This window comes from Sporosarcina highlanderae, assembly GCF_030433715.1.
Classification (GTDB): Bacteria; Bacillota; Bacilli; order Bacillales_A; family Planococcaceae; genus Sporosarcina; species Sporosarcina highlanderae.
Genome location: NZ_JAROCC010000019.1, coordinates 1 through 47,919 on the forward strand (window position 1 = coordinate 1; position 47,919 = coordinate 47,919).

The 47,919-nt window shown below is 41.5% G+C and carries 50 protein-coding genes and 1 riboswitch; of the genes, 32 read left to right on the forward strand and 18 right to left on the reverse strand.

Annotated elements, in window-relative coordinates:
• The first annotated feature begins 207 nt into the window (after positions 1-207).
• From P5G49_RS16460 to P5G49_RS16505, 10 genes are all read left to right on the forward strand, one after another.
• Positions 208-1,068 (forward strand): DUF72 domain-containing protein, encoded by an 861-nt coding sequence (locus P5G49_RS16460; protein WP_301245669.1) that lies wholly within the window; start codon positions 208-210, stop codon positions 1,066-1,068.
• Positions 1,069-1,070: 2 nt separating this feature from the next.
• Complete coding sequence (locus P5G49_RS16465) at positions 1,071-1,895, forward strand: sulfite exporter TauE/SafE family protein (protein WP_301245592.1); 825 nt, start codon at positions 1,071-1,073, stop codon at positions 1,893-1,895.
• Positions 1,896-1,898: 3 nt separating this feature from the next.
• On the forward strand, positions 1,899-3,293 hold the full coding sequence (locus P5G49_RS16470; RefSeq protein WP_301245594.1) for a bifunctional metallophosphatase/5'-nucleotidase: 1,395 nt from the start codon (positions 1,899-1,901) through the stop codon (positions 3,291-3,293).
• Positions 3,294-3,356: 63 nt separating this feature from the next.
• Entirely contained in the window at positions 3,357-4,172 is an 816-nt protein-coding gene (yunB, locus tag P5G49_RS16475; RefSeq protein ID WP_301245595.1) for a sporulation protein YunB, read from the forward strand.
• 54 nt (positions 4,173-4,226) lie between these two features.
• Positions 4,227-4,402: riboswitch (Lysine riboswitch) on the forward strand.
• A 215-nt stretch (positions 4,403-4,617) separates the two neighbouring features.
• Entirely contained in the window at positions 4,618-6,192 is a 1,575-nt protein-coding gene (locus P5G49_RS16480) for a Na+/H+ antiporter NhaC family protein (RefSeq protein WP_301245596.1), read from the forward strand.
• A 271-nt stretch (positions 6,193-6,463) separates the two neighbouring features.
• On the forward strand, positions 6,464-8,005 hold the full coding sequence (locus P5G49_RS16485) for a sodium-dependent transporter (RefSeq protein WP_301245598.1): 1,542 nt from the start codon (positions 6,464-6,466) through the stop codon (positions 8,003-8,005).
• A gap of 12 nt (positions 8,006-8,017) precedes the next feature.
• On the forward strand, positions 8,018-8,125 hold the full coding sequence (locus P5G49_RS16490; RefSeq protein WP_301245600.1) for a MetS family NSS transporter small subunit: 108 nt from the start codon (positions 8,018-8,020) through the stop codon (positions 8,123-8,125).
• Between the two features lie 83 nt (positions 8,126-8,208).
• Positions 8,209-8,349 (forward strand): hypothetical protein, encoded by a 141-nt coding sequence (locus tag P5G49_RS16495; protein ID WP_301245602.1) that lies wholly within the window; start codon positions 8,209-8,211, stop codon positions 8,347-8,349.
• Complete coding sequence (locus P5G49_RS16500; protein ID WP_301245604.1) at positions 8,333-8,635, forward strand: YutD family protein; 303 nt, start codon at positions 8,333-8,335, stop codon at positions 8,633-8,635. Before P5G49_RS16495 ends, P5G49_RS16500 begins: the two co-directional genes overlap by 17 nt.
• Before the next feature lie 104 nt (positions 8,636-8,739).
• Positions 8,740-9,186: a DUF86 domain-containing protein gene (locus tag P5G49_RS16505; protein ID WP_301245605.1), complete on the forward strand. Its 447-nt coding sequence runs from the start codon at positions 8,740-8,742 to the stop codon at positions 9,184-9,186.
• A 51-nt stretch (positions 9,187-9,237) separates the two neighbouring features.
• Here the strand turns inward: P5G49_RS16505 and P5G49_RS16510 are convergent, their stop codons facing one another.
• On the reverse strand, positions 9,238-9,474 hold the full coding sequence (locus P5G49_RS16510; protein ID WP_301245607.1) for a YuzB family protein: 237 nt from the start codon (positions 9,472-9,474) through the stop codon (positions 9,238-9,240).
• Between the two features lie 141 nt (positions 9,475-9,615).
• On the opposite strand from P5G49_RS16510, the gene P5G49_RS16515 reads away from it, so the two are divergent.
• Positions 9,616-10,680, forward strand: a complete 1,065-nt coding sequence (locus P5G49_RS16515; RefSeq protein WP_301245608.1) for an NAD(P)/FAD-dependent oxidoreductase — start codon at positions 9,616-9,618, stop codon at positions 10,678-10,680.
• Between the two features lie 80 nt (positions 10,681-10,760).
• On the opposite strand, the gene P5G49_RS16520 is transcribed toward P5G49_RS16515, so the two are convergent.
• Positions 10,761-11,090, reverse strand: coding sequence for a YuzD family protein (locus P5G49_RS16520; protein ID WP_301245609.1), 330 nt, complete (start codon positions 11,088-11,090; stop codon positions 10,761-10,763).
• Positions 11,091-11,253: 163 nt separating this feature from the next.
• Here P5G49_RS16520 and P5G49_RS16525 point away from each other — a divergent pair, with 163 nt between their 5' ends.
• Positions 11,254-11,922 (forward strand): polysaccharide deacetylase family protein, encoded by a 669-nt coding sequence (locus P5G49_RS16525; protein ID WP_363322193.1) that lies wholly within the window; start codon positions 11,254-11,256, stop codon positions 11,920-11,922.
• 180 nt (positions 11,923-12,102) lie between these two features.
• Positions 12,103-12,339 carry a NifU family protein gene (locus P5G49_RS16530; protein ID WP_060210554.1) on the forward strand — a complete coding sequence of 79 codons (237 nt, stop codon included), beginning with the start codon at positions 12,103-12,105 and terminating at the stop codon, positions 12,337-12,339.
• 32 nt (positions 12,340-12,371) lie between these two features.
• On the opposite strand, the gene P5G49_RS16535 is transcribed toward P5G49_RS16530, so the two are convergent.
• Positions 12,372-13,082 carry a DUF2225 domain-containing protein gene (locus tag P5G49_RS16535; RefSeq protein ID WP_301245610.1) on the reverse strand — a complete coding sequence of 237 codons (711 nt, stop codon included), beginning with the start codon at positions 13,080-13,082 and terminating at the stop codon, positions 12,372-12,374.
• 124 nt (positions 13,083-13,206) lie between these two features.
• On the opposite strand from P5G49_RS16535, the gene P5G49_RS16540 reads away from it, so the two are divergent.
• From P5G49_RS16540 to P5G49_RS16550, 3 genes are all read left to right on the forward strand, one after another.
• The gene (locus P5G49_RS16540) at positions 13,207-13,572 is read left to right on the forward strand and encodes a HesB/IscA family protein (RefSeq protein ID WP_301245611.1); all 366 of its coding nucleotides are present in this window, start codon (positions 13,207-13,209) and stop codon (positions 13,570-13,572) included.
• Positions 13,573-13,816: 244 nt separating this feature from the next.
• Complete coding sequence (locus P5G49_RS16545; protein WP_301245613.1) at positions 13,817-15,034, forward strand: NAD(P)/FAD-dependent oxidoreductase; 1,218 nt, start codon at positions 13,817-13,819, stop codon at positions 15,032-15,034.
• 150 nt (positions 15,035-15,184) lie between these two features.
• Positions 15,185-15,514: a YuiB family protein gene (locus P5G49_RS16550; RefSeq protein WP_301245670.1), complete on the forward strand. Its 330-nt coding sequence runs from the start codon at positions 15,185-15,187 to the stop codon at positions 15,512-15,514.
• A 50-nt stretch (positions 15,515-15,564) separates the two neighbouring features.
• On the opposite strand, the gene P5G49_RS16555 is transcribed toward P5G49_RS16550, so the two are convergent.
• Positions 15,565-16,041, reverse strand: a complete 477-nt coding sequence (locus P5G49_RS16555; protein WP_301245615.1) for a divergent PAP2 family protein — start codon at positions 16,039-16,041, stop codon at positions 15,565-15,567.
• 155 nt (positions 16,042-16,196) lie between these two features.
• On the opposite strand from P5G49_RS16555, the gene P5G49_RS16560 reads away from it, so the two are divergent.
• Both P5G49_RS16560 and P5G49_RS16565 read left to right on the forward strand, forming a co-directional pair.
• A complete protein-coding gene (locus P5G49_RS16560) occupies positions 16,197-17,711 on the forward strand; it encodes a leucyl aminopeptidase (RefSeq protein WP_301245617.1) in 1,515 nt (504 codons plus the stop codon).
• A gap of 63 nt (positions 17,712-17,774) precedes the next feature.
• Positions 17,775-18,029, forward strand: a complete 255-nt coding sequence (locus P5G49_RS16565) for a hypothetical protein (protein ID WP_301245618.1) — start codon at positions 17,775-17,777, stop codon at positions 18,027-18,029.
• A gap of 45 nt (positions 18,030-18,074) precedes the next feature.
• Here the strand turns inward: P5G49_RS16565 and mnhG are convergent, their stop codons facing one another.
• The 7 genes from mnhG to P5G49_RS16600 are packed head-to-tail and all read right to left on the reverse strand — an operon-like array spanning position 18,075 to position 23,831.
• Positions 18,075-18,452, reverse strand: coding sequence for a monovalent cation/H(+) antiporter subunit G (gene mnhG / locus P5G49_RS16570; RefSeq protein WP_301245620.1), 378 nt, complete (start codon positions 18,450-18,452; stop codon positions 18,075-18,077).
• Positions 18,436-18,717, reverse strand: coding sequence for a Na(+)/H(+) antiporter subunit F1 (locus P5G49_RS16575; RefSeq protein ID WP_301245622.1), 282 nt, complete (start codon positions 18,715-18,717; stop codon positions 18,436-18,438). Before P5G49_RS16575 ends, mnhG begins: the two co-directional genes overlap by 17 nt.
• Complete coding sequence (locus P5G49_RS16580) at positions 18,714-19,193, reverse strand: Na+/H+ antiporter subunit E (protein ID WP_301245624.1); 480 nt, start codon at positions 19,191-19,193, stop codon at positions 18,714-18,716. Before P5G49_RS16580 ends, P5G49_RS16575 begins: the two co-directional genes overlap by 4 nt.
• A 5-nt stretch (positions 19,194-19,198) precedes the next feature.
• The gene (locus P5G49_RS16585; protein WP_301245626.1) at positions 19,199-20,680 is read right to left on the reverse strand and encodes a Na+/H+ antiporter subunit D; all 1,482 of its coding nucleotides are present in this window, start codon (positions 20,678-20,680) and stop codon (positions 19,199-19,201) included.
• Positions 20,673-21,014 carry a Na(+)/H(+) antiporter subunit C gene (locus P5G49_RS16590; protein WP_301245628.1) on the reverse strand — a complete coding sequence of 114 codons (342 nt, stop codon included), beginning with the start codon at positions 21,012-21,014 and terminating at the stop codon, positions 20,673-20,675. Before P5G49_RS16590 ends, P5G49_RS16585 begins: the two co-directional genes overlap by 8 nt.
• Positions 21,014-21,436 (reverse strand): Na(+)/H(+) antiporter subunit B, encoded by a 423-nt coding sequence (locus P5G49_RS16595; protein ID WP_283734456.1) that lies wholly within the window; start codon positions 21,434-21,436, stop codon positions 21,014-21,016. The genes P5G49_RS16590 and P5G49_RS16595 overlap by 1 nt, the downstream gene beginning before the upstream one ends.
• Complete coding sequence (locus tag P5G49_RS16600; RefSeq protein WP_301245630.1) at positions 21,423-23,831, reverse strand: Na+/H+ antiporter subunit A; 2,409 nt, start codon at positions 23,829-23,831, stop codon at positions 21,423-21,425. Before P5G49_RS16600 ends, P5G49_RS16595 begins: the two co-directional genes overlap by 14 nt.
• A 162-nt stretch (positions 23,832-23,993) precedes the next feature.
• Between P5G49_RS16600 and P5G49_RS16605 the strand changes: the two genes are divergently transcribed.
• Complete coding sequence (locus P5G49_RS16605) at positions 23,994-24,554, forward strand: DUF5366 family protein (protein WP_301245631.1); 561 nt, start codon at positions 23,994-23,996, stop codon at positions 24,552-24,554.
• Between the two features lie 23 nt (positions 24,555-24,577).
• Here P5G49_RS16605 and P5G49_RS16610 read toward each other — a convergent pair whose 3' ends face one another.
• Together P5G49_RS16610 and P5G49_RS16615 are read right to left on the reverse strand one after the other, a co-directional pair.
• A complete protein-coding gene (locus P5G49_RS16610) occupies positions 24,578-26,359 on the reverse strand; it encodes a transglycosylase domain-containing protein (RefSeq protein ID WP_301245632.1) in 1,782 nt (593 codons plus the stop codon).
• A gap of 58 nt (positions 26,360-26,417) precedes the next feature.
• Complete coding sequence (locus P5G49_RS16615) at positions 26,418-27,650, reverse strand: MFS transporter (protein ID WP_301245634.1); 1,233 nt, start codon at positions 27,648-27,650, stop codon at positions 26,418-26,420.
• A gap of 434 nt (positions 27,651-28,084) precedes the next feature.
• Here P5G49_RS16615 and P5G49_RS16620 point away from each other — a divergent pair, with 434 nt between their 5' ends.
• Positions 28,085-28,672, forward strand: coding sequence for a peptidylprolyl isomerase (locus P5G49_RS16620; protein ID WP_301245671.1), 588 nt, complete (start codon positions 28,085-28,087; stop codon positions 28,670-28,672).
• Between the two features lie 56 nt (positions 28,673-28,728).
• The gene (locus P5G49_RS16625) at positions 28,729-28,947 is read left to right on the forward strand and encodes a hypothetical protein (RefSeq protein WP_301245636.1); all 219 of its coding nucleotides are present in this window, start codon (positions 28,729-28,731) and stop codon (positions 28,945-28,947) included.
• 245 nt (positions 28,948-29,192) lie between these two features.
• Here the strand turns inward: P5G49_RS16625 and P5G49_RS16630 are convergent, their stop codons facing one another.
• The gene (locus tag P5G49_RS16630; RefSeq protein WP_301245637.1) at positions 29,193-30,365 is read right to left on the reverse strand and encodes a MalY/PatB family protein; all 1,173 of its coding nucleotides are present in this window, start codon (positions 30,363-30,365) and stop codon (positions 29,193-29,195) included.
• Positions 30,366-30,454: 89 nt separating this feature from the next.
• Here P5G49_RS16630 and P5G49_RS16635 point away from each other — a divergent pair, with 89 nt between their 5' ends.
• The 6 genes from P5G49_RS16635 (at position 30,455) to yugI (ending at position 37,631) form a co-directional block, all read left to right on the forward strand.
• Positions 30,455-30,715 (forward strand): DUF1871 family protein, encoded by a 261-nt coding sequence (locus P5G49_RS16635; RefSeq protein WP_301245639.1) that lies wholly within the window; start codon positions 30,455-30,457, stop codon positions 30,713-30,715.
• A 106-nt stretch (positions 30,716-30,821) separates the two neighbouring features.
• Positions 30,822-31,376 (forward strand): RNA polymerase sigma factor, encoded by a 555-nt coding sequence (locus P5G49_RS16640; protein ID WP_301245641.1) that lies wholly within the window; start codon positions 30,822-30,824, stop codon positions 31,374-31,376.
• The gene (locus P5G49_RS16645; protein WP_301245643.1) at positions 31,366-33,561 is read left to right on the forward strand and encodes a hypothetical protein; all 2,196 of its coding nucleotides are present in this window, start codon (positions 31,366-31,368) and stop codon (positions 33,559-33,561) included. Before P5G49_RS16640 ends, P5G49_RS16645 begins: the two co-directional genes overlap by 11 nt.
• Positions 33,562-33,654: 93 nt before the next feature.
• Positions 33,655-35,373 carry an RNA polymerase sigma factor gene (locus tag P5G49_RS16650; protein WP_301245645.1) on the forward strand — a complete coding sequence of 573 codons (1,719 nt, stop codon included), beginning with the start codon at positions 33,655-33,657 and terminating at the stop codon, positions 35,371-35,373.
• Between the two features lie 25 nt (positions 35,374-35,398).
• Positions 35,399-37,123 (forward strand): sigma-70 family RNA polymerase sigma factor, encoded by a 1,725-nt coding sequence (locus tag P5G49_RS16655; RefSeq protein ID WP_301245647.1) that lies wholly within the window; start codon positions 35,399-35,401, stop codon positions 37,121-37,123.
• A gap of 133 nt (positions 37,124-37,256) precedes the next feature.
• On the forward strand, positions 37,257-37,631 hold the full coding sequence (gene yugI / locus P5G49_RS16660) for a S1 domain-containing post-transcriptional regulator GSP13 (RefSeq protein ID WP_301245649.1): 375 nt from the start codon (positions 37,257-37,259) through the stop codon (positions 37,629-37,631).
• A 20-nt stretch (positions 37,632-37,651) separates the two neighbouring features.
• On the opposite strand, the gene P5G49_RS16665 is transcribed toward yugI, so the two are convergent.
• Positions 37,652-38,965 carry an AAA-type ATPase lid domain-containing protein gene (locus P5G49_RS16665; RefSeq protein ID WP_301245652.1) on the reverse strand — a complete coding sequence of 438 codons (1,314 nt, stop codon included), beginning with the start codon at positions 38,963-38,965 and terminating at the stop codon, positions 37,652-37,654.
• A gap of 140 nt (positions 38,966-39,105) precedes the next feature.
• Between P5G49_RS16665 and pruA the strand changes: the two genes are divergently transcribed.
• The 3 genes from pruA to P5G49_RS16680 all read left to right on the forward strand — a co-directional run bounded on the left by pruA (position 39,106) and on the right by P5G49_RS16680 (position 43,241).
• Complete coding sequence (gene pruA / locus P5G49_RS16670; RefSeq protein WP_301245653.1) at positions 39,106-40,650, forward strand: L-glutamate gamma-semialdehyde dehydrogenase; 1,545 nt, start codon at positions 39,106-39,108, stop codon at positions 40,648-40,650.
• A gap of 69 nt (positions 40,651-40,719) precedes the next feature.
• The gene (locus P5G49_RS16675) at positions 40,720-41,913 is read left to right on the forward strand and encodes an ornithine--oxo-acid transaminase (RefSeq protein WP_301245655.1); all 1,194 of its coding nucleotides are present in this window, start codon (positions 40,720-40,722) and stop codon (positions 41,911-41,913) included.
• Positions 41,914-41,996: 83 nt separating this feature from the next.
• Positions 41,997-43,241: a Glu/Leu/Phe/Val family dehydrogenase gene (locus tag P5G49_RS16680; protein ID WP_301245657.1), complete on the forward strand. Its 1,245-nt coding sequence runs from the start codon at positions 41,997-41,999 to the stop codon at positions 43,239-43,241.
• A 40-nt stretch (positions 43,242-43,281) separates the two neighbouring features.
• Here P5G49_RS16680 and P5G49_RS16685 read toward each other — a convergent pair whose 3' ends face one another.
• On the reverse strand, positions 43,282-43,524 hold the full coding sequence (locus P5G49_RS16685) for a DUF378 domain-containing protein (protein ID WP_301245659.1): 243 nt from the start codon (positions 43,522-43,524) through the stop codon (positions 43,282-43,284).
• 119 nt (positions 43,525-43,643) lie between these two features.
• Here P5G49_RS16685 and P5G49_RS16690 point away from each other — a divergent pair, with 119 nt between their 5' ends.
• Positions 43,644-44,810 carry an iron-containing alcohol dehydrogenase gene (locus P5G49_RS16690; protein ID WP_301245661.1) on the forward strand — a complete coding sequence of 389 codons (1,167 nt, stop codon included), beginning with the start codon at positions 43,644-43,646 and terminating at the stop codon, positions 44,808-44,810.
• Between the two features lie 35 nt (positions 44,811-44,845).
• Here the strand turns inward: P5G49_RS16690 and P5G49_RS16695 are convergent, their stop codons facing one another.
• Entirely contained in the window at positions 44,846-45,856 is a 1,011-nt protein-coding gene (locus tag P5G49_RS16695; protein ID WP_301245663.1) for a cation diffusion facilitator family transporter, read from the reverse strand.
• Positions 45,857-45,871: 15 nt separating this feature from the next.
• Positions 45,872-46,594 carry an MgtC/SapB family protein gene (locus P5G49_RS16700; RefSeq protein ID WP_301245665.1) on the reverse strand — a complete coding sequence of 241 codons (723 nt, stop codon included), beginning with the start codon at positions 46,592-46,594 and terminating at the stop codon, positions 45,872-45,874.
• 117 nt (positions 46,595-46,711) lie between these two features.
• Between P5G49_RS16700 and P5G49_RS16705 the strand changes: the two genes are divergently transcribed.
• Positions 46,712-47,614: a DMT family transporter gene (locus P5G49_RS16705; RefSeq protein WP_301245667.1), complete on the forward strand. Its 903-nt coding sequence runs from the start codon at positions 46,712-46,714 to the stop codon at positions 47,612-47,614.
• Positions 47,615-47,919 lie beyond the last annotated feature (305 nt).

The following is a 47,919-nucleotide window of genomic DNA, read 5'->3' on the forward strand; positions in this document are numbered from 1 at the left end:
CAGCATTTCGAGGAAATGGTGAAGCGCAATGAAAACGGTCATTTATCAAGTTCGAGATGGAAGGTTCTATCGGATAATAAAGAAACAATCAAAACCGCCTCATTGCAGGCGGTTTTTTCATTTCTAACGAATGCAAAATGGCAGATTCGGCCCTTGGACATATGTTATGATGAAAATATTCATCTACGAACGGAAAAGAGGGATACTATGATTCGAATTGGCTTAACAGGATGGGGCGATCATCCGGATGTCTACTCACCAACCTCCAAGAAAAATGAGAAATTGATCGATTATAGCTCCCACTTTCCAATTGTAGAGCTTGACGCATCGTTTTACGCTATTCAACCAGAGCGCAATATCCGAAAATGGATTACCGAAACACCCGATGACTTTCAATTCATCGTAAAAGCCTATCAAGGAATGACAGGACATCAAAGAGGAAAGCTCCCATATGCTACTTCGGAAGAGATGTTCCAGCAGTTTAAGCTTTCCATTGATCCGATGCGGGATGCAGGAAAGCTTGCTATGATTCTCGTGCAATTTCCGCCTTGGTTTGATTGTCTACGAGAGAATGTAGACCAAATTAGATACATTCATAGTCACCTAAAAGGATACGACGTGGCAATCGAGTTCCGCCATCAATCGTGGTACACTATGTCCATGCAGCACAGGACGCTTGAATTTCTTAAAGAGCTTAATTTCATTCACACCGTTTGTGATGAACCGCAAGCTGGTGTTGGCAGCATCCCGCTTATCGCTGAAACAACACGTGACGACAAAGTGTTCATCCGCCTACATGGCAGAAATGTAAATGGCTGGCGAAATACGACGGGGGATAATGAAGCATGGCGCAAAGTCCGGTATCTATATAATTACACGGACAGTGAGTTGGGTGAAATCCAGCAAGTTGTTGATAAATTAAAGAACGAATCGAAGTATGTATTTGTTATATTTAATAATAATTCTGGTGGCCATGCGGCTGAGAATGCCAATCGTTTTCAAAAAATGATGGGAATTGACTTCCAGGCACTCGCACCTAAGCAGCTTGACTTTTTTGAGGAGGAATAACTATGGCGTATCTGTTGTTGGCACTTATCGGTGCAATATCCGGTGTGATGGGATCCATTGTTGGACTGGGGGGTGGAACGATCCTTGTGCCACTGACTTTATTGGTCGGTATCAATCTCGGTTGGATTCCAGGCATCACACCGCAAACCGTGGTAGGGATTTCAGTCATCATGATGGTTTTCAATGGCCTCTCTTCCACCCTTTCCCATATGAAGGCGAAAACCGTTGACTTCCGAACGGGGTGGATCTTTTTTGCAGGTTCCATACCTGGTCTGATGATTGGAGCGTTTGTGAATAAAGGAATGGATTTGCCATCATTTAATTTATACTTCGGCATCTTGCTCATTGTCCTTTCAATTCTATTGCTTGCACGTAACTATTTGAAACCGATCAAATGGTTTGTCCAGCATGGAAAACAGAGGACATTCATCGATACCCATGGAGAAACCCATGTATATGGGTATCCGATCTGGTTTGCACTCATACTGACTTTCATCATCGGATTCGCATCTGGCCTTTTCGGCATTGGCGGAGGAACGATGATTGTACCTGCACTAATTTTATTGTTTTTGTTCCCGCCACATGTGGCTGTCGGTACGTCGATGTTCATCGTGTTCCTCTCTGCCATCGTCAACTCCGCCACTCATATTTCTTTAGGGCATGTGCCATGGCTATATGCGCTTCCAGTCATACCTGGTGCCTATATCGGTGGAATGATTGGTACGATGCTAAATAGGAAGATGAATTCGGATACATTAGTTCTCGTTTTACGGATCATGCTCTTATTATTCGGAATCAGATCGATCATTGATGGGATCTGGGGATAAATTATGAAAAACTATTCGGATACAATTCATCTTTATCATACAAATGATGTCCATAGCCATTTCGACAGTTGGCCTCAAATTAGTAGATTTCTCCGCTCTAAGAGGGAAATGCATGAAGCGAAGAATGAAGCTTGTTATGTATTCGATATTGGTGACCATGTTGACCGTTCTCATCCATATACGGAAGGTACCGCCGGCAAAGGGAATGTTGAATTGTTGAACCATTCAGGGTACGACGCGGTGACTATTGGTAACAATGAAGGTATCACGCTGTCAAAGAAAGCATTGACCAATCTATACGATGGCGCAAATTTTGATGTTATCTTATGCAATTTGAAAGAACCGGATGGCTCCACTCCAAATTGGTTGGAGCCTTATCATATTTATGAAACCGAAAAAGGCATTCGTATCGGAGTCATTGGCGCAACAGCGATGTATACGGAATTCTACCAACGCCTTGGATGGCATATCGAAGAGCCAAGGCAATCTATTATAAAGACTGTTCATCAAATTCAAGGTCAAACGGATGTAATCATCTGCCTGTCCCATTTAGGCATACATGAGGATAGGTTGTTGGCAGAAGAATGCGGTGAAATAGACGTCATATTGGGGGCTCATACCCATCATTTATTTACAGAAGGCGAGCTTGTGAATGAAACATTATTAGCTGCAACTGGAAAATTCGCGGAATATGTAGGCCATATTACAATATCCTTGAACGAATCTAATAGGGTTATCGGAAAAAAGGCAGAAGTCATTCATGTCAATAAGATGGAGCGGCTAAAAGACGATATAAAAGACGTCAATACGTTGATTAATGCAGGAAACGAGGCAATGGAGGAAAAGGTATTTTACAATGCTGAACCTCTTAAACAGCAGTTATTCAAGGAAAGCCCGCTTTCCTCATTTTTCGGCAGAGCGTTGGTTGAGTATACGGATGCTGACTGCGCCATGTTCAATGCCGGTATCTTTATGGGCAACCTTGAAGAGGGCTGGGTGACCAGGCGTCAATTGCATTCGATGCTTCCACATCCGATAAACCCTTGCGTAGTCATACTTGACGGAAGTGAATTACTTGAAGTTTATAATCTTGCCGAAAACAAAGATTGGCCAAAGCTCGAAATTAAAGGTCTTGGTTTCCGAGGAACGCTTATGGGGAAGATGATTTTTGAAAGATTATACAAAAACAAGTTAGGGGAACTTTTTGCCGGTAATCGCCAAGTGATGCCCGGGGATAAATACAAGCTTGCAACCCTTGATATGTTCACATTCGGTTTCTTCTTTCCAATATTGCAAGAGGCTAAAAAGGAATATTATATGCCTGAATTAATCCGGGATATTGCAGGTTGGTATGGCAAGCAAAAAGCACTCGATAAAATGAACCTATCAGAACAGTAAAACGAATATTAAGCAAGAATGAACGACTCCTGTCCTGCATATTATTATGTAGGAGGGGTCGTTTTGAGATTTTATGGGCAAGCGCCTCACAAATATTATAGGAAAAATCGTCACCGAACTCCACAGCATCGCGGCGGTCCGCGTAGGAAACACAGATGGTTTCCGATTATATTCCCGGCAATTTTACTCACAATCGTCCTCTTTGTTTATTATGTCAATTCAAAACTCACTCCAATATATACTTTATATGCCGAGACTCAAACTGAAAGAATTGCTGCACATGTCATAACGCAGGCTATCAAATCACGTTCAACAGTTATCTATGATACGAATGAAATCATACAAAATGTTCCAACTGAATCTTCTGGAATGGTGACGAATACATTGAATACTGAAATCATCAGAAGAACAATGGCCGAAATACAAGGGTTAATCGAGTCTCATTTAGAAATGGCGGAAAACGGAAATTTGGAAATGCTGCCACTTAGTGAAGATATCGAATACGACCCCGATAAGATGGAGAAAGATGGTGGAGTCGTATTCTTTGTTCCGTTAGGTCAAGCATTGGATATGCCTATGCTTGGAAACTTCGGACCAAAAATTCCGATCAAGTTTCATGTCATTGGAGAAGTTCAGACAGATGTCGAAACATTGGTTACAGAATTTGGGATTAATAACGCAATTGTCGAAGTGAATGTATTAGTTACGGTGAATGTACAAATCATCGTCCCGTTAGCAACTCAAAGAACCGTTGTACAGCAAAGGATTCCCGTTGCGATCGGATTGCTTCAAAGCCCTATCCCGCAAATTTATAATGGAGGCAGCGGAAATGCTCCGCAAATCGAGATTCCATACCCAGTTAAAGGTGCAGGTAAATAATAGGGGTTGAAAAGTCGTTCATTTACTGATAAGCTTGTACAACATGAGGAACACCGATTAGGTAGAGGCTGCAAGGCTTATTAGTAACGGACGCGAGATTGGCATCAATGACCGCCCGTGAAAGGAAGTTTTGCCGAAGTAGAACTGGATTGCCGATCCACTTCTGCTGGGGTCATTCCAAATAGGAATGGCACTGTCATGCGAATATCGCATGATGAGCTACAGATCGTACGTTAGATAAAGACATCTTAGATTATCTACCAAACGAAACGTAGAATAAGCCGACACCTGCTACACTTACAAAGTGTGATAGGTGTCGGTTTTTTTACTTTTAGCCCCGGGCGCTAACTATAAAAGCCACTAGTTGGCTATGCTATAAGAAGTGCGCCCTGCGCTGTTGCTCGTTACCTTGTTCTTCGATTCAAAAAAATTGGAGGAAGTCAGAATGATAGGCACTTGGGTTTCAATATTGCCGCCACTCGTGGCAATTATAATGGTATTGATTACAAAAAGGGTTCTTTTATCACTTGGGTCAGGAATTTTAACGGCCGCATTATTAGTGGCAAGTTTTGCACCAGTCGATACATTAAAAAATCTTTGGACTGCAATGATTGTTTCCTTTTGGGCAGATGGTGAATTGAACACCTATAATATTTATATAATGGTATTCATCTTGCTTTTAGGGATCATTACAGCACTTGTCAGTTTGTCTGGAGGAAGCAGAGCGTTCGCTGAATGGGCTATCCGCCGGATAAAGACGCGACGTGGTGCTAAGCTTCTGACAGTGTTGTTAGGCATTCTAATTTTTGTGGATGATTATTTTAATTCATTGGCAGTAGGCCAAATTGCACGTCCGATTACGGATCAGCATCGTATTTCACGGGCGAAGTTAGCGTACTTCATCGATTCAACATCCGCTCCAGTTTGTGTCATTTCACCAATTTCAAGTTGGGGAGCATTTTTGATTGGGCAATTGGCTCTTATTATCGGTACAACTGCTGCGGTTAGCTATTCGCCATTATCAGCCTTTTTAATGATGGCGCCGATGAATTTCTATGCCCTGACAACGTTGGCAATGGTGTTTTTCTTCGCTTGGTCAAATGTAGATTTCTTTGCGATGAAAAAGCATGAAAAGAACGCACAGGAAACCGGTCAATTATTTGATCCGAAAAAAGAGATTCCTGGTCAGTTAAAGGAGGATTTCCCAGTCCATTCATATGGCCGCAAAACGGACCTTATTGCCCCTATTCTTACTTTGGTTGTTGTGACTCTCGGTATGATGGTATGGACTGGCTATCGAATCGGTGGCTCAATGAGCATTTGGACCATTTTCGAAAATACAGATGTTCCATTATCATTGATGACGGGTGGCCTTATAGCAACACTATTGGCGGTCATTCTTTATGTATCCCAAATGGGTAAGAACGAGACGGCTTCAATTGGACTTATCGGCAAGGCTTTCATCAGCGGAGTTAAAGCAATGATGCCAGCAATTCTCATTTTAGTATTTGCATGGGCATTGACTCATTTGATTGGCGTTCTCGAAACAGGACTATTTTTATCAAATGCAGTTGAACAGTCGAATGTACCTGTTCATTTTCTACCAGTTATTATGTTTGTGTTAGCAGGGTTAATGGCTTTTTCGACAGGTACGTCATGGGGCTCATTCGGTATTCTTTTACCGATTGCTGGAACGATTATGATCAATGCCGAGCCTGAGCTGCTACTGCCATCTCTTGCTGCTGTCCTTGCGGGCGCAGTATTCGGAGACCATTGTTCACCGATATCCGATACGACAATTTTATCATCGACAGGGGCAGGTTCAAATCACATGGACCATGTATCCACTCAGCTTCCATATGCATTGATCGCCGCAGGTATTTCCACAATCGGTTACCTTATCCTTGGAGTTACAGGTTCGATTTGGTTAGGCTTAGGAGCCGTGATAATTGCAACAGCCGCCTTATTCATTCTATGGTCTTCAAAACGTTATAAAACAGATATGAAAATCACATCATAAGTAACTAAAAAACAGGCGAAGGAACGTAAAAATATTCCTTCACCTGTTTTTTGTATTCTCTAAAACAAGTATAATGCGGGTAAATCAAACATAATTTATATAACTGATTATTATAACTTCCGAAAGTGTCCCAATTACTTCCACTACTGTATTTTTTATACTATAAAAAACATTTTGACAGTAACCAATTGGGCGGTTATACTATGTTATAAGATTATAATAATCTGAAAGTGGTAAATATTTATAGAATATATGTGAAGGGGGATTTGTTATGGGACAGCGTTCGCAATGGGGTACAAGGGCCGGCTTTATAATGGCTGCTGTCGGCTCGGCTGTAGGGTTAGGAAACATCTGGCGTTTTCCATACGTCGCGTATGAAAATGGCGGCGGGGCATTTTTCATACCGTATTTATTTGCACTTTTAACTGCCGGTATCCCAATTTTAATCTTGGAATTCACGATAGGTCATAAGTATCGTGGATCGGCACCTCTATCATTCTTCCGAATGAAAGGTAAAGGTGCTGAATGGTTAGGCTGGTGGGGGATATTCGTATCTTTCGTAATTTCTACGTACTATGCAGTTATTATTGCCTGGGCGATGAAGTATACGATCTATTCCTTCAATTTAGCGTGGGGGGATGATACGGGAGGATTCCTGTTCGGAAGTGTACTGAATTTGGCTGATAATCCTGGAGAGTTCGGTGGGCTTGTACCTGGCGTACTTATTCCACTTCTTCTCGTATGGGCGATTGCATTTATCATTCTATTAGCTGGGGTCAAACGTGGGATTGAATTGGCGAACAGGATTTTCATCCCATTGCTCGTCGTAGTTTTCTTGCTTGTTGTTATACGGGCGGTTACCCTTGACGGTGCTTTGCTTGGACTGGATGCCTTCTTTAAACCTGATTTAAGTAAATTAGCGGATTCAACCGTGTGGGTTATGGCATATGGTCATATTTTCTTCAGTCTTTCGATAGCATTTGCTATTATGATCACCTATTCAAGTTACCTGCCAAAAAAGTCAGATATTACGAATAACGCATTCATTACTGGATTTGCGAATTCAGGATTTGAGCTATTAGCTGGTATCGGAGTGTTCGCAGCCCTTGGATTCATGGCGACACAAGCTGGCGAGTCTGTCGCGGATGTTGCTTCAGCAGGTGTCGGTCTGGCATTCGTCGTGTTCCCGCAAATTATCAATGAAATGCCGGGGATGAACGGATTATTTGGGGCTCTGTTCTTCCTATCCCTTGTACTTGCAGGGCTCACATCACTCATTTCGATATGTGAGACGTATATTGCGGGAGTTTCAGAAAAGTTCAATATTTCACGGACGAAATCAGTGTTGTTCGGAGTCGGACTTGCTGCTGTCATTTCGTTGCTTTTCGCAACTCGCGGAGGCTTGTACTTCTTAGATGTTGCCGACTACTTCATCAATCAATTCGGTGTTGCTGCAATCGGTTTGGTTGAAGTCGTACTTATTGTATGGGTATTCAAGAAGCTTGACGTATTTGGAGAACATGCCAATGAAATATCAGATATTAAAGTCGGCTTATGGTGGAAAATTTGCTTAAGATTCATCACTCCACTTGTGCTTGGATATATGATGTTCGACCTATTACGCATCAATCTATTTAAATTGCATAAGGATGGTGAAGGGAACGTAATCGGGAACTACGAAGGGTACCCGGATGCCTTCATTATGTCGAGTGGATGGATGGTCGCGCTTTTCGCAATCGTTATGGCCATCATCTTTACAGTTTTGAATTGGAATAAGAAAGCTTTGGAATCGAAAGACTACGACAATCGATAAGGGGGATTCAATATGAGCGGCGGAGCTATATTCATGATGATAGTAGGAATCCTCGTCATTTGGGGAGGATTAGCCGGAAGTATATTTTGGGCCGTATCCAAATCAAAAAGCAGAGCATAAGAACTTTTGAAAAGCGACCAGTATTGGTTGCTTTTCTTTTGGTTTTTTTATGACAGTCGTGAAAGAGATAGGCGAATCAATAGTTGTTGGAAGTCAGAATATATGATACATTGGCAGAAGCGGTTGTCTTTATAGTTAACATGAATGATGCTAATTTCTGGATATATAGAGGAGTTATCGGTAAAAGTTTAAATGGCGGTGATGTAATTGATAACGATAAATGAATACGAATATGAAATCGTTAAGGAATTTCGCGACGGTTTCAATGAAGAGGCCTTGATTGCAAGGTTTAGTGACGTTCTTTCTAAATATGATTATATTTTGGGAGACTGGGGCTATGGTCAACTTCGACTAAAAGGCTTTTTTGAGGATCGAAACCCGAAGTCGACATATGAAACAAAAATCAGCACTTTACAAGACTATATTTACGAATATTGTAATTTCGGATGCGCCTATTTCGTCTTGCAAAAAGTCGGCAAAGCAAAAAAACAAACCACTGAACAGGAATAGGATAACGAACCGCCAAGTATACACAATGCTGTATACTTGGCGGTTCATTTATGTCTGCATTGTGATATGATGGAATGGCAGTTGACTATCGGGAGGGAACGAATTTGTACTTTATCGATCGAAATAAAATCAACGAAACATTATCATACATGGAAAGCCTTTTAGAATTATTTGAAGGGCATCAGAAATGGAATAGCGACAAAGTCCATGCATTGGCATTACAACGAATTGCCCATACAATCGTCGAATCTATCATCGATGTCGGAAATTCAATGATTGACGGATTCATCATGCGTGATCCGGGCAGCTACGATGATATTATCGATATTATGGAAGACGAGAAAGTCATTACAACTGAAATGTCTGACCCCCTTAAAAAGGTTCTTGGACTAAGAACGATGATTGTCCGCGAATTTGTTGAAGTTGACAATGTAGAAATTGAGGCAGTCTTGAATGAAACAAAAGAAGCCATCAAAGTATTTCCAGAAAAAGTCCGTTATTATTTGGAGAATGAACTCGGCCCAGTCTCAGCGTTCAGCCCTACGGAGTAAATAAATGGGGTTAATAAAAGGACCGCAATAATTTGCGGTCCTTTTGGCGTGCTAAAACAACGGATTCTCCTCGATAAATTGATAAATCCGTTCCGTCAATTCCTCAGGCGTATCCGCCTCTACTACTTCGCCGTTGACTAAAGCATACAAACCTTCGGCACATAATGTACAATAACTCAAACATCCATATTCAAGAACATCTATGTTTGGATCCTTTTCTAACGCTTCCAATGTTTTCTGTGAACCGTTTGCAAGATTACTCATGCAGAATTCTACGATCGGATTCACGACGATCACCTCACCCTACTTGGCATGCTACGCTCTTTTTCACCCGCCGTCAAATGGGATGGCTTATTGTGAAAAATCTCACAAACTGTTATAATCTAACTGAGAACATATCGGAAAATCGTTTATTAAAAGGAGAAAATAATGAGAAAACTTGTCTTATTAGGTGCAGGGTACGGTAACATGCGAATTATACTTCGTCTACTCAATAAAGAGCTGCCAAGTGACTTGGAAATTACATTAGTGGACAGGACTCCATTTCACAGCTTAAAGACAGAATTCTATGCATTGGCGGCTGGAACGGTTCCGGATTCGGAAATCCGTGTTGCTTTACCATCTCATGAGCGACTTAAAATTGTAGAAGGTGAAATCTCGGCCATTAAATTGGATGAAAAGGTAATCAGCCTTAGTAATGGCGAGGAAGTTACTTATGATGAACTTGTAATCGGGCTTGGTTGTGAGGATAATTACCATGACGTGCCGGGCGCTGCGGAGTATACAAACAGTATCCAGACAATCGGTCAATCACGAAATACGTACAGTTTACTCCAAGGTCTCGGAGGAGGAGCAACGGTCGGGATTGTCGGCGCAGGTTTAAGCGGAATTGAACTCGCAAGTGAATTGCGTGAAAGCCGTCCCGACTTGAAGATCAAATTATTCGATCGCGGACCACGGATTTTAAAAGATTTCCCAGAAAGACTAAGTAATTATGTGAAGGATTGGTTTGATAAGCATGAAGTTGAAGTCATTTCCAATTCGAACATTACAAAGGTAGAAGAGAATGTCCTTTACAATCACGAAGAAAGTATTCAGGTTGATGCTGTCGTTTGGACTGCAGGAATTCAGGCAGTTTCCATCGTTCGTGAATTGGATGTGGAGAAAGACCGTGGCCGTGTCGTGTTGAATCAATACCATCAAATCCCTAAGCACGAAGATGTATATGTCGTTGGGGATATTGCTGCATTACCACATGCACCAAGTGCACAGCTTGCGGAGGAACAGGCAGAACAAATTGTAAAAGTTCTTCGCCTTATCTGGAATAAAGAACCACTTCCAAATGAAATGCCTGAGATTAAGTTAAAGGGCTTCATGGGGTCATTAGGTAAGAAACAAGGTTTCGCCTATCTCGCGGACCGCACAGTAACAGGCAGGATAGCCCGTTTATTGAAATCTGGAGTACTGTGGATGTACAAATGGCATAACGGTTAATAGAGCTAAAATAATCCCTTCCCTTAAATCCGGGAAGGGATTTTCTTTTCTCATTTACATTAAACTATTATCAATGGAACTCAAGCTTGCGCGACATACCCATATTTTTCAAGTTCGTTAAAAACTGGTTTTAATTGGATATATCCTTCTCCAATCACTTCGCCTTGGATACGAACAAGAGGGTAGAAATATTCATCATTTAATACTTGTTCAGCAATGTTTTTCTGTTCAGGGTCCTCAATTTCGGACTCGATATCAATATATTCAATCTCATAAGGTTGACCGGCATATTTCCTATCGATTGCAGCCTGTAACCATTCATACGTATCTTTTGAAGAAGGTGCATTGACACAACTCGCGCAAATGATATCTGCCCCGTAAATTTCGATTTTTACCTTTTCCATGATCATACTCCTTCCTATTCTCAATGAGGTTATGTACAACCCACTACCTATCAGTTTATCAATATTCGAAAGTTTTGCAATCAGTCATTAAAAAACAGTTGTGCATGCATCTTTATAAGAAAACAACAAACAATAAGATGAATAAAACTGCCAAGGAGTGTATGAATCCATGAAGAAATATATTTCACTACTCTTATTTGTTGCACTGCTGTTTGTCCTATTTGAAAGTGCATCTGCCAATAAGGGCAGAAAGTATTATGAGCAGGCTGGGCAAATTTTGTGGGATATAAACACGGATGAAAAGGTGATTGCTCTAACATTTGATGATGGACCACACCGGAAGTACACTCCTGAAATACTGGATTTGTTAAATAAATACGGTGCGAAAGGCACGTTCTTTATTCTTGGGGCGAATGCCGAGAGGAATCCTGAGATTGTTTTACGTATGTATGAAGAGGGACATGAATTGGCGAATCATACATTCACCCATCAAAGCAGGAAAAACATACCGAGTATACTGAGGGAAATTAAGCAGACCGATGAAACCATTTTTGCCATTACGGGACAGTCTACCACGTTGTTCCGACCAGTAGCGGGTAACTATACCGATGAATTGATAGAGGCAGTAGTGCAAGAAGGCTATAAGGTCGTCCTGTGGTCTTGGCATTTGGATACTTTGGATTGGAAAAATCCTGGTGCAGAAAAAATAACCAACTTCGTATTGGAAGGGGCCAAGGCGGGGAACGTGGTGATTTTTCATGATGGAGGCGGTAACCGTGAGCAAACTGTTAAAGCCCTATCAAACATATTGCCTAAGCTTCAGCAACAGGGGGTATAAATTCGTAACAATTTCTGAAATGATGGAGATACGGGCAAAAAATGATAATGGCGATAAACAAGTTGATATTGATAAATGAAACGGTTCGACTAATTGATGCAATTGCTATTCGGGTATAATTCATTTGTATTTTGAGGAGCACTTACCTTATAATAAGTATAAAGAAAGGGGAGAAATACAATGACAGATACAGCTATGATGGAACCCGTACAAGAAGTATTAAATAAATTGCGCCCATTCCTCCTTCGTGACGGAGGAGACTGTGAACTTGTTGATATTGAAGAGGGAGTAGTAAAGCTTCGCCTTTTAGGTGCTTGCGGTACATGCCCGAGTTCGACAATCACATTGAAAGCTGGTATTGAAAGAGCATTGCTTGAAGAAGTACCAGGAGTAGTGGAAGTAGAGCAAGTATTCTAATTTGCACCTTCAAGTAAAAGCGGGCTGGATAATCAATCCGCTTTTACTTTTTCTTGCTGCTTCTGTTGTTTCTGATCTCTGATTTCCTGCCATCTTTCCTTCGCCATTTCAATTAAATTCGGTTCAATTGACGTCCTTTGTCTTTCGATGACACGTGAAAAGTTTCGAACCGCACCTTCCCTATCGCCGATTTGATGTGATAGCTCTGCCATTAAGTATAATACCCTTGTTTCAGACATTTGCGTTCCAACAAAGTCTCCCTCTAAATATGCCTTCGCATATAAATCGCGTGCGATTTTTTTGAACCTTGTCTCCGACTCATTATCCTTCAAGTCGTTGTAGAGCCAAGCGATCCTCAGTGTAAGACCTGCTATCGTCAATGGTTTCTCTTTCTTGACGTTCGCGCTTATATAAGCAAGCTTATATGTTTCAATCGCCTCTTCAATTGTCCTCTCTTCACCAAATGAACGGCTGTTCCACAATGAGGTAATGGACTTTTTGATTTCACTTTTAACCCCATCTGCAAAATATGGCGAGAAGTCGTCTGTAAATGCAAATCCACAATGTGGACATACCGCAACATTGTATAAAATCGGATAAACTGATGAGTCTTGATAGATTGGTTTGAAGTCGCTTTCGTGTTTCACAACACGTACATAGCGTGATCGGATTTTCGTTGTAGTAAATTTCCCCTTACAATTCAAGCAATCCATTTCCCGTACAAACGAAGCATTTACTTCCAATTCGACGTCACTCCTTCGTGTTATAAATTAAATTATAACCTATTTCGGCTAAGCCGAGTAAATATGATTGCGTTACCGGTAAAATGATTGATATGATAGTTAAAAAGCGGGAAGGTGGATGTAAATGACACAATACGTTGATATTACTGAAGCTGCAGCGTTTCGCGTTAAGGAAATGATGAAGCATAATGGCGAGGAAGGATCATTCCTTCGTGTTGCCGTCAATGGCGGCGGATGCAGCGGATTGACATATGGCTTAGGGTTTGAGGAAGAGAAATCAGAAGATGATTTCCTAATGTCCCAGCATGGAATACAAATTGTCGTAGCGAAAGACGATGCTGGAATCTTAGAGGGAACAAAAGTCGATTATAAGGAATCATTGATGGGCGGTGGTTTTACAATCGATAATCCGAATGCAATTGCTTCCTGCGGTTGCGGGACTTCATTCAGAACTGCCAAAAAAGTTGGTACACCACAATCATGTGATTGATTTTCAGTACTCTCTTTCATCCAGGTCGAACTAAACGGTTCCTCCAGATGAGAGAGGGTCTTTATTATTATTCGCCTTTAAACATTTTATAATTAAAGTATTGAAAAGCCATATTAAAAAGGCTACTATTGTATAGTAGAAGTTTGTCGAAATAGAGACAAATGCCAGGACTGAGCAAATCGACGTTTGACCCGATTTATATCGGACCCGGCACATAATAAATTTAAAGGTGGTTTCGATTTTCGTGAAAAGACCGACAATCTTAGTATTAGGTGCGGGTTATGGTGGCTTATCCACTGTTGTCAACTTGCAGAAATCCATTGGCGCTGACGATGCTGATATCGTACTCATCAACAAGAATGATTACCACTATGAGTCCACTTGGTTACATGAAGCAGCTGCAGGAACACTTACTCCTGAACAAGTTCGTTATGACATTAAAGATGTCATCAATCCAGGGAAAGTAAAATTCATTAAAGCTGAAGTTCAAGCAATCGATATTGAAGGTAAAAACGTCACGACTAATGTTGGTAAGCACACGTATGACTATCTTGTAATTGCTTTAGGTTTCGAAGGTGAAACATTCGGCATTACTGGTTTGGACAAATATGCATTGTCTATCGCTAACGTAGATGCTGCTCGTCATATCCGTGATCACATCGAATATCAATTCGCAAATTGGTCACTTGATGAAGTAAAAGACGATAGCAGATTGACAATTGTTGTTGGTGGCGCAGGTTTCACTGGAATCGAATTCCTTGGTGAACTTGGAAACCGAGTACCGGAATTATGTAAAGAATACGATGTTCCGGCTGAAAAAGTACGCGTTATCTGTGTAGAAGCTGCCCCTATGGTATTGCCAGGCTTCGACCCTGAGCTTGTAGATTATGCTGTTAGACAATTGAAAGCAAAAGGCATCGAATTCTCAATTGGTACACCAGTAGTTGAGGCAACTCCTGAAGGTGTTAAGATTAAAAAAGGCGAAGATGAATTCGAATTCATCAAAGCCGGTACTGTTGTTTGGGCGGCTGGTGTTCGAGGCAACCGTCTAATTGAACAAACTGGAATTGAAAACATGCGTGCGCGTGTTAAAGTGGATAAAGATCTACGTGCTCCTGGACATAAAGATGTGTTCATCGTAGGTGACTGTGCATTGATGATCAATGAAGAAGTCAACCGTCCATATCCACCAACTGCACAAATTGCTATGCAACAAGGTGATATGTGTGCGAATAACATCATCGCATTGATGAAAGGTCAACCGACTGCTGAATTTGTACCTGATATTAAAGGTAGCATCGCTTCTTTAGGTGATGACGATGCAATCGGTGTTGCTTTCGGCAAGAAGCTATTTGGTAAGAAAGCTTCATTCATGAAGAAAGTGGTTGATAACCGTTCACTCTTCTTGATTGGCGGCGTTGGACTAACACTTAAAAAAGGTAAATTCAATTTATTGAAATAATTAATAACAATATTCAACTGTAGACACCTGCCATTCTTGGCGGGTGTTTTTTCTAAGGAAGCGATTTTCGACAATTCGTTGAAGTGGTCTAATTTCATTGAAAGCTTGTAGCCATTCATGTAAAATGATTATTGGAAAACGGAGGTAGACATTTTGGGAACAATTTCACTAACGCATGTCGTTCTATCTGTAATTATATTCATGGTCATGTTTTTCGGAATCGGCTTTTTATTGAACATGCTACTCCGTATGACTTGGTTAATGGCTATTATTTATCCAATCGTGGTAATTCTTATTATCGATGAAGTAGGGTTCTTCGAGTATTTTACGAAACCAGGCGATGCATTCGGACAATTAGGCGATAAAATCGTCTCCTTGCATGCTGCAGATATTATTATCCTCACAAGCGGACTCGTGGGAGCTATCATTTCCGGATTCGTTATGAAACTATTAAGAAAACAAGGCTATCAGATGTTTTAAAGAAGGATTAAAAAGAAGGTACTCCCAAATGGAGCACCTTCTTTTTTTCATTAAATGATGAATGAATAAGTGATGACCGCAATAAGAATCCCTGTCATTGCTCCCGCAAAGACTTCACTTGGCTTATGTCCTAAAAGCGTTTTCAGTTCCAAAATCTTCTGCTGTCCGTCCTTTTGTTGCCATCCTTTTACTTCTGTGACGAACGTCTGGAAGTCCACTCGCATTTGATTGATGATCAAGGCTTGTTGTCCCGCTTGATAACGGATGCCTGTCGCATCGAACATAACGATGACTGCAAAAATGGCGGAGACTGCAAATAATGGAGAACCAAGCCCAACTTCATATGCAATTGCCGTAGTCAGTGCAGAAACAGCAGCTGAATGGGAGCTTGGCATCCCGCCTGTCGACGTCATCAATTTCCAATCCATTTTCTTCGTCAAAAGATAATGAATAGGAATCTTCACGAACTGAGCGAAAAATATCGCAAATAATGCCGCAAGGAGCGGAGTGTTTTGCAATAGGGCCATGAAATCCACTCCTTTTCTAAAAAATGAAAATGTGTTTTTAGTATACCATAACAAGCGATTTGGATAATAGATAATACGGGATTCGAATTATTATTTTTGGTTAACCAGCTCGATAGTATATAATAGAGGATGTATGAAAACAGGGAGGTAGTCAAATGAAAGCATCATTTTTTGAACCTGAATTTACTAATCTGAAAAGTGAAGTGTTAGTCGTAGGGGTTACTGAACATCCTGAAAATGTCGATGGGTGGGATAACTTCGCAAGTTCTTTCAGCCCACGTCTAATCGAATGGATCAAGTCAGGAGATATCCAGTCTGATTTCAAGAAAATCGTGAAAATGCCAGCACTCAATGAGGGTACATATGAACGCGCATATTTCATCGGCCTTGGAAATGCTAAAAAGTTGACTGAAGATCGTCTGCGCCAAGTTTTCGCTGCTTTAGGCAAAGAGCTGAAAGCTTCAAAGGTATCTTCCGTATCCATTTGGACAGCGCCTTTTACAAATGAAGAACTTACATGCGAAGATGTAGTTTTTGCAGCGGGCGAAGGTATCGGAATGGGTTCCTATAAATTCGAAGGATTCCGGACGGATTCAAATGAACGGGATGTTGCGCTCGAGTCGGTAACATTCTTATCTAACTTCGACGAGGAAGAATTGAAAGCGGCGTTCGAGGTGGGAAGCGTCTACTCGCATGCAGTGAATGAAGCTCGTACTCTTGTCAATATGCCTCCTAATATGCTGACGGCAACAAAAATGGCTGAATATGCAAAGGAGCTTGCAGAGAAATACGATTTTGAAATTGAAGTGTTAGGGAAAAAAGAGATGGAAGAGTTAGGAATGGGTGCCATCCTTGCAGTCAATAAAGGTTCCGTTGAAGAGCCACGTCTTATTGTACTGAAATACGCTGGCACGGATCAGTGGGAAGATGTTGTCGGCCTGGTAGGAAAGGGTGTCACGTACGATACAGGCGGCTATTCGCTAAAGCCACGCGAAGGTATGGTTGGCATGAAAGGTGACATGGGTGGCGCAGCTGCAGTGTTAGGTGCAATGAATATCATTGGGGAACTGCGTCCAGCTAAAAATGTCATTGCCGTTATTGGTGCGACTGATAATATGGTTTCAGGTGAGGCATTCAAGCCAGATGATGTTATTACATCTCTAAGCGGGAAAACGATTGAAGTATTGAATACAGATGCCGAAGGAAGACTCGTACTTGCTGATGCAGTGACGTACGCTAAACAATCCGGGGCAAACTACCTGATTGACGTAGCAACGCTTACGGGCGGTGTTATTGTCGCTTTAGGGAATGATAAGACAGGTGCTTTGACGAATAACGAGGAATTCTTTGAAGAGTTCATGCAAGCATCTATGGAAACGGGAGAATTCGTTTGGAGACTTCCATTAACTGAGAATGATAAAAAACGAATTCGCAAGAGCGATGTTGCAGACCTCAATAATTCACCAGGCCGTGATGGTCATATGATCTTCGGTGGAGGATTTGTTGGCGAGTTTGCTGAAGATACACCTTGGATCCACCTTGATATCGCGGGAACTTCCGATGCATCGGCTGCACATGATCTTGGTCCAAAAGGTGCAACAGGTGTAATGGTTCGTACACTTGCGACTGTAGTAGAAAGAATGGCAAATACCGAAGCTTTAGCTGAATAATGGGCGTTCATCCCTCATCACTTTGCCCGTCTTGAATAGGATAAGTGAGAAAGGGGGAAGAACATGTCACGGCATTCGCGAGGGTTTGGAAGACATGGTGGTTTTGGTGGAGGTTTTGGTAATCAGGGATTTGGTTTTGGATTCGGTGGACCATTTTTAGGAGGGTTAGTTGGCAGCTTCCTAGGAAATGCGGTTTTCCCGGGATATGGATATAACCAACCGTATGGCTATCCATATGGCGGATACTATCCTTATGGATACGGATATGGTTATCCACCATATTACGGCTATCCTCCATACGGCTTCCCATATTATTGAGAAACACCCTGCAATCCTTGTTAGGACTGCAGGGTGTTTTGTATTTTAATCCTTAAGTCGTCGCAGATTTTCCTTCTTTGCTTCTTCAACCGCCTCTCTCAAATCGTTATCAACGGTTTCATCAGTAGGTTTGACTCCTGACAGATAAGCAGCACGTCCCATTAAATGACCACCAACCGGTGAAGTGATAAATAAGAAAAGAATCCCTAAAAGAAGCTGGATACTGAAATGGCCTTCTTTCAGCCAAAAGTGCAAGAAAACACCAAGCAATATACTAAGAACTCCAAGCGTGGCACTTTTTGAAGCCGCGTGTGCCCGAGTATACACGTCAGGCAAACGGAGAATGCCGATCATCGTAACGATTGTGAAGATGATACCGACTATAATAGTAGTGACGATGAGAATATTAGCGATTACGATCATGTTCGATGATTTCTCCTTTCTCAATGAACTTGGAGAATGATACCGTACCGATAAATGACATGACTGCAATCAGCAAAATGACATCGATAAAAAAAGTTGTTTCAAATAGAATTGAAAGTAACGCAATTGCCGAAATGAGCATGACACCTATCCCGTCAAGTGCGATAAGTCGATCAGGAATCGAAGGTCCACGGAATACTCGGTACATGATGCCAATCATCGATAAGACAACGAGGATTAGACAGATCCATATGAAAGTCATCATGCTCGGCTCACCTCCATAATTGCTTTTTCAAATGAATTTTTAATCGAATCGATTGCTTCATCGACATCTTCTACGTCAATCGCGTGGATATAAAGTGTGCGCTGATCATCTGAGACGTGAAGCACAATTGTTCCCGGCGTCAATGTGATCAAGCTTGATAATAACGTTATTTCCCACTCCTGCTCCAATTCAGTAGGCATTGCAAAAATCATTGGCCGGAGTTCCAATTTCGGACGAAGCACAAGCATAAGCACCGAAATATTTGATAGCGTAAGTTCCTTGATGAAAAGGAGAGTCAACTTAATAGCTGCCCATACCCGCCATATATAAAGCCTCGAATTGAAAAAACGCCTTGTTATGAAAAGCAAAAGCAACCCAATCAAATACCCAATGATAAACGTACTCGCGGTCAATGAGGAGTTCATGAACATCCAAACGACGGCGATGAAAAAATTCAATAAAATTTGAAATGCCAATGAGCTCACTCTCCTAAAACCGCATCAATATAGATGGATGGGTCTAATAATACGTTTGTAGCGTCTGTCATGTATGGAATCAGCCATTCGGTACCAATTCCGTATAAGATTGATAGAACGACCAGCACGATTGCAGGAAACATTAATTGTGCATAAGACTTCCGCTCGATCTTTGGAAGCGCCACAGGTTCTCCCCAAAACGCATAAATGAAAATCCTCATGACAGATAGCAATACAACAAGGCTGGATGCAAGAATGATGATACTTCCCCAAACATTACCTGCCTGGAATGCCCCTTGAGCAATGAGTAATTTACCGACGAAACCGCTCAATGGTGGAATGCCCGCTAACCCAAACGCCGCAATCAAGTAAAACCAACCTAACGGTGCATGGGTTTTCATCAACCCACCCATTTTTCGCAAATTGGATGTTCCTGTTACGTAAATGATGATTCCGATCAAAAGGAACAAAGCCCCTTTAATAAGCATGTCATGAATCAGATAGAAAATTGCGCCTGAAATTCCTGCTTCATTCATTTGTGCAGCACCGAATAGAATGACTCCTACAGCAATGACAATATTGTAAATAATTATCTGTTTCAAGTCGAAATAGGCGAGAGCCCCGATGCAACCGGCGATAATTGTCAGGATGGATAAAACCATTAGAATTTCATGGGTAAATCCTGTGTCATGAATGAAGAACAATGTGTACGTCCGCATAATTGCATATATGCCGACTTTCGTAAGCAATGCACCGAATAAGGCAAGAACTGGAATAGGGGGTGCCGCGTAAGAACCTGGCAGCCAGAAGTAAAGTGGAAAAATCGATCCCTTTATTCCAAAGACGATAAGCAATAGAACTGCAATGACAGTTATAATGCCCGGTTGCCCAATCTCAGTGATTTTCACCGATATATCGGCCATGTTCAATGTGCCAACAACTGAGTATAGATAAGCGACCGTAATGACAAATAATGCAGAAGATACAATGTTAACAAGTATGTACTTAATGGATTCGCGTAATTGCTTCTTCTCGCCACCAAGGACGATCAATAGGTAAGAAGCGATGAGCAGTACCTCGAAAAAGACAAACATGTTGAAAATATCCCCTGTTGTAAAAGCACCGTTCACACCCGTCACCATGAAAAGGATTGCGGGATAGTAGAAGAAGCGTTCCCGTTCCTTTCCGATTGATGTGAAGCTATAGATGATGACAAATAATGTGATTAATAGTGTCGTTGTCACAAGCAGCGCAGAAAGCATATCTGATACCATCGAAATGCCAAACGGGGCTGGCCAGCTACCAAGTGTAACGACTTGTACACCTTCTGCCTTTATTGTTATCAGTAGATAAAACGAAGCAATAAGACCAAGCGTGACGCCAATCACTGATAGGACCCGCTGCATAACTACGTTCTCTTTAAAAAACAATAAAAGAATCGCGAAAAGGAAAGGAATTATGATCGGGAATAGTAGTAGATTAATCATGTTCGTCATTTCCTTTCATTTGATTCATATCATCAGTTTTATGGACCGCATAAGCACGGTAAGCCATAACAAGCATGAAGGCTGTAACTCCAAAACTGATGACGATTGCCGTCAAGATGAGCGCTTGTGGCAGCGGATCGGCAAAGTCCGTTACACCTTCAGCTAAGACCGGTGGGGAGGCCCCGCCGAGACCACCCATCGTAAGGATGAGAAGGTGAGCGCCGTGGCTTAATAATCCTGTGCCGATTACAATTTTTATAAGGCTCCTTGATAGGATCAAATAGACAGCAGCAGTAAACAGAATTCCGATTAAAATTGCCATTAACAACTCCATTACGAATCTCCTCCAATCGACTGGATGATTGTAATAGCCGATCCGACTACAACAAGGAAGACTCCAGCGTCGAACACCATCGCTGTATGCAGTGATGTTTCACCGAATAAAGGAAGGGTGAAATAATCAAAAGCGTGTGTGAAAAACGGGACATTGAAAAATATAGCGCCCGCTGCGGTTCCAAGTGCTAAAAGCAAGCCGATTCCAGTCATTATCGTGAAATTAAAAGGCAATGCTTTTTGTACCGTCTTCAAATCGAATGCAAGCAATAGAAGGACGATTGCCCCTGTCGTCAGCAAACCACCGACAAAGCCGCCTCCTGGAGTGTAATGACCTGCAAAAAAGATATGAATGGAAAACAGGAAGATGATGAAAAACACCACTTTAGTTGTCGTCTGTAAAATGACATCATTTGTTTTCATCCGGATTCTCCTTTCTTGCAAGTCGTAGTTTAATCATGCCTAAGACGCCAATCCCCGCAATTGCCAAAACAGCAATTTCAAATAATGTATCAAATCCACGATAATCCACTAAGATGACGTTGACGATATTGCCCCCGCCAGCTTCAGTCGCAACAGTATCCTTATAGTATTGTGATATTGATGCAACAAGCTTTTGTGAATGGGAAGACAAGGCGACCAATGTCACAGTGACACCAATTCCAAGTGCAATGATGGCGTTCACTAATTTATTGCTTTTCTTCTCGCCATGGTCGGAAAGCTTCGGCAAATGCTGAAACGCAAGAAGGAACAATGCAACCGATACTGTTTCTATGACCAATTGTGTAAGCGCTAAATCAGGCGCTTTGAAAATGACGAAGAAGAGAGCAACTGAATAGCCTACAGCCCCAAGCGAAATAATCGCGCCGAGTCTTGTCTTGGAAAGTAAAACGAAAGCGACTGCAAGCAAAAGGATAATGGCGTTGATTACCCCATATGCACTGACCTTTGAAAAACTGTCCATGTCAACGACAAATGCATCTTGGATAAAGAGAACGGCTATCGTTGTAACGGAAATGAACGCGAAAATATAGAGCAAATACGTACGGATGAGGCCTGTCATATAGATTCGGGACAGTCGATTCATTCCTTTTTCGCTGAAGTTCATTGTTGAATCATAGAATGAATTCAAGGATAAGTATTCAGGCTGGACATCGTAAACCTTTTGCCATTTCGATAAAGACAAATACAGAAGTCCACCGATAATAATTATTCCAACCGTCATCCATAACTCGGGCGAAGCGAAACCATGCCAAGCGGAAACGTGGACCGCGATTTCAGACGGATGCCCATATTGATAAGGCTGAATTGCCATGACAGCTGGCTTTACAAGCCATTTCCCAACAACGTTCGGAATGAAGAAAATCACTACGACAAGTGTAGCAAGGATAACTGGAGAGATAAGCATCCCAGCCGGTGCTTCATGAGGCTGAAGCGGAAGCGGTGCGTCATTCCTCTTACCAGCGAATGTCTTAAATACAAAGTAGAAACTATAAATAAAAGTGAATACACTTGCAACCCATGCGATAACCGGGAAAATCACTCCCCAAGTCGCAAAATTGAAGAGTTCAAAATGGCGGATCGCAAGCATGGATTGTAGGAACATTTCCTTACTTAGGAACCCGTTGAATGGTGGAAGGCCTGCCATTGACATCGAGCCGATGAAGGCGACAGTAAAGCTGACTGGCATAATGCTCATCAACCCACCAAGTTTCCGGATATCCCTTGTCCCTGTTTCATGATCTACAATACCTGCAATCATGAACAAGCTGCCTTTAAATGTTGCATGGTTGATTAAATGGAAGATTGCAGCAAACATCGCAAAGGAAAATATTGCTTCATTCGCGTGGAATGTTATTGCCCCCGCACCTAAAAGTGACATGATCAACCCTAACTGACTAACGGTTGAGAAAGCTAAGATCGCTTTCAAATCCGTTTGCTTTACCGCGAACAGTGAACCCCAGAACAACGTAAGTAATCCAATGCCTGTCACAAGCCATATCCAAACTTCGGAAGCAGCGAAAATAGGCGTGAAACGCGCTACAAGATAGAGTCCCGCTTTTACCATCGTTGCCGAGTGCAAATAGGCACTGACTGGTGTTGGCGCTTCCATTGCGTCCGGAAGCCAGATGTAGAACGGAAACTGTGCGGATTTCGTGAATGCTCCAAGTAAAATGAGGACAAGGGCTAGAATGAAGAACTCATGACCTACAAATGTGGAGGAGCCTGCAATAAGTTCACGAATGGAGAACGTTCCCCCCATAATGCCAAGGAGGATGAATCCCCCAAGCATCATCAGCCCACCGAAAACAGTTATCATCATCGATTTCAAAGCGCCGAAACGTGAACGATCAAGAGTAAACCAATAACCGATGAGTAGGAATGATGAGATTGATGTTAACTCCCAAAATAGGTAGAGGGAAATAACATTATCCGATTGAACAACACCTAACATCGCGCTCATGAATAGTAGGAGATAAACGTAAAAATTACCTAACTTCTCTTTGTTTTTATCAAGATAAAAGATGGAGTAGAGAACGACTAATGCGCCAATTCCAGTAATGAGCAATGAAAACAGCAAGCTAAGCCCATCGATATAAGAAACAAAAGAAATGCCGAGCGAAGGGATCCATTGCAGCTCTGAAACTGCATGTCCACCATCCATTGTTGTTCTGATAAACGACATATAGTAAGCGAATAAAAGAACAGGTACAAGAAGTACGAACCAACCAGTATGTATGCCTCTTATCCTTTTATAAAGAGTGGGGATAAAAAAGGCCGCCAAGATTGGCAGGAAAATCAATAATACGAATTCCAAGTAAATCCTCCTTCCGATAAAAGAATCATTATTCTACACATTGGTTAAGAGTATAACGTAAAATCGGACGGAATGCATAGGTAACAAACTGGTTTATTTGCGAATTATGTTTCACTTCCTATATTATAGGGAATGATAAAATATTTATATTCGGGGTGCCAAATGAGGAATCCTTACCTATTTGGATATTTGCCATTTTTGACGATTACTCTGTTCAGTTTAACATTCGGTGTTTTTCTCGTAGGTACATCTATTGAGTTCTTTGGTGAAATCGGACTGTATGCTGGAATGCGGGAGTTTTTGACGGACTCACAGCTGAATCTTTTTCTTCTTGTCCTTTACACGCTTGCATTTTTCATGATGTTTTCGGCGTTGAAGCTGATAGCGGAGACAATTCATGAAACAGCGATGCTGTTTTTTTCGAAGGATGCAGGGGGGGAATCGTATAGTGAAGCGAAAAGCGGGAATGTTATTTATTTCTTTGGAGCGCTCACTTCTGTGGCAGGCATTCAATCTATTAAGTTACTCATAGCTATTTTTTTACTGACGACGCTTGTTTATTTTATATATGCGGTTTTTAAACTTAGTAAGTTCATGACACTCGGAAGTACGTTAGGTTTATTATCTTTTGAGATACTTGTTTGGGGCGTTCTGTTGACCGGCATCATTTATATTCTTATAAAATTATATAATGGCGTACTTGCTAGCTTACCGATTGCATAGAAAAAGACTAGTCTCGTTGGAAACTAGTCTTTCATTAATTCATTAAAAGCTTTTAAATGGATTTTTTGATTGCTTAGCCGTTGGATGGAAGCCGGTTTGTCGTGTCCTATCCACACGGCTGTTGTGTAATTGTCGTTCATGCCTGCAACCCATAGATCCTTGTAGTGGTCGGTTGTGCCCGTTTTGGCGCCAGTGTAGCTAGTTGTGTTGGTGATGCCTTGACCCGTTCCGTTTAAAACGACATCCATCATTAACTTACGGATGGTGGAAACGGTGGAAGGTGACCATACTTTCACTGCTTTATCCTCCCATGAATAAAGTATGTTTCCATCACGATCCACTACTCTTCTAATGGCATGTGGTTTTTCGAACGTTCCATCAATGAAACTTGTATAGGCAGATGCAAGTTCAAGTGGAGTCACACCTCTTTGAAAGCCGCCAAGGGCTGCAGGATACGTATGGTCGGTCTTGTTTACATTGTTGAATTCAAATGGCTTTAGAAAGGCGAAGGCATTGTCAATTCCAACGGTACCGAAAACCCTTACTGCGGCCGTGTTATGACTGTAACGGAATGCTTCCTTCACTGTGGTCATTCCATATGTGAAACCGCCGATGTTTTTAGGACAGTAGGAAGCGATGCAAAGATTACTGCTGTCAATCAGTGTGCTTTCATCATATGGACCGCTTTCGAAAAAGGGCGCGTAAACAAGGAGCGGTTTAATAGCAGAGCCTGGTTGCCGTACTGCTTGGTATGCACGGTTGAAATCGGCCTTCTTGTAATCTCTGCCTCCGTAGATACTTACAATTTCCCTTGTCTTGTTTTCGATGACAACAGCCCCAGCTTGTACACCACTCCCAGCAAGAAGGGAAGAGATTGAAGTTTCATCTTGCTTTTGTTTTTGTGGGTACAGGGCCGTTTCAATTCGCACACCTTTCGCAAGAATTTCGGCTGTCCGTTCTGAATGACCGACCAACTCCTCAAGTTCCGAAAGTACCAAGGAGCTATACATTGTAAATTCATTCGCTTTTTCCTTCAAATTTAGCGTAATGGTCTCTTTCTTCCATAATTCCGCTTCTTTCTCAGTGATTGTGCCGCTTTTTGCTATCAGTGTTAAAAGAAGCTCTTGCCTATTTTTTGTTCGATCAAAGTACTTCAGCGGATCGTATCGTGAAGGATTGTTCGGAATCGCTGCGATGAAAGCCATCTCCGCAGGACTCAACTTATCAAGGGGACGATTAAAGTAATAAGTGGCGGCTGCCCCGATTCCATATACCTTATTGCCAAAGTACATTTCGTTTAAATACATTTCGAGAATTTCATCTTTCGTAGACTGATTTTCCAACTCCGCGGCATAAAGTAATTCCTTGAATTTACGTTCATACGTTTTTTCGGTCGTGAGGAATCGGAGTCTGACAAGCTGCTGCGTAATCGTCGAACCACCTTGCTGCAAATCATCCTTGGCCGTATTAACCGCAAATGCCCTTACAATTGCCGCCACATCATAGCCTCGATGTTCGAAGAAGCCTTTATCTTCACTCTCCAAAAACAAATCAATTAAAAAAACGGGAACTTTATTCAATGGAAGTGGATCCCTCCATTCAACATACTCTTCTGCAAAGACCCTGCCGTTTCGATCTACTATTGATATTGGTAGTGTCAATAAAGGTTCGGTAAGTTTAATCGATTCTTCCGCTTGAGCTTTCAAATGTCGTGTTTTGTCCCATTCTTTCGCAATGGCTTGCTGAATCCCTAACAGCAGGGGAACAAGGATAATTATGAATAAAAAGCCAGTGAATTGTTTCAAAAAGGTTCCCCCCTCTAAAAAAATATAGCACATTTCCACTTAGGAAATGTGCCGAAATTTATAGATTGGATTGTCTTGCTTCTTCCGCAAGGAAATCTTCGAAGTCTTGGACGGGCTTTTTCGTCGCGTAGTATAGGAAACCGAACCCTATCAAGAAGAGGGTGCCCGTTAGAAGGAAGACCGACGAAATCCCTATGAATCCACTAATGATTCCGCCAAGCATTGGCCCAATGATATTGCCAAGGAAACGGAAACTTGTATTGTAACCCATCACCTCTCCTTGAATATCTATTGGAGCCTCGCGGCGGACAAGGGCTGTGGTGATTGGAATCATCCCGCCAATCGCAATCCCGAATAACAGCCGGCAAATCATCAGTTGCCAAATGGACGATACGAAGGCTTGCGGAATTATGAAAATGAAAGATAGGAGAAGCAATGCGCCAAGCACTTTTTCATAGCCAATCTCATCTCCCATTTTCCCCCATTTCCTTGCGAACAAGAGATTTCCAACACCCGCGGCACTGAATGTTAGCCCAGCAAGGAATGCCACGTCATTTGAATCTGTTAATCCCGAAACGTAAAGGGAGAGAAGCGGTTGAATACTGAAGTTCCCGACTTGGATTAATGCCGTCACAATCATAACATTTAACATCAATCGGTGATGAAGCAGTCCACTTAAAATCGCTTTACGGGAATAATTATTGACTCTTGTATTCTTAACTTTCTTTTCTTCTTTAATCCCGAATAAGACGATCAGCGCTGCCACGACAACGGAAAATGCCGTGATGATGAACGTGTATTGAAAACCGAATGCATCGGCCATCAGTCCACCTAATACCGGACCGAATAACGTACCCGTCACGCTTCCCATTTGTAAAGTCCCTAATTTCTTGCCAGCTTCTTCCCTCGCAGTCTGTGATGATACGAATGCAAGTGAAGTAGGGATGAAGCCAGTAACTACACCGTTTAGAAGGCGAAGAAGGAAGAACACTTCAACGGAATTAACAAATCCCATCAAGAATACGGATGTGGCGATTCCAAATCCATTTATAAGCAATATCGGTTTAAAGCCATATTTATCTGCAATTCGCCCCCAAATCGGCGACATGATCAATGCCGTTATGAATGTTGCACCAAAAATAAGTCCTGCCCATTTTTGGACATACGCATCGGAGTGATTCCCGAACGTCTCTATGTAGAGGGATAGGAAAGGCATGATCATCGTCATCGTTCCCGCAACTAAAAAATTGGCAAGCCATATGATAATGAAATTTCGTTTTTGAATATTCATCGGGTAAACCTGCTTTCTGTGTTATGCCGAATCCTGAAATCGGCAGTTGCTTTGATGGGATAAGAGCTTATCATGGTTGTATTTCCCTCAGTTAATTTAGTTCAAACGTTGTTATATCTTTCTACGTCTAGCTCCGGGCGCTAACTGCTCGGGTCATAAGTCAAAGCTACTGCGTGGCAAAAACCGCCACTTCGTATCTTCGCCTTATGCCTGTCGCAGTTGAGCAAGCGCCCTCCGCTTTTGTCCATTATAGAACATTTCGATACTCGAAGGAAGTGCTGTGCTTATCAATCGAAAAATAAATATGGATATGGTAAACTGTTTCAGGGTGAATGAATATGAAGAAGATCACATTTGCTTTGCTTACAATCTTTTTAACGTTCATGTTAGTTGCTTGTAACCAAAGCAATACAGGTCAAGAGGAGGACACAATTATGTATCCACAATTATCAAATGAAGTTGCTGCAAACGAAGCACTTGTTGTAATGAATACTACAATGGGGCCAATCAAAATTAAGTTATTCCCGGAAAAAGCACCGAAAACAGTAGAAAACTTCCTGACACATGCCGAAAACGGTTATTATGACGGAATCATTTTCCACCGTGTTATTAAAGATTTCATGATCCAAGGTGGAGACCCAACTGGAACAGGTGCGGGTGGGGAAAGCATCTACGGCAATTCATTCGAAGATGAATTCACGATGGATTTATTTAATCTAAGAGGCGCATTATCAATGGCGAATGCTGGTCCAAACACGAACGGCAGCCAATTCTTCATCGTACAAGCTTCAAATCCACCAGCATCTGCTGCTCAATTGACACAAGGCGGATGGCCAGAAGAAATTGCTGAAGCTTATGAAAAAAATGGTGGTACACCCCATCTTGACCAAAAACATACAGTATTCGGCCAAGTGATCGAAGGAATGGACGTAGTCGACAAGATCGCTAACGCGGAAACAAGTCACGGAGACAAGCCAGTTGAAGAAATTTCAATCGAATCAATCGAAATCATCCAGAAATAAGTAAAGCCGGAATAATTAGTCGGGAAATAATTAGACAAGTAAGGAAGTGTACGTAAATGGACGTTATCCTTATGCCGTTCCTTTACTTTCCAGAAGATAAATCAGAGTATATTCCAGCAGCCATTTCCTTTGTGTTTTTCATGATCCTTCTTGCATTTACATTCATGTGGATCAAGCGGGCTTCGAAAAAGCAGGAAGCTGAGACACGCGAACTGGAAGAACGCATCCTTCGCGAACGCCGCGAAGCAAAAGAAAAGCAACAAAACCAGCATTAATATCAAAAGGCATGATCCGATTGCGGATCATGCCTTTTTTAAGAGCTTGGAAACTTCTGCGCTCAAGAAATCGCCTCCGCGCTCAAGATAGTGGGTTGGCGCTCAAGAAAGTGCCTCCCGCGCTCAAGAAAGCGTTCCCTGCGCTCAAGAAATCGGCTTGGCCCTTAAGAAAACGTCCCCCGCGCTCAAAAATCCGCCATCCTACAAAAAAAGACGGAATCCACACGGGATCCGTCCTTCATCTATTATTCCATAGCCTTGATAAAACGTTCCACGCCTTCTTTAACAATCGCAAGTGGAGTCGCGATATTCATACGTAGGAATCCACGTCCTGCTTCGCCATATTTTGTACCTGGCTCAAGTGCAAGTCTTCCTTTATTCAAAAGCTTGTCCATCATTTCTTCTTCAGAAAGTCCAGTCCCACGGTAATCGATCCATAATAAGTAAGTGGAGTGAGGCTTTTGAATAGATATCCCCGGAACCGCTTCCGGCAATGTATCGATGACATAATCCATATTGGTAGAAATGATTTCAAGGAGATTCTCGAGCCAGGGCTCACACTCAGTGTATGCCGATATAAGAGCTGAAGCTGCAAATGCATTCAATTCCATTTGACCATGGGCCATTGCATTTTGTTGAAGTGCTTCCCTTAACTCTTCATCTTCCGTAATCATAATAGCAGCTTGTACACCCGCCAAGTTGAACGTCTTCGTTGGCGCTACACATGTAATGACGCGACCGCCTACTTTTTCAGCAAGTTTTGCAAGTGGAATATGCTTAAATCCAGGAAGTACAAGATCTGCATGGATTTCGTCGGATAGAACTAACACATCGTATTGTTTACAAAGTCGTAAAATCTCACGCAACTCATTTTCTGTCCAAATGACGCCGGCAGGATTATGCGGGTTACATAAGATGAATACTTTTACGTCCTGCTGCAAGCACTTCTCGAATGATTCAAAGTCGATTGAGTAGTTTCCATTGTCCTCTTTCAACTGACATTCAACGATATTCCGGCGTTGATGACCAGGGACATTGAAAAAAGGTGGATAAACCGGGGTAGTGATTAAAACATTGTCCCCTGCTTTCGTAAACGTTTCAACGACTGTTGCAATAGCAGGCACTACTCCATGATGGAAGAGCATCCAATCATTTTCTGTTTCCCAATCATATCGATAAGAAAGCCAGGATCTAACTGCATCTTTACATTTTTTGCATATGTAAGAGTAACCAAAAACGCCATGATCTAAACGTTCTTGCATCGCAGCAATAATAGGTTCAGGCGCTTTGAAATCCATATCGGCAATCCACATTGGTAAAATATCAGAAGCGTCATCTATACCATAAACAGCCTCCATATTTCCCCATTTTACGGATCGTGTTTGTTTGCGATCAATCACTTGCTCAAACTCTTTCATTACAAAACCCCTCATTTCCTTTTTTCTTTTACATTACTATGCTATCATAAACGAAACAACAGAAAAAAATAAGTATAAGGTGAATTGTCGTGCAAACAATCGAAATGAATAAAAAAGCAATCACACTACTTGAAGAATGGGATCCGTTCAATGCCGGTAGAAAAGCATATTCGCTTGAGATAGCAGATGTCCTTGCCGATCTACAGGTGCTTGACCATCCTACTGATCTTGCGAAACGAATCCGCGAGATCTATGAGCATTCCTACCAACTTTGGATTCCGTTGGAGAAATGCATGCAAATCTCGTATAAGTTATTAGCGATAAAATATGAAGCAAAATGTATAGTTTGAATATGTCCGCATCTACGTTAAATGTAGATGCGGTTTTTATATTTGAAACATTTACAGGGAAACTATCGTATCACCATCAGAAGGGAATAGAGGGCGAGGGTGAGAAATGGATGAGGCGGATTTGATCGTGAGTGCGCAAAATGGAGATCGAGCTGCATTTGCGCAATTGATGGATATACATTACCGGACTGTCGAGAAATTCGCATACCAATGTGGTGTGCGTATCGATGATATTCCGGACGTCACGCAAGAAGTTTTTATTAAGCTTTATAGATTCCTGCCGCAGTTCAATCAACAACGTTTTACGACATGGCTATATAAAATCACGTTAAATACAGCACGGGACTATTACCGTAAAGAGGGAAGGGAGACAGCCAAAGAAGATCGTCTCAAAAGGGAAGGGAAGTCGACTGGCCATCAGTCGGCGGAGCATCAGGTTCTGCTTTTCGAAGAGGATCGTGCGTTGCATGAAGAAATCCTGCGACTGGATGAAAAGTATAGAGTTCCGCTAATCCTATTTTATTTCCAAGACTTGTCTTACCAACAAATTGCGGACGTATTGAATCTAACGTTGGCGACAGTGAAGACCCGGATATTCAGAGCGAAAGACGCCTTGAAAAAAGAAATGAGCTTGAATGGGGGTGTGCCGCATGGACAATGATCAGTTTGAGAAGCGGATGGAATTCCTGAAAAAGTCATATGATCGTGTGCCTTCCTCTTTTGATCCGGATGAAGTTTTCAAGCACATTGATGAAGAGAAGGTGCCGCAATCCAATAAGAAAAAATCCTCCAATCGCGGGTTCAGGCAGAATCTCACAATTTGGGCGATGGGCATCGCAAGCATGTTCATCATAGGGATCATTGGAACTGGGTATGTTTTGGATCAAAAACAGAAATCGGAAGAGGAAATTATCCAATCCCCGGTTACGGATGAACACATCGAAAGCTTGCTCAAACGGTACGAAGAAGAACGGGAAAACCGTCGGGAAATGCTGAAGTTGGATGAAGTTTTCTTTAAGCATTATGCAAGCTATGCGGATAGTACGATTAAATTATTGGAAAACGAAAGTTATCTTGAAATGGTAAGGGCTGGAACGGAAAAAACGCCACTTGAAGAAACTTATAATCGTGCAATCGATGAATTGAAGTTGCCATCTGAAATGCTGAATGATTTAAGGGCAAACAGTCTTCAGAACGATGAACGGGGAAGCATCGCATTTTTGGGTGAATATCGTCGAAAAGTGCAGATGCTCATTGAAATATATGATCAAATCCTAAAAGAGAACAAAGAAGCTATTGATGCATATGAAGTAGGTCCTCATGTCGATAAAGCCGAAATCATGTCGTTGAGCAGCAAGAGTTTCCCCGAACAGCTCCAAAATATTATCGGAACGATGCGGGATCAGTCGATTCGACTGCATACAGAGAAATATTCCGGGGAAATTAGGACCCGGCATAACAATTACTATTTTTTTTATTCTGATTTGGCTTTCAATTTGCATCATCATACAGACGCTTATATTCAAATGATGGTTGAAGAGCCATATATGTATGGCCCGATACTTCAATATCCGCTTAATGAAATGGCATATAAGTTAGGAAGGATGGAACAAACACTCATAAATGTGGAACAGGACCAATCTTTATATCCTGTATTGGAATCGTATTACCTCACCATTTTCAATGACTTGGTGAAAGGCAGCGAATATACGAAAATCTTCGACGAGGATGGCGTTCTTCTTCCGGATTATCAGGATGTTTGGCGCGGATTGGCAGCTACTGGTGATGCGAGACCTCTCGCATATGTCATGCAGCCTATCGTCAAAGAAATGGAGGCATCTGGATGGAGGGAATCGAAGAGTTGGGATTCACTTTCGTATGATGCGTTAAAAGATGCAATAGTCCTTTATCGCGAAGGGCAATTAGAGTATTACATGTATGGGGAGAGACCTGATTTCAAGAGTGAAACGATTCAATTTCCAAATGAGTCGTTTTGGAATGAAGTTCAGGAACTGTATTCCGACTTCAAGAAAGCACATGACAAGTCGGTATTAAAAGGGGCATCGCCGATTCACGTCTTAGGAGTATTCAATTACGCAAACGAAATGGATGATCCGGAAACGATGTTTCATTTGTTGAATGAAAATGCAACGTATAGCGAGTATGGAGAGATAGAACTCAATGACTATGTGAAAAATTGGCGCAAGAGCTTCTCGCACTTCCGAAACGCTACAGAAGCAAGGTTTGATCAAAATACTGTATATCGAAGTCAAGTTAAATTCCATAGCCATGTTTCCTTTACCGGTTCAGATACGGAAATTCAAATGATTTTTAATGAAGATGGCATTTGGGAAGTGAACACAAGGTATATGGAAACCCTTCCGTCCTATCTAATGTTCCCTGAAAGGGGATTCAAGGATATACTGAACTTTGGGGAATATACGTATCAATCAGTAAATCTGCCGGATTTCGAGATGAAGTATTTGCGCGGAGCTCCACCATTGGATATAGTCGGTGTATATTTCTATGGAGCAAATAGAGGTAACTACGAATTGCAATACAAATTATTCTTCCAAGGAGATGGTTCAGAAGTAGTCGATAAGGAAACCTTCCTGGAAAATCCGGAAAAGTATTCTCAATCCCCGTCTTATGAAGATGGAATGTATACAAAAGCTTCATTCCAAGGGCTGGAGCAGGATGAGAATGGTAACTATCAGGGGGTTGCAACGCTTATAGTCGATACTGAGCTATATCCTGAACTTCCTTCGGAAATGAAATTCCATATGATTTGGACGGAAGAAGGCTGGCGTGTGAAGTTTAATCCTTTCGAACAACCCATGAGATGAGACTCAAAGACTGCCGAATTCGGCAGTCTTTTTTTCTGGCAATTTGGTATACTTGATGAAAGCTTTATTTTGCAATAGGAAGTAGGGATTGAATTGGAAGACTTGAAACATAGAATTTTACAAGGGAATCAAGAAGCTATCAAAGAATGGGTGGGTCTATACATACGGTCGATAGAACGTTTTGCAATTTCATATGGAGTTGCTTTAACAGACGCGGGTGCAGTGACAGAAACTGTCTTTAGGAATTTATATCATAGCCTCGAAGATTTAAATGAGGATCAGTTGGATGAAATAGTTTTATTCAAAAACGCATTAATAGAGTTGGAAGGTTTACAGATCGATGATTCCTTAGATGGTTTATTCCCATTTGAGGAAGATAATGAACTCCATCGTCGGCTAATCGGATTATCACCAGAACTTAGAGTTCCTTTAATCCTTTTCAACCTTCATGGTAAATCCATTTCGGAAATTGCTGCGATACTGGACCAATCCGAACAACAAGTAGAACACTCAATAAAAGAGGCATATTACATATTTGATGACCCAAATTTGGAAAAGAAGTTGGGCTTATTAAACAAGTCCAATCATCGTCTTGTGCTTTCTGCGAAAGAAAAGAACATTTATAAAGCGGAAAGCGTAAAGAATCCGTCAGCCTCCGTTAAGGATACGGAAACCAAGGTGAATAAAAGAAAGCCTTTTCTCTTTTGGGGTGTGGGTGTTGCGATGTTAATCGGTCTTTTATTCATCTCGGTCATAAGAGGTGATGCCTATCAGTATTCATCTTCGGAGAAATTCATCGAGGAATTGAAAGCATCCTTTGAACAAAAGATAGACGACCGATTCACCTTAATGGGAATCGAGAAACCAATGGAAGATACCGTGTACCATGTTCTTGATCTTTTTGGAGACGATCCTCAAAGAGCGTTTGCCCAACAAATTCAAAAACTAAAAGAACAGCTTGGAAAAGAAGGGAAAATCGATAGAAAGGCTGCGGAGCAGAATTATCAAACGTTACTGAAGGAATCAAGATTGCCCTCCGAAATGATTGAGGAGTTACGAAACAATCCGTTGACGGAAGATCGTGAGCAAAGCCATGAATTTATGAATGAATTTACAAGGAAAGTGGAACAGTTGACGAACTCCTATATGGGGTTGTTGGCCAATAATTATGAAGAAATTCTGATGTCGGCAGACTTAAATGCAGATGGAGTGGTCGACAAAGACCTGTTTCTTGAGAAAATCGACGACTATCCGCTTGATCTTCAAAACGCGATTAAGGGTATGGAAACTCAATTCTTTTTCTTGGGCGGCATCAAGGATATAGTTCTGATCTACCCGCAATTCGGCACACCAGAAATTATTGAGATTCTTAATCAAAACTTGCATCCAGATATGAATGTTTACACTTATTTGCTTTCTGGGGAAAGTTTGGCCGTTATGTATGGTAGTGGAACAATGGAAGAAAAAATGAATGCCCTTTTATATATTGAAAAGGAATTGCCGAAGACAACAGAAAATGACGCTTTAAAAGATGTTTTATATAATCGGTACAGTTGGTTAGTCTATAACATTTTAGGAATCTATCAATATCCCGGCTTATACGATGATAATTATTCGGTAAGACAGGATGTAAGAGATGATTGGAAATCTTTTGCGGCATCGGACGAAAGTAGTCCGTCTGTGCAAGTTATGCAAGAAGTATTAAAAGAATTGGAAAACAATAATTGGAAATCAACGGGTTATGACATTGAATCATATATTGCTACGCAGTTGGGTAAGAAAGTGGAAGAAATCTGGTCCGTTAAGAATTAAGTAACTCGGGGGAGTAGGTGAAGCGATGGAAAGCTTGGAAGATAAAGTGATACTTGGGGATATTGAGGCGTTTAAGGTATGGATGAATTTGAAAATCCGTCCGATTGAGCTTTTTGCGGTTCAGTACGGTCTTACTCAGAAGGAAGCGGGGAACTTAGCTGAAACTATATTTAAGAATTTATACGGCAAACTGAACCAACTGACAGAAGATCAGTTACAGGAAAAGTACCTGTTCGAAAGTGCAATACAGCTGCTTAATGAACTACAGTCGGAAATACAACCGGAGGAGCCATTCCCATTCAAGGAAGATAATAAGCTTCATCATCGAGTGTTTGGTTTGCCACCTGATATTCGGGTCCCTTTCATACTTTCAATTTTTCACGGGAATTCAACGGGTGAAATCGCCGATATCCTCGACTTGTCAGAGTTACAAGTGCAACTCGCTATTGATAAAGCTTATAAACAGATGACTGAACCGAACCTGGAGAAGAAGCTTGAGTTCCTTGGTTTGTCATATCAAAGACTTACATCACTGCATAATGAAATGAATATATTTATTTCAGATAAAAAAGTAGTAGCTCCTGAAGATAATAAAAGTATTACAGAAAAGCGAAAGAGACCAATGCTGTTATGGGGAATTGGGGTTAGTATATTGGCAATGATGTTGTTGGTAATGACAATAACTAAAAGTGAAGCATACCAACAGTCAGCAGCTGATAAGTTCATTGAAAAATCAAAGGATGCTTTCTTTGAAGAGTTGGATCGTAATAAAAGTATAGCGGGCTTACCATCTACCGAACTGCTCCGGAGCGACGTTTATTTAGAAACGTACGGTGAAGACACAAGAAGGAAATTTGACTGGTTTACCGCTGACTTGAAGGATCAGGTGGAGAGTGGTGGCAAGTTTGATAAGAAAAAGGCGCAAAAAGACTTTGACATACTGATGCAAGAGCTTTTGATGCCTTCCGAAATGGTGAAGAATTTAACTGGAAATCCTTTGGTGAATGATTACGAGAAGAGTATGGAGTTCCTGGATGAATATGTCGTGAAAATTAGTACGTTATTAAGATCCTATGGACATATAATTTCGCAAAATGAAGCGTTCATTCGGGAGATTGGGCGGAATGATGAGGGAAGATTTGATCAGGAACTATTTTTTTCGAAAAAGTCGAGCCAACCTTTAAGTTTACAGAAAGCGCTTGACGGTATGGAATCACAAGGAATGGTTTTGGATATTGATGCAAGCGATGACATTCCTGGGGATTATATCTATATCTATCCGATTATTGATGATCCCGATCTTTCCAAAACCCTTCAAGATAATTTGCACCCGGATATAGGGATTTATATTACTATTTTAATGAGAGATTTGAAGGGAATCCATGAATGGACAGTCGAGAATCAGGCGGATTTAATGTTGCAGATTGAAAAGGGATTGTTTCAATCAAAAGACTACGAAAGAATCCACTCCATGGTTTTTAGTACGTATAACTCGATCATGTATTTGATAATAAGAACAGAAGGAAATCCAGACATTTACGATTCGAATGGAACTGTTAGTGAGGAGTATAGGAAGACTTGGACGCAAATTGCCAATAATGGCGAAGATTCACCTTCCGCTCAAATTATGAAGGAGATTGTCGAGGAAATGGAAAGTTCCGGATGGACATTTTCACTTCGTCTCAATAGACTGCAATATTACTTCACCTTGGAACAAGAGTTAAGGAAAAAGTTAAATGGGGATAATTAATTCCGAATGTAGAAGCGGCAAAAAAACCAATAAGCATCCCGGTGGATTTTGCCGGGAAAGGGCAATCTATGGTATAATTGCGGATGGCCGGATAGGCAGAATTCGATACCAAAATGATTGGGAGCTGTTTCGCATGGGAAGAAATTATGAAGTGGGGGAAGAGTTGACTGGCAAAGTGACGGGCATCCAGCCATATGGCGCATTCGTCGCACTTGATGAAAAGACACAGGGTCTTGTTCATATTTCAGAAATAACGTATGGGTTCGTCAGGGATATAAATGATTTTTTGGCTGTTGGAGACGAAGTGGAAGTCAAGGTCCTCGAAGTCGACCAAGCTGCAGGCAAAATAAGTTTATCAATCCGTGCACTTCAGGAACCGCCAAGTACTTTCCAAAGACCCGATCGCCCAAGAAAATCATTGCAAGACAAAGTGAAAGAACATGATTCAGAGGGTTTCAATTCACTGAAAGACAAACTAAAGGATTGGATTGACCGTTCGGGTTACTAAAATGGGAGAAGGCGCATAGCCTATCTCCCATTTTTATATTTCCTCAAACGATATTGCAAGTTTTGCCTACTCATTCCAAGAGCTTGAGCTGTTTTTGTTATATTCTCATCATGTATTTTCATTGCTCTTAGTAAATAATACTCCTCGGCTTCTTTTAAATATCGATCTAATGACATCAATTCTCTTTCAGGCTGTACGATAAAGTCGGTTGCCTGTGTTGAAGTTTCAGTTAGACCGTTACTTTTCAACCGGAAGTGAAGTGGCAGCATATCATATGTGATGACGGTTTCCGTAGTCGCAAGTGAGGAAACTTCATCAAGTAAAAATTCTAATTCACGCATATTTCCGGGCCAATCGTATTGAAGAAAGACTTGTTCAACCTCAGAGGTGATATCTTCAAGGGATGAGCCGAACCGTTCTTTCCGCTTCGCTAAGTACGAACTTACGAATGGAAGGATATCCTCTTTCCGTTTTCGAAGAGGTGCAATCCGGATAGTAAAAGAAGCAAAGAAATAATAAAGTTCCTTTAATAAAGTCCCTTTAGCGATCAATTCCACAGGATCGTCCCCGATGCTAGCTATAAATTGACGCCCTTGATAGGTAGATCCCTTCAAAAATGAATAGAGTTTCTGCTGAAGTGAAATGGATAATAAATCAATCCGCTCACAGAATAACGTAAATGCCTTAGTCATATTCAGATCTTCATCCAGTCTGTCGATGATGGATGCGTCTGATTGGTGACCGAAAAAGGTATAGTAAGAACTGTTAGAGGTGGATGATTCATTATGAATGCTTTCGGCAATTAAATCTTTTCCCGTCCCTGATTCACCTATAAGAAGTACTGGCAAATTTGCAACCGATGCTTTTCTTGCTGTTGAAATTACGGTTTTCATCTCTTCCGAAGCAGCGATGATTTGACCAAAAGACGCTGGTTCACTATTTTTGCGCAACGGATGAAGTACGAACTTTTCAAGAGCGGTGATATCCCTTGCGATTTCCACTGCGCCAATCAATTCACCCGCATGAAATACTGGGTAGGTGTCATTGATTGTCGTAATTTCTGTCCCTTTTCGGTTCCAATATGTCTGTTTAACGTTCAATTGTTCTTGGCCGCTTTGAAGCACTTTCAATAATGTGCTCTCTTCTTGGTCGAAATTGAATAATTCTAAAATTGAGCGATCGCCGACTTCTTCAAGTTCCAAGCCTTCTATTGCCTTCATTTTATCGTTATAAATGACGGTTCGGCCAGTTTTGTCTATAGCATGGATACCGATGCCAGCCCGATTGACCGCGAATTCGAATAAAGGAAAAAATGTTTTTTCGTTTTTATTCACTCCTATCACCGTCCATTACTATTTTTTCGCGAATTAAGTAAAAATGCTTGAAATATGCAACAATCTCTTGCATTATTATAGGTGCAATCATAGAACAAATGCAAATTTATTTTGCTACTTAATCATTAAGGAGGAGTAAAATGATTCCATACAAACACGAACCATTTACAGACTTTACAAACGAAGAAAACAAGAAGGCATTCCTCTCGGCTTTAAAGACAGTTGAAGGTTATCTTGGTCAAGACTACCCGCTAATCATCGGCGGAGAGCGTATTATGACTGAAGATAAACTTGTTTCAACAAACCCTGCTAACAAAGAGGAAGTCATCGGCCGTGTTTCTAAAGCAAGCAGAGACCTTGCTGAAAAGGCAATGAACGTTGCGGATCGTACATTTGAAACGTGGAGAAAAGTTTCACCGGAATTCCGTGCTGACGTACTATTCAAAGCTGCTGCAATTATCCGTCGTCGTAAGCACGAGTTTTCTGCACTTCTAACTAAAGAAGCAGGTAAGCCTTGGAACGAAGCAGATGCTGATACAGCTGAAGCGATCGACTTCCTTGAGTTCTACGGACGTCAAATGTTGAAATTGAAAAACGGTATCCCTGTAGAAAGCCGCCCTGGCGAATACAACCGTTTCGACTATATCCCATTAGGCGTAGGCGTGGTTATCTCACCTTGGAACTTTGCACTTGCTATCATGGCAGGCACTACAGTTGCGGCTTTAGTAACTGGTAACACGGTTCTATTGAAACCAGCTTCTACGACAACGGTTATTGCTTATAAATTCATGGAAGTTCTTGAAGAAGCGGGCATGCCGGCTGGAGTTGTTAACTATATCCCAGGTTCTGGCGCTGAAGTGGGTGACTACCTTGTTGATCATCCAAGAACAAGATTTGTATCGTTTACAGGTTCAAGGGAAATCGGAACTCGTATCTTTGAACGAGCAGCAAAAGTGAATGAAGGTCAAATCTGGTTGAAACGCGTTATCGCTGAAATGGGCGGTAAGGATACAATTGTAGTAGATAATGATGCGGATCTTGAATTGGCAGCACAATCCATCGTTAAATCTGCATTCGGTTTCAGCGGACAAAAATGTTCTGCATGTTCACGCGCGGTCATTCATGAAGATGTATATGACCAAGTCGTAGCAAGAGTCGAGGAATTGACAAAAGGATTGAAGTACGGAGATCCTGTAGATCAATCCAACTTTGCAGGTCCGGTTATCGACCAAGGTTCATTTGATAAAATCATGAGCTACATCGAAATCGGTAAAAAAGAAGGACGTCTTGTTGCAGGTGGGGAAGGGGATAGCTCGAAAGGGTATTTTGTCGCTCCTACTGTATTCGCTGACGTTGATCCGAAAGCGCGCATTATGCAAGAGGAAATCTTCGGACCTGTTGTTGCAATCACAAAAGCGAAGAGCTTTGACGAGGCAATCGAAATTGCTAACAATACGGATTATGGTTTGACAGGTGCTGTTATCACAAATAACCGTGAACACATCGAGCAAGCGCGTCAAGATTTCCATGTAGGAAATTTGTATTTCAACCGTGGTTGCACAGGCGCTATCGTAGGCTACCAACCATTTGGCGGTTTCAATATGTCAGGTACGGATTCAAAAGCTGGCGGACCTGATTACCTACAACTTCATATGCAAGGAAAAACTACATCAGAAACATTTTAATTGTCCTTAATGAAAGTGGGAAGCAGCACTCGCTGCTTCCAATCTACATAAATAATGGGGGGGAACCATATGTCGATTTCAGAGAAAATCATTTCACAGACAACTAAATTTGGTGCCAATAACTATCATCCGCTGCCGATTGTCATTTCTGAGGCTGAAGGAGTTTGGGTGAGGGATCCTGAGGGAAATAAATACATGGATATGCTTTCTGCGTATTCTGCGGTCAACCAGGGACACCGTCATCCGAAAATCATTCAGGCATTAAAAGATCAAGCTGATAAAGTTACATTGACTTCTCGTGCATTCCATAATGATCAGCTTGGCCCATGGTATGAAATGATCTGTAAACTATCCGGCAAGGATATGACATTGCCGATGAACACGGGTGCAGAAGCAGTCGAAACTGCCATTAAAGCTGCTCGTCGTTGGGCATATGATGTGAAAGGCGTTGAAGAAAACAACGCTGAAATCATCGGGTGTGTCGGAAACTTCCATGGCCGGACGATGACTGCGGTTTCCCTCTCGTCCGAAGCTGAATATAAACGAGGATTCGGTCCGATGTTGCCAGGCATTAAATTGGTTCCTTTTGGTGATTTGAAATCATTGGAAGATGCAATTACACCTAACACTGCAGCATTTATCATTGAACCGATCCAAGGGGAAGCTGGAATTCTAATTCCTCCTGCTGGATATATGAAAGCGGCATTTGATCTATGTAAAAAACATAATGTTCTTTTCATTGCTGATGAAATTCAAGCAGGCCTTTGCAGAACAGGTAAAATGTTTGCATGCGAGTGGGAAGGTATTGAACCGGATATGTACATTCTTGGTAAGGCATTAGGCGGCGGGGTTTTCCCAATCTCTTGCGTAGTGGCGAATAAAGATATTTTAGGAGTTTTCAACCCGGGTTCCCATGGGTCGACTTTCGGTGGAAACCCGATGGCTTGTGCAGTCTCCATCGCTTCTTTGGAAGTGCTTCAGGATGAAAAGCTTGCAGACAAATCACTTGAACTCGGAAATTACTTTATTGAAGAACTGAAGAAAATCAACCACTCTTCCATAAAAGAAGTACGTGGCCGCGGATTGTTTATCGGACTTGAATTAACAGAAGAAGCACGACCTTATTGTGAAAAGTTGAAAGAATTAGGATTGCTTTGCAAAGAGACACATGACACTGTGATCCGCTTTGCTCCTCCTTTAATCATTAAAAAAGAAGAGCTTGACTGGGCATTAGAGCAAATTAATAAAGTTTTTGCAAGTTAAAATAAATAGTACACACAAGTAACTGGGTCTATGGTACAATATGTGCGGTGAATACATTATGAATCAAAGAGGCGAACTTTTACATGACTGAAAACCTGAATCTATTTACGTCTACGCAAGTTGTCATCAAGGAAGCACTTGACAAATTAGGCTATGATGAAGGAATGTACGAACTTCTCAAAGAACCTATCCGAATGGTAGAAGTTAGAATTCCAGTCCGCATGGACGATGGAAAAGTGAAAGTGTTCACGGGATTCCGTGGCCAACACAACGATGCTGTAGGACCAACTAAAGGTGGAGTTCGTTTTCATCCACAAGTAAGCGCAGACGAAGTGCGTGCCCTTTCAATGTGGATGACATTGAAAGCTGGTATTGTCGATCTTCCATACGGTGGCGGTAAAGGTGGAATCATCTGTGACCCGCGTGAAATGTCCATGGGTGAATTGGAACGCTTGAGCCGTGGATATGTACGTGCGTTAAGCCAAGTAATGGGGCCAACTAAGGATATTCCAGCGCCAGACGTTTTCACAAACGCTCAAATTATGGCTTGGATGATGGATGAATATAGCCGAATTGACGAGTTTAACTCACCAGGTTTCATCACTGGTAAACCGATTGTTCTTGGTGGGTCACAAGGACGCGATCGTGCAACTGCTGAAGGTGTTACGATTATTATCAACGAAGCAGCGAAAAAACGTGGAATTGATATGAAAGGTGCACGTGTTGTTATCCAAGGATTCGGGAACGCAGGAAGCTTCCTATCTAAGTTCCTACATGATGCTGGTGCAAAAGTAATCGGTATTTCCGATGCGTACGGCGCACTGCATGATCCTGAAGGACTGGACATCGATTATCTATTGGATCGACGCGACAGCTTTGGAACAGTAACAACTCTTTTTGAAAATACAATTTCGAATAGTGAATTGTTGGAATTGGATTGTGATATCCTTGTTCCTGCAGCTATTGAAAACCAAATTACAGAAAAGAATGCTCATAATATTAAAGCTACAATCGTTGTTGAGGCAGCAAACGGTCCAACAACATCTGAAGCTACAAAAATTCTTACTGACCGTGGAATCCTCCTTGTACCAGACGTCCTTGCAAGCGCAGGCGGCGTAACGGTATCCTACTTCGAGTGGGTACAAAACAATATGGGTTACTATTGGTCAGAAGACGAAGTACGAGAAAAAATGACTGCAAAAATGGTAGCAGCCTTTGAAAATGTCTACAACGTATCATCAACACGTAACATTGACATGCGACTTGCAGCATACATGATCGGAATTCGTAAAACTGCAGAAGCTTCTCGTTTCAGAGGATGGGCATAACAACTTTTGAAAAACATCTCCCGCATTGGGAGATGTTTTTTTATACTTTCTCAGGCTCTATAACAATCGCTTTGTTCTCGTCCCGTTCCTTTAGGTAATCAAAAAGAATAGTTAGAGAAGTGAGTCCAGAAACCCCTACTACGACATAAAAGAAACGGGCAAGCGGTTTACCATACCCATTCGCGAATTGCGCTACGACATCAAAACTGAAAAGACCGACTACTCCCCAGTTAAGTGCTCCTATTATGGTGATCGCCAATGCTAATTTTCGAACGTTAATCAAGCAAAGCACCTCCTACTAGTAGGCTTCCCAATACATGTTGTTCCAATACTTGCATCCCTGTTTTTATTCTTGGATAATGAAAGGGGTAAAGAGCACCCTTTTAATAGGAGGTAAATTAGATGAAAGAATTTATATTCCAAAATCCGACTAAGTTAATTTTCGGTAAAAACTCGATTTCGAAACTTGCGAGTGAGTTATCAGCATATGGTAATAAAATCCTTGTCGTTTACGGGGGAGGTAGCATCAAACGTAACGGTTTATATGATGAAGTGATGCAAATCCTTAAAGATGAAGACAAAGAGGTATTTGAATTAGCAGGTGTCGAGCCGAATCCGCGTCTTTCGACTGCGAAAAGAGGCGCGGCGATTTGTAAGGAACACGATATCGATTTCATCCTTGCTGTTGGTGGCGGTTCTGTAATTGATTGTACAAAGTTAATCGCGTCTGCCGCTAAGTATGAAGGGGATCCATGGGACTTCGTTATAAGAAATGCTTCACCGAAAGAGGCTATTCCTTTCGGTACAATTCTAACAATCGCGGCGACAGGTTCCGAAATGAATGCCGGTTCTGTTATTACGAATGAAGATACAGAAGAAAAGTACGGTTGGGGAGGACCGCTTAACTTCCCGAAATTCTCAATCCTTGACCCGACATATACATTATCCTTGCCGAAAGATCAGACAGTTTACGGAATCGTGGATATGATGTCACACATATTTGAGCAATACTTCCACAAAACGACGAATACGCCACTTCAAGATGAGCTTTGTGAAGGGGCTCTAAGAGCAATCATGGAAGCTGGAGAAAAACTTGTTAATGATCTGCAGAATTATGAGCTGCGTGAAACAATCCTTTTAGGTGGTACATGGGGGTTGAATGGTTTCTTAGGCATGGGGAATGACGGTGGAGATTGGGGAACACATGATATTGAACATGCGATTTCAGCTGTTTATGATATCCCGCACGCAGGTGGACTTGCGATTCTTTTCCCGCATTGGATGAAGCAAACACTACATTTAAATCCCGCTCGATACGCAAGACTGTCAGTAAAAGTATTCGGTGTTAACCCTGAAGGAAAATCGGATGAAGAAATTGCAATTGAAGGAATCGATAATCTGCGGTCGTATTGGACAGCTATCGGTGCGCCTGAAAGGCTATCTGACTACGGGATTGACGGATCGAAAATCGATATTATGGCAAAAAAGGCAGCAGTCAATGGACCGCTTGGCAAGTTCGCTCAATTGAGTGAAGAAGAAGTAAAAACCTTGCTTGAAGCTTCATTATAATAAAGAAAAGTAGAGGGGGAATCATATTCCTTCCTCTACTTTTTGTTTTTAGGCAGTTTCTTTCTTGTTTCTTCCGACATCGCATGCTCATTAACACCTTGCCAAGTCTTAATTCCATCGTCTTCATCGAATGAAATCAAAGCCTCTCGTACGCCTTTCTGTTTTAGAACCAACTTCATCAGTCGGTCTCTGACATCATCTATATAAGCTACGGTTTGTTTCGGATCCACTTCTGCAATCACTTCTACATGAAGAAATTCCCCTTCTTTTATTACTTCAACTTTTTGAATGTCCTTAATATCCGGATCTTCCGCAACGATAAGAGCAATATGGTTCAACATTTCCTCATCTGTTTCTCCGATGGCTCCTCTTGCGTTCTCAAGAAATATCTTCCCTACAACATAAAACATCATAAAACCAATCAACATGGAAGCAATACCTTCCGCCTGTAAGAATCCGGTGAAATGGGCGATTAAAACTGCAATGAAGGCCAATAAGCCACCAATTGTGGCGACCATGTCTTCCATAAAGACCAATTTAGTTGCGGGTTTTGCTCTGTTAAGATGGGTCAAACTGTAAAAAAATGCTTTCAATCCTGAGTGTGGCTGGCCAGACTCATGCGCAATCTCCTTGGAAGCCTTAAGTAATACAAAAAACTCAAGCAATGTAGCTAATCCTAAGACACCTAAATTTATGAGGAGGCCCGTTGTCTCTACTGGGTTTAATACATGGTGCCAACCTTCTTTTACTGCTTCGTATGACATAATTCCTACTATAATTACTGCCCCTAAACAGACGAGATTGACAACCCTACCGAACCCATTCGGATATTTTGGGGTCGGTGCCTTTTTTGAGAGGGCAGAGCCGATATATACAAAAAACTGGTTCGCGGCGTCTCCAAGGGAGTGCATCGTTTCTGCAAACATGGCAACATTACCAGTTAACACGTAGGCAATCGTCTTTAGGATCGCTATACCAGTATTTACTATTGCTGCTAACAGTGATGGCTTATTACCGTCCTTAAGTAAACGTAAAATATCTTTCATGTGAATTAGCCTCCATTAAGGAAAGATTTCTATTTCGACCGATTCTATATAAGGTAGTTCAGTTAATTCGATGTATAATTGTGTAGTTTCTTTTTTCGGTAACGCATCCAAACGGAAATCGACTTCATGGACAGAAGGTTTATCGTCAAAGTGCACTTGGCGGATACGTAAATTTTCCACTTTCATATTCTCAGAATGCAAAATAGCGATCAACTCATCAATTTTGTTTTTATCCGAAATGACTACAATGCATGCAGCCTCTTTTGAACGAATTCGTTTCGGGCCGAACCTTCCAAGAACCGGTGCGATTACTTCGATAACAAAGAGAATGCTTAATACTGCAAATGTCGCTTCAATATAAAATCCAGCGCCGACTGCAATTCCGATACTTGCTGCCCCCCAAATCATCGCGGCTGTCGTCAAGCCGGTAATGTTGTCGTTTTCTCGTCTTAATATGGCGCCTGCACCAAGGAAACCGATACCACTTACGATTTGCGCGGCCAGACGAAGGGGATCCATCGTCACGTTAATATCATCCCTTGCAGGAACAAGATAGGCTGCTTCCATTGAAACGATAGTCAGCAGACAACTGAAGGTGGAGATTACAGCGCTCGTCTTCAAACCAATCGGCTTCTTCTTAATTTCCCTCTCTACACCAATTATTAAACTTAATCCCAATGCAATTCCGATTTTAATCAAAACTTCAGGGTACATAGAATTATTGATAATCCAGTCCATTGGCTTTTCCCCCCACTATCATCATCCATAAGAAGATGTGCTATACTCTTTATATTGTCTTTAGCCTAAAATGGTACCAAGTTAACCTGAATTTCTATTGAAAGAGAAGTGTGCATCATGGAAAAACCTAAAATTCATCCATATATCCCGATAATTATAGGTGTCATATCAGTGGCCTTATCCGCGATATTCGTAAAATTAACGACAGCCGATGCCGGAGTCATCGCTTTTTACCGGATGTTCTTCACGGTCATTCTAATGCTACCGTTATTCTTAGTTAAATATAGAAAGGAAGTTTTTCTGCTAACGAGGAAAGACTGGATCTTTTCAACAATTGCGGGAGTATTTTTAGCCTTTCACTTCATCTTATGGTTCGAATCGCTAAACTACACATCTGTAGCAAGTTCCACCGTGCTCGTGACATTGCAGCCAATCTTCGCTTTTGTCGGTACGTATTTCTTCTTTAAAGAGAAGCTTTCGTTTAAAACAATACTTTCCGCTGTAATCGCAATAGCTGGTAGTGTCATAATCAGTTGGAGTGATTTCCAATTAAGTGGAACGGCTTTCTTCGGAGATATGCTTGCACTGGCTGCATGTGCGTTAATTACCGCATACTTGCTATTTGGGCAAGAAGTTCGAAAGAGATTATCCCTAATTACTTATACGTTTCTTCTATACTCAATCAGTACAGTTACACTCTTTTTTTATGTCCTTATTAAAGGAGAGTCATTCGGTCCATATTCAACATCGAATTGGTTCTGGTTCTTCATGCTTGCATTGATTCCAAATCTGTTGGGGCATTCATTATTCAATTGGGCAGTTAAGTGGGTAAGCACGAATGTTATTTCCATCGCCATTCTATTTGAGCCTGTCGGTGCGTCGGTTCTTGCATTCTACATACTGCACGAGAAACTTTCTGCTGCACAAATAACAGGCGGAATCGTTGTTATAGCGGGCATTCTCTTGTTTGTTATCGATGTAAAACTACTTCGAGATAAATTCTTTTTAAAAAAGACTTGATTTCTTAATTTGATATGTTGTATATTAGTACATGTCCTTGAGAGACAAAAACAACTTAAGAAATCAAGTCCTTGATTTCGAGAAATAGAAATTAAAAAAAGTTGTTGACTCCACAGAGACAACGTGTTATGATAATAAGGTCGCTGAGAAAAAGCGGCAAACAAATGAACCTTGAAAACTGAACAGCAAAACGTCAACAAATAAAGTTCTGGAGCCGACCCTGTCGGCGAAAAGAACAAAACGAATCTTCGGATTCGAAATTGACATCTTAAATGATGCCAGCAAGAAACTCGAGCTATTCGAAT

Excerpts from the sequence above, each read along its gene's own strand:
- P5G49_RS16595 (WP_283734456.1), bottom strand. The coding sequence starts at position 21,436 with ATGAAAACAAATGATGTCATTTTACAGACGACAACTAAAGTGGTGTTT.
- P5G49_RS16625 (WP_301245636.1), top strand. The coding sequence starts at position 28,729 with ATGGACGTTATCCTTATGCCGTTCCTTTACTTTCCAGAAGATAAATCA.
- P5G49_RS16575 (WP_301245622.1), bottom strand. The coding sequence starts at position 18,717 with ATGATGACTTTCATATGGATCTGTCTAATCCTCGTTGTCTTATCGATG.
- P5G49_RS16460 (WP_301245669.1), top strand. The coding sequence starts at position 208 with ATGATTCGAATTGGCTTAACAGGATGGGGCGATCATCCGGATGTCTAC.
- P5G49_RS16470 (WP_301245594.1), top strand. The coding sequence starts at position 1,899 with ATGAAAAACTATTCGGATACAATTCATCTTTATCATACAAATGATGTC.
- P5G49_RS16530 (WP_060210554.1), top strand. The coding sequence starts at position 12,103 with ATGACAGATACAGCTATGATGGAACCCGTACAAGAAGTATTAAATAAA.
- P5G49_RS16700 (WP_301245665.1), bottom strand. The coding sequence starts at position 46,594 with ATGGACTGGATTATCAATAATTCTATGTACCCTGAAGTTTTGATTAAA.
- P5G49_RS16465 (WP_301245592.1), top strand. The coding sequence starts at position 1,071 with ATGGCGTATCTGTTGTTGGCACTTATCGGTGCAATATCCGGTGTGATG.
- P5G49_RS16705 (WP_301245667.1), top strand. The coding sequence starts at position 46,712 with ATGGAAAAACCTAAAATTCATCCATATATCCCGATAATTATAGGTGTC.
- P5G49_RS16525 (WP_363322193.1), top strand. The coding sequence starts at position 11,254 with ATGAAGAAATATATTTCACTACTCTTATTTGTTGCACTGCTGTTTGTC.
- P5G49_RS16605 (WP_301245631.1), top strand. The coding sequence starts at position 23,994 with ATGAGGAATCCTTACCTATTTGGATATTTGCCATTTTTGACGATTACT.
- P5G49_RS16585 (WP_301245626.1), bottom strand. The coding sequence starts at position 20,680 with ATGATTAATCTACTACTATTCCCGATCATAATTCCTTTCCTTTTCGCG.
- yugI (WP_301245649.1), top strand. The coding sequence starts at position 37,257 with ATGGGAAGAAATTATGAAGTGGGGGAAGAGTTGACTGGCAAAGTGACG.
- P5G49_RS16565 (WP_301245618.1), top strand. The coding sequence starts at position 17,775 with ATGTCACGGCATTCGCGAGGGTTTGGAAGACATGGTGGTTTTGGTGGA.
- P5G49_RS16675 (WP_301245655.1), top strand. The coding sequence starts at position 40,720 with ATGTCGATTTCAGAGAAAATCATTTCACAGACAACTAAATTTGGTGCC.
- P5G49_RS16620 (WP_301245671.1), top strand. The coding sequence starts at position 28,085 with ATGTATCCACAATTATCAAATGAAGTTGCTGCAAACGAAGCACTTGTT.
- P5G49_RS16540 (WP_301245611.1), top strand. The coding sequence starts at position 13,207 with ATGACACAATACGTTGATATTACTGAAGCTGCAGCGTTTCGCGTTAAG.
- P5G49_RS16555 (WP_301245615.1), bottom strand. The coding sequence starts at position 16,041 with ATGGCCCTATTGCAAAACACTCCGCTCCTTGCGGCATTATTTGCGATA.
- P5G49_RS16645 (WP_301245643.1), top strand. The coding sequence starts at position 31,366 with ATGGACAATGATCAGTTTGAGAAGCGGATGGAATTCCTGAAAAAGTCA.
- P5G49_RS16515 (WP_301245608.1), top strand. The coding sequence starts at position 9,616 with ATGAGAAAACTTGTCTTATTAGGTGCAGGGTACGGTAACATGCGAATT.
- P5G49_RS16680 (WP_301245657.1), top strand. The coding sequence starts at position 41,997 with ATGACTGAAAACCTGAATCTATTTACGTCTACGCAAGTTGTCATCAAG.
- P5G49_RS16590 (WP_301245628.1), bottom strand. The coding sequence starts at position 21,014 with ATGGAGTTGTTAATGGCAATTTTAATCGGAATTCTGTTTACTGCTGCT.
- P5G49_RS16490 (WP_301245600.1), top strand. The coding sequence starts at position 8,018 with ATGAGCGGCGGAGCTATATTCATGATGATAGTAGGAATCCTCGTCATT.
- P5G49_RS16655 (WP_301245647.1), top strand. The coding sequence starts at position 35,399 with ATGGAAAGCTTGGAAGATAAAGTGATACTTGGGGATATTGAGGCGTTT.
- P5G49_RS16630 (WP_301245637.1), bottom strand. The coding sequence starts at position 30,365 with ATGAAAGAGTTTGAGCAAGTGATTGATCGCAAACAAACACGATCCGTA.
- P5G49_RS16695 (WP_301245663.1), bottom strand. The coding sequence starts at position 45,856 with ATGAAAGATATTTTACGTTTACTTAAGGACGGTAATAAGCCATCACTG.
- P5G49_RS16640 (WP_301245641.1), top strand. The coding sequence starts at position 30,822 with ATGGATGAGGCGGATTTGATCGTGAGTGCGCAAAATGGAGATCGAGCT.
- P5G49_RS16560 (WP_301245617.1), top strand. The coding sequence starts at position 16,197 with ATGAAAGCATCATTTTTTGAACCTGAATTTACTAATCTGAAAAGTGAA.
- pruA (WP_301245653.1), top strand. The coding sequence starts at position 39,106 with ATGATTCCATACAAACACGAACCATTTACAGACTTTACAAACGAAGAA.
- P5G49_RS16480 (WP_301245596.1), top strand. The coding sequence starts at position 4,618 with ATGATAGGCACTTGGGTTTCAATATTGCCGCCACTCGTGGCAATTATA.
- P5G49_RS16520 (WP_301245609.1), bottom strand. The coding sequence starts at position 11,090 with ATGATCATGGAAAAGGTAAAAATCGAAATTTACGGGGCAGATATCATT.
- P5G49_RS16690 (WP_301245661.1), top strand. The coding sequence starts at position 43,644 with ATGAAAGAATTTATATTCCAAAATCCGACTAAGTTAATTTTCGGTAAA.
- P5G49_RS16485 (WP_301245598.1), top strand. The coding sequence starts at position 6,464 with ATGGGACAGCGTTCGCAATGGGGTACAAGGGCCGGCTTTATAATGGCT.
- P5G49_RS16615 (WP_301245634.1), bottom strand. The coding sequence starts at position 27,650 with ATGAATATTCAAAAACGAAATTTCATTATCATATGGCTTGCCAATTTT.
- mnhG (WP_301245620.1), bottom strand. The coding sequence starts at position 18,452 with ATGATCGTAATCGCTAATATTCTCATCGTCACTACTATTATAGTCGGT.